Consider the following 54474-nt stretch of genomic DNA (forward strand, 5'->3'; position numbering starts at 1 on the left):
TGTGGATTTCCCATGAGACGCGATGCACGCCGATCATTGCCCTCTTGCCGTTGCGGTAGTGCCCGAAAGTGCCGTAGTTGCCGTTGCGGGAGGGAGATTTCCAGTTCCAGCAGTCCGCTGGGCCGCGGACGTCTACCATTTCCCAGAATCGCTGCTGCCAGGTCTTGAGGTGCACTGTCCCTTTGGCCTTCATGCGCTGGTAGTGCTTTCCGCATAGGCCTTTTGCGAGGTGCTGGCCGTGGCATTCATCGACTGAACAGGTTTTGGGTACCATTGTCGGTAGCCCCTTCCTTGCTAGAACAAGTGAGTGGGTCAGGCCCCGGCGAGTGTTGCAAGCACTCTTCGGGGCTGTCTCAATTCTACCAAAGTTCCTTGTCATTCCGGGGTTTTTCATGCCATTTCGCCGGTCAGTTCGCGCAATGCGTTGGGTACCAGGACGGGAATGAGGGACACCTGATCGGGTGTCAGATTCAGCCCGTCCAATACCTTGCGGATCACGCCGGCCACCGCGCTACCTTGCGACTCGGCAATGCGAACCTTGCGTTCCTCCACACCACTACGCAACGCGGACGTGATCCAGCTTGCGAGCTGATTCTCAGCCTCGCGCAACAGGCGGTACCAGACGCTTACCTCTGCTTTGTAGACCGTCACGTCCACGGGTCCCTCCTGCGCCATTCCTTCGCGGTGCTCGGTCTTGCCCCACACCAGATCGTCGTCTTGCAGGGCCTGGACCTTCCCGCGCAGCCATTGCACCTCGGCGTTCTTGGACCGGATGAGGTTCAGTAGGGTCTCTACTGGGTTCTCCCTTGGAGCATCCGGCGATATCCTCCCGAGGATGCCGCGGGCATTGGCTTCGATGACGCGCTCTTGGGCCTTCGCCTTCACGTGTTTGGCTGCTCCGCCGTGGTTGCCACACCGGGTGCCGCCTTCGATGGGCGGAGCGTGGCAGGGGTTCAAGTCTTTCTTCTTGGCCCCGCAGCGGATCTTCCCGTTGATGGCTTGGCCGGGCGCGTACTTGGGGTCACCCTTCCAGCGTGCGACAGCCGCGGCCACGGTGCCGTCGTCAGTTATGCGTGCTGGCTTCATCCGTCCACTACCTTCCCGGACTGGCCTTGGATGCCCATGCGGTCTGCATAGGCCTTGCTGACGTACAGATATCCGCCCGGCGCGGGGATTGCTACGAACTCGTCTCCGACCTGCCACCTGGGCACATCTTCAGCGGTGACGGTGCAGCTGATGTCTACGCCGGAGTTGAGGTCGGTTCCATGCCATGGCATCGCCTTGATGCGCTTCTCGAAGGCTCTGGACTGGGCTTTCTTCTCTTCAATCTCGATGTAGTGATCCATGAGCTGCTGTTCGCTCTTCCGGTGTGCTGCGCCGACGACGAGCAGGATGACGATGACGGCACCGATGAGTGCCCCGGCGACAAGTGCGGCGAGCGTGCTCATGATGCCTTCCCGGTGATGGTGACGGCGTCGGTGGGCGATAGCAGTACGGCATCCAACGGCCCTGTCTCGCTCTCGCGAATCAGTAGATCGACGGATTCGTCGTAGTGCTTGACTGACACCAGGATTCCCTCATGCCATGTGCCTCCGGTGTTCTGGTCGGCGATGTGCACTTGCTTTCCGAGGTCTACGCCGGAAAGGTACCTGGCTTCACGGGTTACTGGCATGGTTTCTCCTAGGCGTGGGATGGGGCGATTATCGATCATGGGCGTGATTCCTTCTCCTGGCGTGCTTGTTCCCGGCGCTCGGGGTCCCAGCGTTCGACCATGGCGGTGTAGGACGGATGCGGGGCGGTCACTGGGTGGCCGCCCGGGTTTGGAGCCAGTTGCTCATGGCTTGGGCAGCCGTCACGTCGCATTGGACGTCTTGGGCGATGAACTCTTCCAGCGCGTCATGCTCAGCCCACGCGTCCGCGGCTTCGTTGAGTGCGTCCCGGCGCGCAGTGGCACGCACCTCGGCAATAGCCCGGTCGAACTCGTTGCCGTCTGTCACGTGCCCGGTCTGCAAGTATGTGCCGTCGCAGTAGCGGCCACGGATACGGTCAAGGCTCGGCGTCTGGTCACTCATCGTTGCCTCCCGTAGGGGTTAGTCTCACCGTCAAGTAAGAGTCGGTAGCCTTCATTCCACGCTTCTCGTTGCGCGTCCCGGACCACCACGGCCAGTTGCTCGGCAAGATGCTGGTGGTGATCAGCGTTTCCGCCGAACGCGGGAAGGTATGTTGACCGCCAATCGCAGATGCAGCGCACTGCCTTAGAGGGGCCGTGCATCCCGTCGATCCGGTGCATGCGTACCACTTCGGCTAGGCGGGTCGTCAGGTCAGGGGTGGTCATGCCGTCACCAGGAATCCGTCGAAGCGGGGCATGTAGAACTCGCTGAACCCGTGTGTCAGCAGTGCTTCGTCCATTGGGTCGTCGGTGTTCCATCCGGGACGCCACCCCCAGTCGGTGCGGTACTCGAAGCCCAGAGACCCTTCTAGGTTCTCGCCGGTCAGGCTGGCTTCGTGCTCACGTACGGCTTCGTCGGCACTGTGCGCGTCAGACGTGCCGGTCACGATCCAAAGGCCGCCGTCTTCTCCAACGCTCTCAACCTTGATGCTCTCGGTACTCATGATGGTGTCTCCGTTTCGGGGGTGTGGGGGTCGCTTACCAAAGGCTCGGTGGATAGCCTTTGGTATGGGGTGGTTATGGGGTGCCGCTTAATGCGCGAACTGTGGCGCAGTAGTCATCCGGGGCGTTGCCGCAGAACGTGCACCACGCGCCGTGCCCCTGGGGAGACTCTTGCGAGCGACCGTACTTGTCGTAATGCTCGTGCGCGTGCAGCTCCCGCACCGCTGCCACAGCCTTCTCGGCGGCTTCCACGCGGTCGAGTAGGGCTAGTACGGTTGGCGGGTCGAACGCGGCGATGTGGCGGGCGTCGGCCCAGTGCGGGATTTTCTCGTCATCAGCGAACGATGACGCTGACTCAATGGAACGCCACGCCAGTTTGCCCGCTATGGAGATGTGCGATCCGCCAACTGCTGGATTCCACATCTCCCATGGTCCGGGGGTCGCGGCTTCGGCGGTCTTGCGTAGCGCGGTCAGGTCGGGGGTGGGGGTGGTCATGAATCCTCCGTGAGTCGATTGGCGTGGTCGCCTTGGTACTTGCTGATGAATTGTCTGCGCTCTTCGTGGGCGGTGATCCTGTCGAGGATTTCTTGCGCTGCCCACTCGACGTTCTCCTTGTCGGTCGCATCGCCGATTGGGATAATCTCGTTGACCAGAACTGAGAAGAACCACACGCGCTTTCGTAGCTTCACGACCGGCAGTCCAAGCACCGAGCCAATCCGCCAAAAGTGGTTTTCCGGTGGAGTCGGCAAGTTCAGCCCGCTCATGCCGTGCCGCCAAGGTGCAGGACGCGGGCGGGAAGGGCGAGGTCTTGGTCGCGCTCGGGATTCTCGTGGGCGAACTGAATCCACGTTCCGTTATCGTTATGGTCCTTGCCGTCGAGCTTCCGGACGATTCCCACATCGTCCACCGTGACGCTACCGACGGGCAGATTGCGCAGACCCTTAGTGGTGCTCACGGTCAGCGCGGATAGGTACGCGGTCACAGCGGCACGGGCGTTGTCGATGTAGCTCTTCCGCCACGGACCCTTGAGTAACGCCCAAGTCTCAGGTGTGCGGTCCGCTGGGTACGTTGCTATGTAGTTAGCGCACGCAGCCGCTTCGATTGCTTGTTCGTTGAGGTTCATTTGGTGCCTCCGAGGCGGGTGCTGATCTGTTCGGTGAGTTCGTACAGGCGGTCAGTGTCGCCCTGATTGAGTGCGTAGGTGCGTTCGGCTTGCAAGGCGATGGTCCGCTGCTCGTGAGCAAGGGCGTAGGTAGCTTCGGTGTTGCGGGTCAGCTCGGAAAGGATCACGGTTTCGGCGGTGACACCTTCCTCCGCGATGAAGTGATCGTTGATGGTTTCCGAAGTCGCGACCTGCGGCCCCTCATGCACGTGCGGGTTGCCGGGAAGGTTGCTCATGGGATTCTCCGTTCGTGGGTTTCGCAGGTATGGATGAAGCGGGCGAAGAGTAGTCCGGCGAGGACGGATGCGACAGGCCAGATGACCAGGACCCAAACGAGCGCGGTCACGCTGCCACCGCTGCGGCGTGCGCTGCTTCGGCTTGCTCGAGCAACGTGCCGGCCCGAACCATGCTCTCGATGGCGGCTTGCACGTCCGCGCCCTGCTGGAATGCTGCTCGGTCAACTTCCATGGCAGCGGAGCGGATGGCACGACGGGCAGCGATCACGCCACGGTAAGCACGCTCGGCGGCCAGGGCAGGTGGTGTGTGGGTGATGCTCATTTGGCGACCTCGATGATCTTGGTGAACGCGATCCGGTCGGTCCATGAGTACCCGGTTTCCACGGAGACCGTCTTCGCGTTCACTCGAACGACTTTGAACCAGCCGAGGTTGGTCTTTACGGCACGGGATCCGGGAATGGTTGCGGGGTCTACTGGTGCCGGCTGTGGTGTGGCCTTGGCGGCGGCATACGCTGCGTCGCGCTCGGCTTTGATGGTGGCTACAGCGTGGTCGACGCTGGCCTCTGTGGCTTTGGTCCGGCGACGGTATGCCGTCACGGTATCTCGCTTCATGGTTCCCTCCTAGGTTGGTGGCCCGTCCCCGGGCCTCTGCTGCTGTCTACAAATCTACCTACTGATAGGCGGCAAGTCAACCACCGTTACGCGGCGCGCTGGGCAGACTTCAACTCCGCCACAATCCGACCGGACAACAGATCAGCCGGCCGCCACACGCCAGCATCCTGGCCACACGCGGTCAGCGCGTCCAGCCACGCCTGCTGGTCCGGTGTCACCTTCCCGACCGTTCGCTTCAATTCCCGGTACAGGATCCGCTTATCTCGGCTCGAAACCATGACCAAATCAGGGAAGCCAGGGGCACTGCGCTGGCTGTTCCAGGTGTGGTAGACAAGCTCGAATCCGTGGAACTTCGCCAACTGGATCACCCGCGTCTGAAATGGTTTCTCCAGCATGGCCAGCACGCCTCGGGCCACAACATCGGTTCTTTGGGGTGCTGCTGTCATCCTGAGGCCTCCGGGGGTGTTGGGTGGGGGATTGCTCGTCCCGGGTCTTTCTCGTCCGGCAGATCGCCGCCTGTGACTGGGTGCGGTGGGTTCACCAAGGCAGGGTCGGCCCGAACACGGTTCGGTCGGGGACTACGTCCCGGGGTCACCGTAGGTGTGGTGCGTTTCCCGATCATCGATTCGGTTCTGTCGCCGGCCAGCACATCGGCCCGGCAGGATCGGCAGTTGTGGGCGGGTTCGGTGTCGTGGTCTCCGCAGGGTCGGGCCTTGGGTGCTTCGTGGCCGTCGGGTGCGGTGGTGGTCCAGTGGCGGCCGTGCTCGGGGTAAACGTTCGGGGTCCGCTTCGCCGGGGTGCCGTCGGCATTCGTTTCGGTGGCGTATGCGGCGAGGGCTCGGATGCAGTGACCAAAGTCTGCTGCGGGGAACCCTTCGGATTCGTTGGCTCGGATCAGGACGGTGCCTGGCTTGTTGGGGATCCAGTCGGGGCGCATGGCCAGCATCATTTGTGTGAGGCGTTGGCCTTGCTGGTCGGTGAGTTTCATGATCATCCTCGAATCAAATTTGTTTGCGGCGGGCGTTGCTCGGGTCTTGGGCTTTGGTCGCCGCCGCTGCGCTTTTTCGGTTGCCGCTGGTGAGTTAAGTTCTTAGAAGACCGCCGCGGTGAATGGTGAATGGTGTCTAGGTGAGAGGTGTTAAGGTGTGCGGCATCCCTTGGCCGATGGGTTTGCCCTCCCGAATTGATGGCTAGAACGGTGGGTCATCGGTTGGCGTGGTCGATGGGTTGTTGGATGGGTTCTCCGATGGGTTTGCCGATGCCTTTCCGGATGGGTCAATGGCGCGTTTCTGCATGACATCGGCGAGGAATTCCCATGACCCCCACGATGGGTTCTCCGCGTGCAGCCGGTGCAGCTCGTGGACGATGATTCCCTTGAGTTCCCGGGAGCCGGTGGAGGTGTACGCCTTGGCCACGGCGGCGCCCATGTTCTTCTGCTTGAGCAGCCCGTCGCTGCGCATGAAGCTGCGCACCAGGATTTCTTCGGTGCCGTCGTCGATGATGATGTAGCGCTTGGCCTGGAGGACGTTGGCGGCCAGTTCGATGTCCTCGAGGGTGATGTCTGCTGCCTTCTGCGTGATCTTTTTCGGCCGCCAGTCCATGACTCCCGCGTAGGACAGGTCCGCCTGGGTGATGAGGTGCTGGTAGAGCCACTGCTCATTCACGGCCAGGTCGAGGAAGTCGTCGTCGTCCCAGATGGCCACGAGAATCTGGGCGAATTTGCGGGCCACTAGTTCCCGTCCTTGGGGAACCATGCGTCGGTGATGATTTCGCGGATCTTCTCAGATTCGGGATGCTCGTTATCGGCGTAGTCGATCAGCAAGTTGAATGCTAGGCGTATCTTGTAGTCGTTGTCTGGCGTGTGTTCGCCTGCAGTCTCGAGGTTGATGACTGCCCAGTTGTATCCAGCGATGAAGTCATCGTTCCAGTCCATGGCTAGTTGCCTCCTGTGTAGCGGGCGACGACTTCGAGGCCGTTGGAGTATGCGTCGTATTCGCCGGCGGGCCGGAATGCTGCCCTGACGCCTTGGCGGATCTGGTAGGCCGCGGATGCTGCGGCGGTGGTGTTTGGGGCGCTGCGGACGACTGCCCACACGCCCGGGTTTTCTTTGAGGTGCTTGGCTACCTCGAGGTAGGAGCGACGGTCGCGGTTGACGGTCGGCCCGGGGCGGTACTGGAATGGCTGTGTATTCACAACGATGTCCCTTCTTTGAACGTATGTCTCAATAATACCATTGATAAACGGCAAAACGCCGTGTGTTGCTAGGTAAAGTGGGCGCAGCCTTGTAGCCGCGCCCACCAGTTCACAGCCCTGTCGGTTTCGTTTTGCCTTCGACGTCACGGGTCCAGTGAACTCCGCCGGCGTGCTCGTAGTAGCGCACCCTGGAACGGTCGCCGTTCTCTTGCATGACTTCTCAGTGGATGCGTTTGGCGTCTTCCCGGGTCGGGCTCCACACCTTGGCGCAATACTTGTCAGGGCACACGGGCCTGGGGGAGCGGTGCGGAGCACGGCGGGCTGGTTGTGCGCTCATGCTGCAATCCTTTCGCTCATGGGTACGTATCGGTTGCTTGCTTCTTTGGCTTCTGCGAGTTTGCAGGGGTAGCAGAGAGTTTCGCCGCGGTTGCGGTGCCGCATTGCTCCGGGCTTGGTGCCACATTCCGCGATGGCCCGGCGCCGGCGGCCGGTGAACTGGTGCCCGTTGCGGTCGGCTTCGTACTTGGCCACTGCATCCAGGCAGGGGTCGCAGGCGTACTCTCCGGCGCGTAGGTGCCGGTCATAAGCGCCGATGGTCCCGCATGGGTGCAGTTCCCGGGGTGGGCCGCCACGCTTCCGGTCTCGGTACGCTTTGGCGTCTGCGGCGCGGCGTGCCTTGCATTTGGCGCAGGCTTCCTCGCCTGCGTTGCGGTGCCTGTCGTACCCGCCAGGGGAGCCGCATAAGGCGACCTTCCGGCCGTTGCGTGGTTGCCGGGTGATGGTCGTCGGCTCTTCCCGCTTCGTGCCCTTGTACATGTACGTCATGTTGGTGCCCCTGTTAGAAAAGTAACTCTCGGACTTGTGGCCTGATCTGTGTTTCGAACGCGGTCACGAACGTTTTGTTGATTTCGAACCCGAAAGACTTCCGGCCCAAATTCTCCGCAGCGAGTAGCGTTACGCCCGACCCGGCACAAGGGTCAATAACCACGTCGCCAGGATCGGTGAACGTTTCGATCAGCCGACCGATGACGCCTATCGGCTTCTGGGTGGGGTGTACTTTCGGCGTGATGCTGTCGCGCTGCCAGTCCATGCAGTTCATGACCATGCGGCCCTTGTTACGGAACTTCGGCAATTTGTCCCGGTAGAGGATGATCGCGTACTCGGTGTTTCCCACTACGCGCATATTCGCTTTCATCACCTGGGGTGAGAAGTTCTTGCGGAACACGAGGTTGATGTAGTTCTTGTATCCGTATTTCTTGCCTTCATCGATGACCTGCATCTGCTGTTCGAAGGCGCAGAATACGATCATGCATCCAGCGTCGTTCTTTTCCTTGGGCTCTTTCTTGAGCATGCGGCTGGTGAAGTGCATGAATTCCGGGATGTTGAAGTTTTCGTCTGTGTCGAAGAATCTCTTGCCGGCAAGCTTCGATTCGCCGTTTGAGTTGTCGCCGCCTTCATACCATTGCGGGTTTGACCCGTAGGCGTCAGTGCCGATGTTGTAGGGAATGTCAGCGATTATGAGTTGCGCGGGTGGCAAGTTGTACCGCTTATGGTTTTGGAAGTTGTCATGGTGAAGTTTCATGAGTGGTCCTTTGCTATGCTGCGAGGCGTTCGGCGGGTCGGTAGGTTTCAGCGACCAGCAGTGCCAGGCGGGCTTCTTTCACGGCCGCGGCTTCCGGCCAGCGGCGGGCCGCCCAAGCCCGCTCCCGCTCGTACTCTTCCCGGAACGCCGCGGTGTTGAACGCTGGCCACTGGTCGGTGTTCTTCGGCAGCATCCGGCGGAACCTTTCGAGGCGGGCGAGCTCGTACTCGAGGAAGTTGACGCGAGCATTGGCGTGGATCAGTTTCGCTGTTGGTGTTTGCCCGTGCACGTAGGGCTTCATGACTCGGCCCTCGCGTTCTGCAGCTCGACGGCCAGCAGGGTTTCCATGGTTGGTTTCCAGCCGCGCTGCCCTCGGTCGCGGATAACCTCGACATGGCACGCGCAATTCTGCTTCTTCGCGCAGCTGTACGGCGTCCAGCAACAAGACCGCTTGCACGCGCTCATGCCGCGGCGGCTTCCGGTGCGCAGAACTCTTCGAGAAGATCAGGCCGGAATCCGTACCAATGCATTTCGTTGGACGTGTCCCCGTCAACATTCACGACGACCACCGGCGCCCCCATGTAGCCGAGAGCCTTGACCGCGGCCAGGTCGCCTCCGTTCTCCGGGAGGCTGATATCGATTGCCGTGTAGGGTGTGCCAGCGCGGTCTAGGAACTTCTTCGTCATGTCGCACTGGCGGCATTCGGGCTTCGTGTAAAGGGTCGTTGTTGCCATGATGTTCTCCTGTTTTTGGGTATGAAAATGGGGCCCGCCCGTTGACGGGCCCCCGATTACTGGGTGATGCGGTGGAGCTTAGAAGGGTGGTTCCTGGCCGCCGGCGGGTGCTCCGGTTCCCCAGCCGCCCGCGGTGCTGGTCGCGGGAGCGTTCCATGCCCCTGCGCTGGATCCGCCGTCAGGTGTCCATGACCCATTGGTTGCCGTGCCGCCGAACCCACCACCGTTCCCGCCGCCGCGGTTCGCTGCGCCTTCGCCATTGCCACGGGCCGTGCGCGTGACCTTGGCCGATGCCCAGCGGAGATCCGGTCCGATTGCTTCGACCTTCGCCTCCGTGACCGTCCGCTTCTCCCCGTCCTTGTCGTAGGACCTGGATTCGAGTTCCACGAATGCGAGCACGGCCATGCCCTTGGTCAGCGTCTCCGCGATATTTTCGGCCAGCTCGCGCCATGCCGAGCACCGCCAGAAGATGGCGTCCTTGTCCTTCCATTCGTTCGTGTTCTTGTCGAACGTCCTGGCGTTTGCGGCGATGGTGAAGTTGACGACGGCGGAGCCGGACGGGGTAAATCTCAACTCGGGGTCACCGACCATTCGCCCACGGATCGTCATCATCTGTTCGTTTGCCATGGTTATGCGGCCTTCCTGTACTGGTTTCGTTTTGCTTCAATGGGGCCGCCAACTTCTGGCCACCTGAGTCCGCGGACGATCATGCTGATCTGCCCATCGGAGACGCCGAACTGCTCGGCGAGGTCGATCTGTCGAGCGCCGCGGGCCCGGCGCTCTCGAATGAGGACGACTTCCGCGTCGGACAGCTTCCCGCTCCGTGCCGCCCGGCCCCGTTGGACCATGTCGTCGACGTTGGACTTTCGCGTGTCGAACCGGAGGTGTCCCGGGTTTACGCAGGGCGGGTTATCGCATGAGTGGCAGGTCTCGAGAGATTCGTGGCGCTTCTCCCCGGTGGTGAAGGATAGGGCCAGCTCGTGCGCCCGGCGGTTTCGGCCTCGGTAGAAGAACTCCCCGTAGCCGTTTCCGTCCAGGCTTCCGGCCCAGATCCAGCAACCTTCATCGGAGCGCTTCACATTCGCCCAGAACCGGGATACCGCTACGGCTTCTTCCAGCTCCGGGTGCGGGTCGGCCGTGACTTTCCGGCGCCGCGGAGCATCGATACCCGCCATGATTAGGCCACCTTTCCGTCTTCGATGGTCCAACCAAATTCGCCGGACTCGTCGACGAATTCTGCCCAGATCTGCCAGTTGTGCTCGTCGCCCAACGCTTCGAGTTCGGCGAGCCCTTCGCTGTCCAAGTCATTGCCGTTCGGGACGGTCATGACGCGCAGTTCCGGGTCGGATGCGATGATGAGGCGGGCCGCGGCCAGGGTTCGTTCACGGGTGGAGCCCTTGCGGAATGGGCGACCGTTCAGCAGGACGCCTTCCTCGTCGAATGTCATGCCCTCCACCGGGAAGTCGGCGGCAGCGAGCCCGTCGGCCTTCCGCTTGTCCAGGCCTTCGATCTGCGCGGTCATCTGCAGGGCCTGGTCCTGGGTGACGTCCAACTGGAACTGCAGCTGCGCCTTTTCCTTGGCGACCCGCACCATGGCGTTGGTGTCCTCCGCGTTGGCCATGCGCAATCGCAGGTCGTCCACATCGAGCAACGGTTGGTGTGAGTCGATGACGGCGCGGAGACTCGTGGCGTCCTCCAAGACGGTCTGACGCTGGCGTTGCAGTTCTGCGATCTGCCGATCAAGTTCGTCCAGTCGTCGCCCGTGCTGCTCGAGTCCCTGGATGTCCGCCTGCTGTGCGCGTTCCAGGGCTTCGGCGGCCCGGATTTCCTCGGCCAGCGCGGCCACAGAGGTTTCCTCCGCCGGCAGATCCTCGGGGAGCTCCAAGAACCGGCTGATCTGTGCGGTGAGTTCCTTCACCTTGTGGTTTATGAACGTCCGCTTCTCAAAAATCCCGGCACGTTCCGCGGACAGTTCGGACGGGTTGAAGTCCAGCTTCACGATGTCGAGGACCGCGGCCAGCTGCTTCTTGTCGTCCATGAGGTCGAAGACGCCGGTGCTCATCCCGAACGCGCCCAGCATCCCGGACAGGGTGGCCTGGGAAACCTTGGACCCGTCCTTGGCCTTGGCCGTGAGCGAGGATGAACCGTCCGCCTTGTACTTGCGGATCAACGTTAGGCCGTTGTCCAGGACGTTGACGACCTCCGCGGTCTTTTGGCCGTCGCGGACCGGGCGGGGCACGTCGCGTTTGCTATGTCCCATGAACGTTGCTTCGAGGCCCTCCAAGACGGAAGTCTTGCCTTGGGCGTTGCGGCCGCTGATGGCCACGAGTGCGCCGTGAGGTGCGATCTGCACCCATTCGAGGCGCTGGAAGTCGGTGAAGGTTGCTTCGGTGGTTTTCGTCATGAGGGTCAGACTCCTATGATTGTGGGTTGGTTAGGCTGCGGTGCCGGCGGATGCGATGGCATCGAGCACGTCTTGTGGTTCGCCAGCGGCGGCTGCCTGGCCGTAGAGAGTGCGCAGCCCCGCCTTGTCGCCGGCCAGACGCGTGATTTCGTCGAAGTAGTTGACCTCGAGGGCCGCCGGGGTGCCCTCGTCCGGGAGTTCCCCGGTCTCGGTGTCCACGTTCTCTTCGGGCTCGTCCGCTGGCTCGGGGGCGCTGTTGACGACGCTGGGGACCGTCGGTGCGGGGGCGGCGGCCCGGGCCCGGGTGACCTTGCGGGTGGCCGGCTTCGCCGCTGGGGCGGCCGGGGTGGGCTGGTTGATTTCGCCCATGTCGTCCAGTTCGATTTCCTCGGCGCTGTACGCGGCCACACCGGTGAGTACGTCCGGGGCGATGACGCGGCAGGCTTCGGCCAAAGCCTTGGCGGTGAGCATGCCGATGGGGTCCGACTGGTACTTCTTATTGCTGGTGTACCCCGCGAGCTTGGCCCGCTCGATGGTCCAGGTGAATTCCTGCCAGCGTTCCTGGCCGCGGCGGCGGGCCTGCACGGTGACGCTGCCGGATTCGGCATTGGTGCGGATGACTTCGTGGCCTTCACGCATGACCAGGGCGGCCATGGTCCGGGCGTACAGGGCCGGGCGGCCCTGGACAACGAAGATGTTCGCCAGTGCGTTCATCGGGTCGAGGCCGAGGGACTTGCCGGTGAGGATCGCGGCGGCCGCGGCGTCCGGCTTGCCCCGAAAGTCCTTGGGTACGAAGTCGGTGCCGCACAGTGCGGTGCCGAGTGCATGAGCGGCGGACAGCTCGGCGGCCCATTCCTGCAGCTGCACAGTGCCAGCGGTAGAGGTGAAGGACGACATGGGAGCAAGTGCTCCGGGAGCGGGGGTGGTGGCCAGTTCAGTCATGAGGTGGGTTCCTTTTCGGTGAGTGCTTTGTACGGTGCGCCGTAGCGGCTGATGATGTCGGCGCGCATGATGGTCAGGTGTTTGATGAGGTCGTCCACTGCATCGATGGGGAGCAGCACCTCGTGGCCGAGAAATTGGCCTGCGTCGCGTTCTCTGTCGGTGTCGAGTGCGATCATGTGGTCTTCGTAGAAGAGATGCAGGGACTCGCGGCGGATCGGGTCGAAGTAGCTGTAGACACTCATGCAGCCACGTCCAACACTTGGCCCGGCGCCACGAGGGGCTCGGTGATGAACGCTTCGCGCTGCTTGGTGGTCTTGTGGATGTAGGCGGCGGTGAGGAACATCTGGAACTGCTGGTCGATTTGCTCGGGGGAGTCGGCCAGCTGGTAAAGGCTGGTGCCCAGCGGCTTGTCCCCGTACCGGGCGTTCACGCCTTCCCTGTCCATGGGCGTCACATGCGCCACATAGGTGGCCGCGACCTTGGGCAGTGGGTGTTCGTCGCCTTCGAGGCCGTAGAACTCGGCCCGTGAGTAGGCCGCGTTCTGCAATGCGGTTTCCCCGTAGACGTACTTCGAGGTTTTGAGGTCGATCATCACCGGCTTCCCATTGGCCAGGAACGGGCTGGTGCAGATCATGTCCAGCGTTCCTGAGTACCAGTGGGTGCGGTTCCCGACGCTCATCTCGGTGTGGATGACGGTGATCTGCCATGCCTCGAGGAAGGCCACGTAGCCTTCGATGAATCCGGCCAGATCCTCCGGGACGTCGACCTCGCCGTGGTTGGCGACGATTTCGGCGTAGTGGTGGACTTCGGTGCCGCGTTCTCCGGCGCTGTCGCGTTCCTTGGTGGGGATCGACTTCAATTCCCGGATGGCGTGGTCTCGGTTCCCGGCCAGCAGGGCGTCTAGCTCTGGACGGTTCGCCGGGTCGGTGACCCACTCGGCTACGATGCGCGGGGCCCAGGCGATCAGGGCCGGCTTTGGGATGCCGCCGCCGATCAGGGTGGTGACGCCGGTGACGGGCTTCCCGTCGAGCTGGTAGCGGTGGCCGTTGTGGGTGAACTTGAGTCCGCGAGCTGGGGGCTTCGTTTTGGTGGTCATGCTGCTTTCGATTCCTCTCCGTGGATGGGGCACTGGTCGTTGATGGGATCAAGCTGGGCTTTGCGTTCCCACCCGGGGCAGTCCCCGGACGGGCACCGGCACTCACTCACAGCGCACCGGCTAGGACGATGAAGCCGACCATGCCGAGGTACACGCCCAAGGTTCCGCCGAGCACCTGCAAGACGAACAACACGTCCCGGCCACGCTGGGTAAGCACCAGGCCCTTCATGCCGCCACCGCCAAAGCTGGCATGGGAGCGGGCACGAACCGGGACCAAAGGATCTGCCGGCACTTCTCACTGATCAAGTCGTCGCAGCCGGCCAGGTAGTCGGACTTCGCCGGGGCGTACTCCGGGTCGCCTACACGCCAGCCGAGGTTCGCCCGGTCATCCTCACAAACGGCCTTCCGCTCGATTTCCTCGAGCAGTTCCTCAAGGTCCGATTCGCGGGCCTCCACCTGCAGCGCGTTGGACAGCTCACGGACCAGCCGCGCCCAGCAGTCACCCTCCGAGAGGAAGCCGTGCTCTGCGTAGTAAGCGCGGACCTCACTGGTCAAGGTCACCGCCGCCGCCATGTAGACCGGATTCTGTAGAACGTTCATTGGTATACTCACTTTCAGAAATTGATTTCGGTTGGGCCTGCACGCTTCTCAAGGGAGTGCGGGCCCAATTTTTTATGCGGCAACCGGCAGTGCCGTGGTCTCCGTCGGGACGAACTCCCACCCCTTCGGCAGGAGGATCCTCGAGCTGACTGCACATTGGGCTGCGGTCATGGGCGGAGCTTTCCGGGCAATGTGGTCCACGTAGGCCCAGTACTCGTCCTCGGTCATGCCACTAGCCTCAGCTGCTGTTCTGGGATGCCCACCCAGGTGTACTGGTGGCCGCCGTTGCGGGACTTGGCCCTTGACGTGTTGTCGGCGACCTTCGTGATCAGGCCACGCTTTGCCGCTCCGATGAAGACTCCGCCTTCCATTCCGGGACGTGGTGCCGGCCGCATGGCTTCCCGCAAGTCGTCCGCGTTGAACCTGCGCCCGTCCGCGGCCCATCGTTCGATGAGGTCCGTGGCGTCCTGCTTCCACGTGGTGTCCAGTTCAAGAGCCATTGGTGTTGCCATGTCGGCGTGTCCTTTCGGTTAGGCGGCGCGTGCCATCTGAGACAAGGGAATTTGCCGCTTCTTAGACGGTGCAGTGGGCAGGAAGATCAGCTTGAGCGGGACGTTGAGGACCTCCGCAATGCGTTCGGCTGTTGCCGGTTCGCAGGTGGTGCGGCGTCCGCTGGTCAGGTGGTTGATGAAGCTGGGGTGAACCCCGATCCTGTCGGCCAGGCCGCGCTGCGTCATTTTGTGCGGCATGGGTTGCCCCTTTTTGTGGGCTTCGATGTCGTCTTGGGTGATCAAGAATTCTCGGAAGTTTTCCTTCGAAATGAGCCGCATGTAGGTGCCTTTCGTCCAGCGGGGCTTTTTGTTCCAGGGGGCCATGGTGATTTCCTCTCTCGGGGTGGTAGGCGGGTATCCGCCGTCTGCTGCCCTTTCAGTATTGCCTACTGATAGGCGGCGTGTCAACTGCTGTCGCACGTCAACTTGCCAAGTGGCATAAGGCGTCCCCGGTGGAAGGCGTGTTATTTGGTAGGCACCTGCATAGAATCAAGGGTGCCGCCTACCGGTAGGCAACGTGACGCCCTGCTCCATTGACCACCCTTGAAGCCCACGGAAAGCTCGGAGACATGACCAGCAACAAGCAAGCACCCGACTTCCAAACGCTCGTCCTGCAGCACAAGGGCGACCGCTCCTACGAAACAATCGCCAAACTCGCCGGCGGCCTACCCAAAGCGAAAGCCCTCCAAGCTATCGTCCAAAAAGGTTTCACCCGGATGCCCAACCCCGAAACCTTCGAAGGCCTATCCCGGGCACTCAACGTCCGGAAACGTGACCTCGTGCTCGCCGCGGCCCGAACCCTCGGCATAGATGTCGGCGACGACGACCAGGGCGACCTCATCCTGGTGGGCGCCAAGCGCCTCCCACTCGCCTCGCAAGACCTGCTCGTAGCCATGTCCCGGGAAATGCAAGCGTGGATGGATGGCAGGCACGCCGAGGCCGCCCCGGAAGACTCCGCAGACGCCCCGGCCACCATCGACCCGGACGACGCCGCAAATTACGACCTCGCAGCACACCCGCCGTTCGAAACCGACCGTGACCGATTCAACAAAGAACACGGGTCAACCGGCGAAGAAAACCAGGACCCCGAAGACACAAAGTAACTCCGATGTCGTAAACGTCCGGGGCCTCCGATAGCTTGCAGCCATGCTAGAGATACCTCCCGGAGTTCGCGTCATCTGGCGCCGGCCACGCCCTGACATACCCGCCGCCACCAATGGCACCGACAAGGTCTGGGTAGACCCCGCGCTCTCCCAAACCGAAATCCGGTGCTCACTTGCGCACGAGCTCGTCCACCTGGAACGCGGGCACGTCGGTCACCAGCCGCCAGCCATCGAAAAAGAGGTCCGATACGAGGCCTCCCGCCGCCTCATTAGCATCACCCAACTTCGAGCGGCAGCCGCCTGGGCACAGTCAAGAGCGGACCTACGTGACGAACTGCACGTTACCGACATGGTCCTGCTGGATCGGCTCTCCTGCATCACCGATGACGAGCTGCTAATCCTGCAGCACGCCACCAGCCACCACGCGACCTAAGTCAACCAGTGCACATCCACGAACCGGGGATCGAACGCCGGTGGCAAACCTTTCGGCACCGGCAGGATCGTGACGCTCATATAGAGGCGCACCATTGAGCGCTTCTGGGCCCACTCCAGCGAGTCCCACTCTTTGCGTAGGTCAGGGGCACCAAGGAGCCGTTCAAGAACGGGGGAGGCCCCCGGGTGGTAAAGTTCCCGCTCCGCCGCCTGCAACCGATCCTTCGTGACAGAGTTCGCCTCACGGAATTGCAGAGGCGTCATGACATCATCCGCGAGAAGGAGAGCATACTCATCCAGCTTGGCGCGCAGAGAATCCACTTTCGATCGAAGCGCCTCGACATCCTTCCCCGAACCTTTGTGGACCACCTGGGCGGCATCCGGGAGGGACATTCGGTGCAGCAGGAGGTCGGTGACGAACTTGTCCACGTATTCGACTCGGCGGCCCATATGCTTTCCGGTCGCGCACCGGTACGTGTTGATTTTCTTGGCCGGGGTGCCGACTGCTGCGGTGATCATCTTTGACCCGTCGTTGCATCGCCCGCACAGGGCGAGCCCGGCCAGCAGCCACCGGCCTTTGGTGGACGAGTTCAGCCGGCGGCCGGGAGCTGTCAGGATCGCCTTCACGGTGGAGAACTTATCTTCACTGATGATGGCCGGGAACGCATCGGTTTTCACGACTTCGCCACGGTAGATGCTGGCCCCGTAGTTCTTCTCTCGCAAGAGGATGGCACGCAACTGCAGGGTGGTGAATGTGTTTCCGCGGGTGGTCTTGAGGCTGCGGGCTTCCCAGTCGCGGACGATGCTGGCCAGCGTGTGGCCCTCGAGGACCATGTCGTAGGCGCGGCGCACCGCATCGGCCTCGACGGGCTCGAGCTCCTGGGCTCCGGCTTGGTACCCGAAGGGGCGGGGCCCGCCGCGCCATTTCCCTTGCTCGGCGGCCTGCTGCTCTTGCCTTACGAGTCGGTCGGATTTGTGCGCGGACTCATACCGGGCGATCTGGCCAAGCATTCCGGCGCGCAGCATCCCTTCGGGCGTGGCGAGGTCGACCTCTCCACCCTTCACGGTGTGCGTGCGGACTCCTTGCGCCTGGCACACGTGGATGTACTCTTCCAGCTCCATGGGGCGCCGATGGAGGCGGTCGGAGTGCCATGCGAGGACTCCGTCGAAGGTTCCGTCGCGGAGGCCTTGGAGTAGCTGCGTGTAGCCGGGGCGCTTGCGTCCGGAGTATGCGCTGCGGTCATTGTCGATGATGACGGTCGCAACGCCCCAGCCGAGCTTGGTTGCGAGGGCTTCGCAGTCCTCCTGTTGGCGGGTGACGCCGAGGCCTTCGCCGCCGGGATCGGAACTGATTCGGCAGTAAATGACGGCGTTCTTCGCGTGCTTCATCCCTATAGTGTACGAGCAACGTTCACCCCGGTCATCTTCTGCACCATCGTCTTGGGCATCGGCTCGATCGCCAAGGCCGCCACGGTCGGCAAGGTCGGCGGCCTGGCTCTGCTCTACTTCATCACCATGTCCACCTTCGCCCTGGCCATCGGCCTGTTCGTCGGCAACCTGATCCACCCCGGGGCAGGCCTGAAGCTGGAGAGGTACGAGAGTGCCGGCGCCGGCGGCGGCAACGCCACCGTGGACTTCCTGCTCGAAATGATCCCGGGCGACATCCCGGTGCTGCCCACCCTGGTCCTGGCCCTGTTCGTCGGCTTCGCCCTGCAGTCCATGGGCAAGAGCGGCGAGCCGGTGCTTGGCGCCATCAAGCACATCCAGGCCGTGGTCTTCCGCCTGATGATGATGATCATGTGGATTGCCCCGATCGGCGCCTTCGGTGCCATCGCCGCGGTCGTCGGTGCCACCGGCTGGGCCGCCATCGGCTCCATGGCGATCCTCATGGGCGCCTTCTACGCCACCTGCGCCCTGTTCATCGTGGTCATCCTCGGCTCGCTGCTGCGCGCAGTGACCGGGCTGAACATCTTCTCGCTGCTGAAGTACCTGGCCCGCGAGTACCTGCTGATCTTCTCCACCTCGTCTTCCGAGTCGGCGCTGCCGCGGCTGATCGCCAAGATGGAACACGTGGGGGTCTCCAAGCCGGTCGTGGGCATCACCGTGCCCACCGGTTACTCCTTCAACCTTGACGGCACCGCCATCTACCTGACCATGAGCGCACTGTTCGTCTCCACCGCCATGGGCATGCCGATGAACCTGGGCGAGCAGATCTCCCTGCTGGTCTTCATGATCATTGCCTCCAAGGGCGCCGCCGGGGTCACCGGCGCCGGCCTGGCCACGCTGGCCGCCGGCCTGCAGTCGCACCGCCCGGAACTGCTCGACGGCATGGGCGTGATCGTGGGCATCGACAAGTTCATGTCCGAGGCCCGCGCGCTGACCAACTTCACCGGCAACGCCGTGGCCACGCTGCTGATCGGCAAGTGGACCAAGGAAATCGACATGGAGCAGGCCCGCGCCGTGCTCGCCGGGGATCGTCCCTTCGACGAGCTCTCGTTGACCGCCAACGAGCACTAGGCGGCGCGAGACCTCCGCACGATTCTCCGCACGAACGCCAGGGACCCGCAGGCCGGGAACCCTGGCGTTCACCCGTTTGGCGCAGGAAGCCCGCGACCCCGAAGATTTGCCGGGACACGGATTCTGCAAGCAGGTCCTCCGGTGCGAGGGCGCGGCAACACGCGCTCCGAGCACCTGGGCCTTCGGGCCCCCACCCTGGCCTGGGCGAGGGACGGGAGCCGATGCCTATGCCGACCCCGGGAAACGCCCCGCACCCAACATTGGACTTCAACTTCAAGGTAAAGGCTCGCCGTGACCCCGATGGGGCAAAGCCCGGCGCGAAACCTATACCCTTGAAACAAACAGTCAACCAAATCGCACAACGAACGGAAGCGTGGTTCATACCGTGAGCGAGGAACAGGGCAACAAGTCGCGAGGCGCGGGTTTGCTCAAGGAGCCGACCCCCTTGGGACCCACGGGTCGCCCGATGACGATTTTCCCCGACCCTTTGCCCCTGGAATCCCACGGCCCGGCCCGCGTGATCGCCATGGTCAACCAGAAGGGCGGGGTCGGCAAGACGACCTCCACCATCAACCTGGCCGCGGCGCTGGCCGAATACGGCCGCAAGGTGCTGCTGGTCGACTTCGACCCGCAGGGCGCACTGTCAGCCGGCTTCGGGACAAACCCGCACGAGCTGGACGTCACCGTCTACAACGTGCTGATGGACCGCAAGACCACGATCCGTGACGCCATCATCACCACCGACGTGGAAAACGTCGATTTGCTGCCGGCCAACATCGACCTCTCGGCCGCCGAGGTCCAGCTGGTCAACGAGGTCGCCCGAGAACAGGTCCTCGAACGCGCGCTGCGCTCGGTCACCGACGACTACGACATCGTGCTCATCGACTGCCAGCCGTCCCTGGGACTGCTCACCGTCAACGCGTTGACCGCCGCCCACGGCGTGATCATCCCGTTGACCGCGGAGTTCTTCGCGCTGCGCGCCGTGGCCCTGCTGGTGGAAACCATCGAGAAGGTCCAGGACCGGTTGAACCCGGCACTGTCCATCGACGGGGTGCTGGCCACGATGTACGATCCGCGCACGCTGCACGGCCGCGAGGTCGTGGGCCGGCTGGTGGAGGCGTTCGGGGACACCGTCTTCGAGACCGTGATCCGCCGGACCATCAAGTTCGCCGACGCCAACGTGGCGGCCGAACCGATCACGTCGTACGCGACCAACCACCCCGGTGCCGAGGCCTACCGCCAGCTGGCCAAGGAACTGATCGCCCGTGGCGGCGCCCCGTAATGACGGCACCCGCCGCCGACCCCCTGGCCACCGCGCCGGTCCCCGAGAAGGAACCGGCCGGTGGCTTTCGGGTTTCGCTGGAAAATTTCACCGGGCCCTTCGACCTGTTGCTCTCGCTGATCGCCAAGCGCGAGCTGGACATCACCCAGATCGCCATGGCCGAGGTCACCGACGAGTTCATTGCCTACCTCAAGGCCCTTCAAGCCCGCGGAGGTGCCAAGGCGCTGGATGAGACCACCGAGTTCCTGGTCATCGCCTCCACGCTGCTGGACCTGAAGGCCGCCCGCCTGCTGCCGAACACCGACGCCGAGTCCGACGAGGACATGGCGCTGCTCGAAGCCCGCGACCTGCTCTTCGCCCGGCTGCTGCAGTACAAGGCGTTCAAGCACGCCGCCGGCTGGATCTCCGAAAAACTGCTCGACGAGGCCTCCAGCTTCCCGCGCCAGGCAGGGCTCGAGGCGCACTTCGCCGCACTGCTGCCGGAGCTGCTCTTCAAGACGACCCCGGGGGAGCTGGCACAACTGGCCGTCGCGGCCCTGTCGCCCAAGGCCCCCGAGCCCACCGAGGTCGGCATCGCGCACCTGCACGGCGGCAACGTGTCGGTGCGCGAGCAGGCCGCCATCCTGGCGGCGATGCTCAAGGAACGCGGGACACTGGTCTTCGGCGAGCTGGTCGCGGACGCCGCCAGCCACCTGGTGGTCGTCGCCCGATTCCTAGCCCTGCTGGAAATGTACCGCGAGCGGGTCATCGCCTTTTCGCAGGACGCCCCGCTCCAGGAACTGGCCGTGCGCTGGCTGGAGGCCGACACCGACTGGGATCCGGCCGCGCTGCACGAGGAATACGGACCCGGGCCCGGCCCCGAATCCGAGACATCCGCCACGTTGGCACCACCCGCACAGGGGGAAAACCCATGAACGAACCCGTCACCGCCGCGGCCGCGGCACACCCCGCGGCCGCGGCCCCGGTACCGCCGCGGGAGGCCTCCGAGGGCCAAGGCGCCGTTGATTCGCTGCCCGGGGGACTGGAGGCGGGCATCGAGGCGGTGCTGATGGTCATCGACGAACCGATCTCCGCCGGCCACCTCGCCGGCGTGCTCGAGGTCGGTGAGGAACGCGTCACAGCGGCCCTGGAAAAGCTGCGGGCACAGTATGATGGTGGGGATACACCACGCGGTTTTGAGCTGCGTGAATTGGCCGGCGGTTGGCGCATCTTCTCCCGACGTGAATTTGCTCCCTTCGTTTCACGCTTCGTCATCGACGGCCAAACGGCAAGACTTACCCAGGCAGCGCTGGAAACTTTGGCAGTGATCGCCTACCGGCAACCGGTCTCCCGCGGCAGGATCGCGGCGATTCGCGGGGTCAACGTCGATTCGGTGGTGCGCACCTTACTCACGCGCGGGCTGATCCACGAAGCACCCGACGACGGTGAAAGTGGTGCCACGTTGTATCAGACCACCTCGTACTTTCTGGAAAGATTGGGACTGGGCAGTATCTCCGAGCTGCCCAGGATCTCCCCGCATCTTCCCGGAGTGGGTGACATCGACGACTACGACGTTGATTCGCCCTGGCAATCGGCGAACCACGAAACAACATAAGGACAGATCATGACCCAGGGATCCCGCCCAGGCCGCGGCAACCAGCGCCCACAAGGCTCCGGCAACGGCCGCGGCCGTGGAGCAACCGGTGCTGGCCGTTCCGACCAGAATCCACGCTCTTCCACCCCGCGATCCGGCTCGGAGCGCGGCACCGAGTCCTCGGCCGGTTCCTGGTCCAAGGCCCACGGCGGACCCAAGCAGTCCAAGAAGACCGGGGCCCCGGGCAAGAAATACTCCGGCCCCAAGGCCTTCGGCAAGGAACGCTTCGGGAAGAACCTGGGCCCGGTCGACGCCGTGCGCACCAGGCCGACCCAGCGGGCACAGGCCGTCGCCGCAAACTCGGACCTCGAGGGCGTGCGCCTGCAGAAGGTCATGGCCAACGCGGGTGTGGCCTCGCGCCGCGTCTGCGAGGAAATGATCGCCAACGGCCGCGTCGAGGTCAACGGCGTACTCATCACCGAACCCGGCATCCGCATCGACCCCGAGCGCGATGCCGTGCACGTGGACGGCATGCGCCTGCAGCTGAACGCCGACATGAAGTACTTTGTCTTCAACAAGCCGCGCAACGTGGTCTCCACCATGGAGGACCCCGAGGGCCGCAAGTGCATCGCCGACTTCCTGCGCAAGCAGGGCCAGTCGCGCCTCTTCCACGTGGGCCGGCTGGACTACCAGACCGAGGGCCTGCTGTTGCTGACCAACGACGGCGAGGCCGCCAACCGCCTGGCCCACCCGTCCTACGAGGTCCCCAAGACCTACCTGGTGCAGGTCCGCGGAACGCTGCCCTCGGGCATCGGCGCGCAGATGAAGAAGGGCATCAAGCTCGAGGACGGGTGGGCCTCGGTCGACTCCTTCCGGCTGATCGACTCCACCCCCGGGCACGTGCTCGTGGAGGTCATCCTGCACTCCGGGCGCAACCGCATCGTCCGCCGGCTCTTCGACGAGGTCGGCCACCCCGTCACCCGCCTGGTCCGCGTGCAGGTCGGCCCGATCCGCCTGGGCGACCAGAAGCAGGGCACCATCCGCCCGCTGGGCAACCAGGAAGTCGGGCACCTGCTGGCAATGGTGGGGATGTAGCCACATGCCCCCCACGCACCTTGCCGGACCGATCCTGGTCATCGGCACCGGGCTGCTGGGCACCAGCGTCGGGCTGGGGCTGAGCCAGCGCGGACTGAACGTCTGGCTCATCGACCCCTCGCCCAGCGCGCAAACCGTCGCACAGGACATCGGCGCCGGCACCATCCACGTCCCGGGGCGCCCACTGGCCCCCGAGCTCGTGGTGGTTGCCGCGCCGCCGGATGTCACCGCCGCCGTGGTCACCCAGGCGTTGCTGGACTTCCCGATGTCCACCGTGGTGGACATCGCCTCCGTCAAGGGATCGATCCTCGAGGCGGTGCGTGCCGATGCACGCATCACCGACGAGCACCTGGCCCGCTACGTGGGCACCCACCCGATGGCCGGACGCGAACGTTCCGGACCGGCCTCGGCCCGCGGTGAGCTGTTCACCTCGATGCCGTGGGTCATCTGCGCGCACGCGGGATCGCGCGGCGACTCGGTGAAGACCGCCGAGGCGCTGGCCATCGACCTGGGCGCCACGGTCGCGCGCATGAACGCGCAGGACCACGACGCCTCGGTCGCGCTGATCTCGCATTTCCCGCAGGTCGCATCCTCGCTGATCGCCTCGCGGCTGCTGAACGCGCCGGGACACTCGCTGGCCCTGGCCGGCAACGGGTTGCGCGACACCACCCGGATCGCCGCCTCGGACCCGAAGCTGTGGATCCAGATCCTCAGCCACAATGCCGGGGCGCTGGTCCCGATCCTGCGCGGCATGCGCGAGGACCTGGACCGGCTTGTCGCTACGCTCTCGGACCCCACGGCCTCCGGCGCGCTGCTGGACCTCGCCCAGCTGATGGGGGAGGGCAACGCCGGGCAGGCGCGGATCCCGGGCAAGCACGGCGCACCGCCGCAGGCCTTCGCGCTGGTCACCGTCGTGGTGAAGGACAAGCCCGGGCAGGTCGCCAAGCTGCTGGCCGACATCGGGGACGCCGGCATCAACGTCGAGGACCTCCGGGTCGAACACTCCGCCGGCCACCAGGTCGGCCTGGTCGATGTCTCGGTCATCCCGGGACGTCGCGAAGAATTGATCACAGTGCTCAGTGCACTTGGCTGGAAGGTTGCGCAGTAATGCAGAAAATCACGGTGGCCATCGACGGCCCCTCCGGAAGCGGCAAGTCCTCGGTGTCCAAGGAGGCCGCCCGCCGCCTGGGCGCCGCCTACCTGGACACCGGTGCGATGTACCGCGCCGTGACCTGGCATGCGCTGGATGCCGGCACGGACCTGACCGATGCCGCCGCGGTCGCCGCGGCGGTGAAGGCCGCCGACCTGTTCATCTCCACCGATCCCGACGTGGAGAAGGTGACGATCCACGGCACCGACGTGACCGAGGCGATCCGCGAGCCATTCGTCTCCGAGGCCGTCTCGGCCGTCGCGACGAACCTTGAGGCCCGCGCGGAGCTGGTGGCGCGCCAGCGCGCCATCATTGCGGCGCACGGGCGCATCGTGGCCGAGGGACGGGACATCACCACCGTGGTGGCCCCCGACGCGGATGCCCGCATCCTGCTCACCGCCTCCGAGGAGGCGCGCCTGCGCCGCCGCGGACTGCAGCTGGGCGGCACCCAGTCCGCCGCCGAGCTCGAGGCCCAGGTGCTCGCCCGCGACGCCAAGGACTCGACCGTGGTCAACTTCCAGGTCGCCGCCGACGGCGTGGCGACCGTGGATTCCTCGGACCTGGACTTCGAGCAAACGGTTGCGACCGTCCTCGAAGCCATCAAGGCCCAGGCCGCCTAGCTCCACCATTTCGATCCAGCACCAACGGATCGCACCATCCCCGCCCGCGGCAGCGGTGCCCAGGCACCGAAATGCGCTGGCGGGGGACATGCTTGAATTGATACCGGCTTCCGCGTTTGGTGGAGGCACGCAACGCAAAGGAACCACACCATGAGTGAGAGCCTGCTTCCGGACGAGGGCGCCGAGTACGTCCCGTTCAACGAGGACCACATCGCCGACCGCCTGGCCGAGATCAGCGACGAGGACGCCGAGGCACGCGCCACCGCGCTGCTGGCCGGCCTCGACGACTACGAACTGGACCCGGAGGACGCCGAACTGCTGGCGCACCTGGGCGATGACTTCGACGACGACGCCGACGAGGTCATCCCGCCGGTCGTGGCGATCATCGGGCGCCCCAACGTGGGCAAGTCCACGCTGGTCAACCGCATCCTGGGCCGCCGCGAGGCCGTCGTGGAGGACGTCCCGGGCGTGACCCGCGACCGCGTGTCCTACCAGGCCGAGTGGCTGGGCAAGAAGTTCACCATTGTTGACACCGGCGGCTGGGAGCACGACGCCAAGGGCATCCACGCCCGCGTCGCCGAGCAGGCCGAGGTCGCAGCCGACCTGGCCGACGTCATCCTCTTCGTCGTGGACTCGCGCGTTGGCGCGACCGCCACCGACGAGGCAGTGGTGAAGATGCTGCGCCGGAAGAAGAAGCCGGTGCTGCTGGTGGCCAACAAGATCGACGACTTCAACCAGGAATCCGAGGCCGCATTCCTCTGGGGCCTGGGATTCGGCCAGCCCTGGCCGGTTTCGGCCCTGCACGGCCGCGGCGCCGCGGACCTGCTGGACGCCGTGGTGGCCAAGCTTCCCGAGTTCTCCGCCTTCGGCGGCATCATCCCGCGCGGCGGCCCGCGCCGCATCGCGCTGATCGGACGCCCGAACGTGGGAAAGTCCTCGCTGCTGAACAAGATGGCCGGTTCCGAGCGCGTGGTCGTTGACACCCTCGCCGGCACCACCCGCGACCCGGTCGATGAGCTCGTTGAACTCGGTGGCGAGGTCTTCCGCTTCGTGGACACCGCAGGCATCCGCCGCCGCCAGCACATGGCCCAGGGCTCGGACTACTACGCCTCGCTGCGCACCCAGGCCGCCCTGGAAAAGGCCGAGGTCGCCGTCGTGCTCGTTGCCGTGGACGAGGTCCTCTCCGAGCAGGATGTGCGCATCCTGCAGATGACCATCGACTCGGGCCGTGCCCTGGTGCTTGCTTTCAACAAGTGGGACCTGATGGACGACGACCGCCGCCGCTACCTGGAGCGCGAGATCGAAACCGACCTGGCGCACGTGGAGTGGGCACCCCGGGTGAACATCTCGGCGAAGACCGGATGGCACAAGGACAAGCTCGTTCCCGCCCTGCACACGGCACTGGAGTCCTGGGACAAGCGCATCTCCACCGGCAAGCTCAACACCTTCCTGGGCGAGCTTGTGGCAGCGCACCCGCACCCCCTGCGCGGAGGCAAGCAGCCACGTATTCTCTTCGGCACCCAGGTGTCCTCGCGACCACCCCGTTTTGTGCTGTTCACCACAGGTTTCTTGGATCCCGGGTACCGCAGGTTCATTACCCGCAGGCTTCGCGAGACCTTCGGCTTCGAGGGCACGCCCATTGAAGTGGCGATGCGGGTGCGCGAAAAGCGTCAGCGTTCGAAGTAGTCGAAAAAATAGGGTAGGGTAATCACGGAGCTTTTCGCAGACGGCACCTTCACGAGAGTGAGGGAGAACGGCTGCGAAAGCAACCGGGCTATGGCGCAGCTTGGTAGCGCGCCTGACTGGGGGTCAGGAGGCCGTGGGTTCGAATCCCGCTAGCCCGACCGGTTAGAACCCCGGCAGATCAACGAAGTAGCGTTGAACTGCCGGGGTTTTTCCATGTCCCGGGGCACTTTCCGGATTCCATTCGTTGCCGCGGGTCTCTGATTCGCATGCCCGGACTGCCCGCACCCACACAACACCCCAGCCGAGTTCACCCGGGGGGTGAAGGGTTCCGCTCTTGGTGAAGGGCGGCAGCGCACGGAACGGTTTGCCTCGGCCCGCCAAGACCGCCGCAGGGCAGGACCTCGGATTGTGCGGCAATCGTTCGCAGGCTGGCTAGGAGCCCGATGCAGCACCCATCCGTGGCGGCACCGCAGATCGCTCGCACGGCTCGCACTGCCGGACGGCACGGGCAATGGCACCAAGTCCTTGGAAGTCTTGAACCTGTTGAACGAAACAGCGATGGTTGCGGCCAGCCCGCTGGCCGCCTGGGCCTGGGGCGTGGTCCTGGCCCTTCCACCGTGATTGGAACCCTCCGCAGGTGCCTCGGGGCCACACTCCAACCATGACTTTGGAACAAGTTCCCACAGCGGCCGGGAGCTCCGGCGGGGTGCTGGAATTCGCTCCACGGGCGGGCAGCGAACATCCCCCGATTCCCTGGGGCGACCGCTTCGTCTGCTACGCCCCGGATGCGGAAGTCCCGGGCAACAGGCAGCCGTCCGCCACGATCGTCACCAAGAACCACCCGGATGACACCGGCTTGCGCCTCGACGCGCCCGGTCGATGGCACCTGAGCATCCACGTGCGACCGGCGCTGTTCGCGGATCTGATCGGACACGCGCCCGGGTCCTGGCCGGTTGTGCCGGTCGATTTTAGCGAAGCCGACGTGTTCCTCCCGCACCCGCTCCATGGGCACCATGGCTGGGTTGCTGTCGTTGATCCGGGCCCGCGAACCATCCCGCGTGCATTGCCCGCTCTCCGCGAGGCGCACCTCGCCGATCAGCGCCGCGTGGAGCGCCGTCAGGAACCGCCGCGCGGTTGAGCCGGGCTACCCCACCGCGGCCCCAGCGATGTCACGGTGGGCGCGAGCATTGGCGGGGCGGTACTGCGTGCCGGGCCGGTGCGCTGCATCCGCGACCTGCCGTGCATACGGGCCGGCTGCGTCTTTTGGCAGGCAGTGGCGAGCACATCAAAAGGCCGGCGGCTTCTGCGGCAAGGTCGTGCGGGATTTCGCCGCCACCTGGTCAGGTCAGCCTGTGGATGAGACGCCACGAGGGCAGGAAAAGGCGCCCCGCCACATGCGACTCCCTGTCGTCGGCGGGGGAGTGGCCCGGCGGGACGCCCTGGGGTGTTGCTTGGGGCCGTGGTGGCTAACTGGACGCGTTGGAGCCGCCGGGGCTCTCGCCAGGTGCCATTGGGGGAAGCTGGGCGTCGCCCTGGCCCGCTTCGGAGATCGGAGCCGGGCGATCCGGCGTCTTCGGCAACTCGGGGTTCGACGCTGTCGCCTGAGCGGTGCCCCGCGCCTTGATGTCGGATTTCATGGCCTTCATCTTCTTGCCGCGAGAGTGCCACAGTTGCCAGAACGCGGCAATTCCCACGAACAGCACCAAACCGGCAATCGCCCCGCCAATGCTCCACGACGGGAACCAAGTGGCGCTGGTGTCGATCATGGTCCTGGCCTTGGCAGCCGAGCTGGAGGAATTTGCGTAGATGCTCAGGGTCAGCAGGTTCGGTATCGCCACCAGGACGGCCACAAGCACGATCAAGGCTTTCCAGGGCCACGACACTTTCTTGTACCGGGCCTGCCACACAATGAGCAACGGAACGAAGGTGAATACAAAGCCGTAGATAAGACCGAGGAGGATCCCGCTGGTGATCGAGCCCTGCATTTGATTTCCAATTCGGGTGGCCCACCAAACGGGCAGGAATAGGCGCACAACCAAGTAGACAATTGCCAGCAACACCAGCGCTGCGGCACCGAGTCCAATACGGAGGCCCCACCGGGGCTTCGGGTCGGATTTTCGCGTGTCCGTCATCGGGGACGGAGCTTGGTTCTCGGAATCAGCCATAAGTGCATCCTCCCATGCCGAACGCGCAACCGTAGAGAATTACTGCGACGTTATTCTCGAAAACCCATTGGCGGCTAGTAGGCTAATCTGGTGATGGGACGATTGCCCCAATTTGGGGTGGGACAGCGTCTAAAGGGAATTACGAGAAAGAATTTTGGGAGGACCGGAAATGGCTGAAGCTCAGGTGCCTAACCAGCAGCAAGAGACGTCAACCGAAACCACGGGAATTGCCTTGCCGCCGGTGACGCATGAACCTGTCGTTTTCTATGGCCTGAGCCCCGAAGAGCGCGCAGCCGTTTCCGCACTGCCGCACGGTTCCGCGTTGCTGATCGCACACTCCGGACCAAACCAGGGCGCACGCTTCCTCCTGGACCAGGACGTGACACAGGCGGGACGCCACCCGGACGCCGCCGTGTTCCTCGACGACGTCACGGTCTCGCGCAAGCATGCCCAGTTCATTCGCGACGCCGACGGGTTCAGCGTCGTTGACAGCGGTTCGCTGAACGGGACCTACGTCAACAACGACCGGGTCGACTCGGTGCGCTTGGCCAACGGCTCGGAAGTGCAGATCGGCAAGTTCCGTCTGACCTTCTACAACTCGCTGCCCAACAACCCGGCCAACGCCCGCGACTAAGCAGGACAACGTAGTGAATCAGGCAGCCCGAAACCCGCGACTGGCAGTAGTGGCCGGCGACGGCCAACGCGCCGTCGCACTCAATATCGGTGAGGTGCTGTCGGAGCTTCATGATGAATTCCCGCAGGTGACTGCGTCGAAAATCCGCTTTCTCGAGGAAAAGGGTCTGCTGACCCCGCAACGGACCTCGGCGGGGTACCGCAAATACCTGCCCGACGACGTGGGTCGACTGCGCTTCATCCTGGGCCTGCAGCGGGACCAGTACCTGCCGCTGAAGGTCATCAAGGACTACCTGGACGCCGTTGACCGGGGTGAACGCCCCGACCAGCTGCCCGGTGGCCACACGCTGGCTCCGCGCAGCATCAGCGAACAGATGACCCAGGACCTGGTGGCCCGCACCCGGCCGGTGACCAAGGCCGAATTGCAGGGCCTGTGCGGCGCCAGCACCGAATTGGTCGATGACCTGCTGGCCTTTGGCATGATCGTGCCTGAGAACGACCGCTTCGATGAGCACGCTCAAAGGATCGCCGCGGCCTCTGCGGCACTGGCGGCGCACGGCATCGAACCACGCCACTTGCGTGCCTTCCGTGCGGCCGCCGACCGCGAGGTCGGCCTGGTCGAACGGGTCGTGGCGCCGCACATGAGCCGGGGCGATGTGGCATCCCGTGCGCGTGCCGCCGAGACCGCCCGCGAAATCAGCGATGCCTGCATGGCGTTGCACGGTGCGCTCGTCAACGGGGCGATTGCCAAACTGGATCATTAGGTCGGTCACGGCAGCTGCAGCTTGCAGCCGCCCGAGTAAGGAGCGAACCATGCATGAACTTGAAGTTGTGGGAGTTCGCATTGAACTTCCCTCCAACCAGCCGCTTGTCCTGCTCAAGGAAGCCAATACCCAGCGCCATCTGCCGATCTGGATCGGTGCCCCGGAGGCCTCGGCCATTGCGATGTTCCAGCAAGGGATCATCCCGCCCCGGCCGCTGACCCACGACCTGATGATTTCCACCTTGCAGGCGCTCCACGCGCCCCTGGTGCGCGTGGAAATCGTCTCCGTCCTCAACGCGGTGTTCACCGCTGAGTTGGTCTTTGCCGACGACGTCCGCGTCGACGCGCGGTCCTCGGACGCCATCGCGCTGGCGCTGCGCGCGCAATGCCCGATCCTGTGCGACGAGCGGGTACTTGACGAGGCCTCCGTGATGGTTTCCGACGATTCCGAGGTCGCCGAGGGAGAAGAAGACCAGGTGCGGGAATTCCGTGAATTCCTCAACGAGGTCGAGCCCGAAGATTTCGATAAATAGACGACCGTCCGCGACACGCCTCAAGTAAAGCTTGAAGGTCTTTGACGCAGCCCCAATGTAGTCGTACCGTCGAAGCATAAGTTTCCCAAGGTATGCCACGGTCGGTTTTCGGTTTCACTCGCAACGAAGTCGCTCGACGCCCCGGCAGCCCTCCTTCCCTCACGGGGATGCTTGAGCAAGGAGATTCCAATGAATCCCACGGACGACCAACACGCGACGCCCCTGAGGCATGCCGCGTCTCACCACAATACCCAGGGGCTCCTGTTCACCGAGGACCTGCCGGTCCTCGACGAAGACGCCGGGTACAGGGGCCCCATCGTCTGCAAGGCCGCAGGCATCACCTACCGCCAGCTCGACTACTGGGCACGCACCGGTCTGGTGGAACCTGCCGTGCGCGGGGCCAGCGGCTCGGGCACCCAACGCCTTTACGGCTTCCGGGACATCCTGGTCCTCAAGGTGGTCAAGCGTCTCCTGGACACCGGCGTCTCGCTGCAGCAGATCCGGACCGCTGTCGGACACCTGCGCGAGCACGGTGTCGAGGATCTGGCCCAGATCACGTTGATGAGCGACGGTGCCTCCGTGTACGAGTGCACCTCGGCAGATGAAGTCATTGATCTGGTACAGGGCGGCCAGGGAGTGTTCGGGATCGCCGTGGGGCGCGTGTGGCGTGAGGTTGAGGGATCTCTGTCGCAGCTGCCCAGCGAGCGCGCCTCGGACTTCCCGGACGATGAGCTGGCCCAGCGTCGGGCCGCAAAGCGTTCGGCCAGCTAGGACCGAGCACCCGCGAATCCACGAACGCAGGCCGGAAGCCACCGAAGCGTCCCCTTGGGCGCCAACCGGAGGCCGCTGGCCTGCAATCTTTTCACGGTCGATCGGACCGGCCGGAACATGACGACCCGCCAACAAGAAACCGCCCCATGTCCGCCCCGGCACTGCCGGTGGCTCATGGAGCGGTTTTCGTGTTTCGGCGGCTGAACCGGAGGAAAAACCTGCCTGGGCTATGCGCGCCCGGGCTTTGCTGCGGTGTCGGTGATGTTGCGCAGCAACTCGTCAAAGAGTCCCGCGGTCCTCTGGGCCGGCTGTCCCGGCCATTGGTGCACGGAGTACGCAGCTCCCTGGATCTGCTGCCAGTCCGCAAACTCCGGAAGTTCGGGGCTCAACACGGAGGCGCCGAACATGGAACGCATCTCGGTCAACCGGAAGCGGTGCTCGTCCGAATCCTTGCGCACGCGGTTGGCCACCACGTCGATGCGCCCGAGGTCCGGGGCATACTCCTTGCGGAACATTTCCAGGGCACGCTGCGTGCGTTCGGTTCCCGCGACAGAGAACAGCGAAGGCTCCGCAACGAGTAGGATGCGGTCGCTCGCGCTCCACGCCATCCGGGTCAAGCCGTTGAGCGAGGGCGGGCAATCGATGAGGACCAAGGAGTAGCCGGAGGTCTTGCCCAGCAGTTGCGTCAATCGGCGCAGGTCGCGGGCGCGCAGGTCGGGACGGTCGTAGATGCCGGTGTAGGCATCGCCCACGGCCACATCGAGCACAGGAACCCGGGTCAGCGAACGCTTGGAGACGGCCTTGGCCTGCCAGGAGCTGGAGACGATGTTGTCGGACAAACTTGCCTTGCGCGAGGCCTTGAGCATCCGCCCGATGGTCATCTTGCCATCGGCACGCACGCCCAGGCCGGTGCTGGCATCGGCATGGGGGTCCAGATCGATGACGAGTGTGGGGATACCAGCTGCGAGGGCGGCCGAAGCGAGCCCCAATGTAACGGAGGTCTTGCCTACGCCACCTTTAAGGCTGCTAATGCTCACTACCTGCACGGAACGGACCACGCCCTTTTCTACTGTTAGTTGCTCGCGATGTAACGATTGGTTCCCATAACATCATAATCGGGTTCTGCTTCCTTTGCCGCCACGGGTCAAAACGACCGATTGACACCACTGTTTCGTGCCCGGCGCAATCTTTTGCCGCACGTGTGGCCGATCACGGTAGGGTGTGATTTTGGGACGCCAGCACTTAGGCAGACACCCGCTACGAGGCACCGGTTCAGATCCAGAACCGTGTGCGTTTTCACCCCCATTATCATTTCGCAGGAGCGCCATGTTTAAGAAGATCTTGGTAGCCAACCGCGGCGAGATCGCAATTCGCGCCTTCCGTGCCGGCTATGAGCTGGGCGCGAAGACCGTCGCCGTTTACCCGTACGAGGACCGCAACTCGATCCATCGCCAGAAGTCAGACGAGGCGTACCAGATCGGCCAGGAGGGACATCCGGTCCGTGCATACCTGGATGTTGCCGAAGTCATCCGTGTCGCCAAGGAAGCCGGCGCGGACGCTATTTACCCCGGTTACGGGTTCCTGGCCGAAAACCCCGACCTCTCGCGCGCAGCGGCGGAAGCGGGCATCAAGTTCATTGGCCCGGCGGCCGAGATCCTTGAATTGGCGGGAAACAAGGTGGAGGCCTTGCGGGCCGCCCGTGCAGCGGGCATCCCCGTACTGAAATCCTCGGAGCCCAGCTCCGACGTCGAGTACCTCACCGCAGAAGCGGACAAGATCGGTTTCCCGGTCTTCGTCAAGGCAGTGGCAGGCGGAGGCGGCCGCGGCATGCGCCGCGTAGACACCCGCGACCAACTCGCCGAATCGCTCTCCGCAGCGATGCGCGAAGCCGCAAGCGCCTTTGGCGATGACACGATGTTCGTCGAGCAGGCCGTGCTGCGTCCGCGCCACATCGAGGTGCAGATCCTCGCCGATGAGCACGGAAACGTCGTGCATCTCTTTGAGCGGGACTGCTCGTTGCAGCGCCGCCACCAGAAGGTCATCGAGATCGCCCCGGCGCCGAATCTGGACGAGGGCATCCGCCAGGCGCTCTACAAGGACGCGGTCAAGTTCGCCAAGGCACTGAACTACCAGAACGCCGGCACCGTGGAGTTCCTTGTGGACACGGAAGGCGAGCGCGCCGGACAGCACGTGTTCATCGAGATGAACCCGCGCATCCAGGTCGAGCACACGGTCACCGAGGAAATCACCGATGTCGACCTGGTGCAGGCGCAGATGCGCATTGCCGCCGGTGCGACCCTTGAAGACCTGGGCATCCGCCAGGACGAGTTGAAGATCCGCGGCGTCGCCATGCAGTCGCGCATCACCACCGAGGACCCGGCCAACGGGTTCCGCCCGGACGTCGGCACCATCACGGTGTACCGCTCGGCCGGCGGCTCCGGGGTGCGCCTGGACGGCGGCACCATCTACACCGGTGCCGAGGTCTCCCCGCACTTCGACTCGATGCTGGTCAAGCTCACCTGCCGCGGTCGCGATTTCGCCACGGCCGCGGCCCGCCTGCGGCGCGCGTTGGCCGAGTTCCGTGTCCGCGGGGTCACCACCAACATCCCGTTCCTGCAGAACGTGCTCGACGACCCGGCATTCCTGGCCGGGGAGGTCGCCACGGACTTCATCGACAAGCACCCCGAGCTGCTGGCCGGGCGGAAGTCCCAAGACCGCGGCACCAAGGCGCTGTCGTTCCTGGCCGAGGTCACCGTCAACCAGCCCAACGGGGAACGCGTCGAAGGCATCGACCCGCGCAAGAAGCTGCCCTCCTTCCCGGGGGACAAGGCCTCGGAGCCGGAGCGCAGCCCGTTTGACGGTCCCTCGGACCAGGCCCCGGCCGACGGCTGGCGCCAGCGCCTGCTGGAACTCGGTCCGGAAGGCTTCGCCAAGGCACTGCGCGCGGAGACCGCGGTGGCGGTCACCGACACCACCTTCCGCGACGCCCACCAGTCGCTGCTCGCCACCCGGGTACGCACCCGCGACCTGCTGGCCGCGGCCCCGGCCTACGCACACGTGCTCCCGCAGCTGTTCTCCATGGAGGTCTGGGGCGGGGCGACGTACGACGTGTCGCTGCGCTTCCTGGGCGAGGACCCGTGGAAGCGCCTGGCGTTGCTGCGCGCCGAGCTGCCGAACATCCCGCTGCAGATGCTGCTGCGCGGACGCAACACCGTGGGCTACACCCCGTACCCGACCGAGGTCACCGACGCATTCGTGAAGGAAGCAGCCGCCACCGGCATCGACATCTTCCGCATCTTCGATGCGCTGAACGACGTCTCGCAGATGGCCCCGGCAATCAAGGCGGTCCGCGCCACCGGCACCGCGGTCGCCGAGGTGGCCCTGTGCTACACCGGCAACCTGCTGGACCCGAACGAGGACCTGTACACCCTCGACTACTACCTGAACCTGGCCCAGGAAATCGTTGATGCAGGCGCCCACATCCTTGCCATCAAGGACATGGCCGGGCTGCTGCGCCCCGCCGCCGCCGCCAAGCTGGTCACCGCGCTGCGCGAGCGCTTTGACCTGCCGGTGCACCTGCACACCCACGACACCGCCGGTGGCCAGATGGCCACGCTCATGGCGGCCATCAACGCAGGTGTCGACGCGGTGGACGTTGCCGCGGCATCGATGGCCGGGACCACCTCCCAGCCCTCCAGCTCTGCGTTGATCGCCGCGCTGGAGAACACCGAGCGCGACACCGGCATCTCCCTGGAGGCCGCGGCCTCCCTGGAACCGTACTGGGAATCGGTGCGTTCGATGTATGCGCCGTTCGAGTCCGGGCTTGCCGCTCCGACGGGACGGGTCTACCGCCACGAGATCCCCGGGGGCCAGCTGTCGAACCTGCGCCAGCAGGCCATCGCGCTGGGCCTGGGCGAGCGCTTCGAGGCCATCGAGGACATGTACACCGCGGCCAACCGCATCCTGGGCCGCCTGGTGAAGGTCACCCCGTCCTCGAAGGTGGTCGGCGACCTCGCCCTCCAGTTGGTGGGCATGGGCGTGGACCCCGACGAGTTCGCAAAGGACCCGAAGTCCTTCGACATCCCGGACTCCGTCATCCAGTTCCTCTCCGGCGAGCTCGGCAACCCCCCGGGCGGCTGGCCCGAGCCGTTCCGTTCCAAGGCCCTCGAGGGCCGCGTCGTGCGCCCGCACGTCGAGGAGCTCTCGGCCGAGGACTCGGCCGCGCTGAACAAGGATTCGGACACCCGCCGCGCCACGCTCAACCGCCTGCTCTTCGCCGGCCCGACCCGCGACTACGAGGCGACCGTCGAAAACTACGGCGACGTCTCCACGCTGCACACCCGCGACTACCTCTACGGGCTGGTCAAGGGCCGCGAACACGTGGTTTCGCTGGGCAAGGGCGTGCGCCTGCTGGTGATCCTGCAGTCGATCTCCGAGTCCGACGAGAAGGGCATGCGCACCGTCACGGTGCTGCTCAACGGCCAGCCGCGCCAGCTGCTGGTGCGCGACAACTCGGTGGAGTCCACCGTGGTCGTCGCCGAGAAGGCCGATGCGGCGAACCCGAACCACGTTGCCGCGCCGTTCGCCGGTGCGGTGACCCCGCAGGTCGCCGTGGGCGACCGGATCGAGGTCGGCGGCACGGTCGCCACCATCGAGGCCATGAAGATGGAAGCCGGAATCACCTCCACGGTGGCCGGCACCGTGGCCCGCCTGGCGATCTCGGGCACCTCCCAGGTCCAGGGCGGGGACCTGCTGTTGGTCATCGAGACGGCCTAGCTGCCGCTCGCCGGCCCGCACCAGCGGGCCGGCAGGGCATCTGATGCGCACGGGGATGGACCCGCCGCACCCCGACACCGGGGGTGCGGCGAGGTCCATCCCCGTTCGCGTGTTATGGTGCGAACTGCCAGTGGATGCACCAGGGGCAGGAAACATGTGGCGGCAAACCGAGCCAGGGGAGCCGCTGGTAAGGAGTGGGCCCGATGGCCGGCAAGCGGACAGGTCTCATTGCACGATGGCTCGCGCGGCGGGCCGGGCGGGTTGCCCCGGAGGCCGGACCCGTGGCCGCCGATGCGGATGTGCCCGCGCACGACGCTGCTGCCACCACGCATGCGCGCCCCATGGCGCCATCTCCGGTCGTGGAGCCGGGCCCCCGGGCCCCGGTCGGCGTCGCAACGGACCCCGACGCGGCGTCATCCGCCGAAGGCACCACCGATATCCCGGCTCCGGCCCCCACCAGCCAGGCCCCGGTCGACGAACCTGCGGGCGAAGAACCAACGGCCGCCGCGCCCGCGCCCGACGGGCCCTTCGACGTTGCGCCAACAAACGCGGGATCCACGCCGCCCGCCGTCGCCCCCGAACCGGAGGCGGAATCCGAAGAACGACCGGAGGATGAAACCGCTGCCGGCGACGGCACCGCCCCGGAGGCAGGCAAGCCCCGGGACCAGGCTTCGGCGCCGCGGGTCGATCCGGGGCCCGCCTCCCGCGACCACAAGGTCATCACGCTGGTCTCCCTGGTCGCGCACTCCGGTGCCAAGACCGTGGGCGCAGCACTGGAAGGCAGGGCCCGGGCCAAGGGCTGGCAGATCCGGGCCACGGGCCCCGGGCTCACCCGTGCCGCGTTCTGCGGGATGCTCACCGACACCGATGCGCTGGTGCTCGTGGCCCCGGCAGACCCGGAAGCCACCGCTGCCCTGGGCGGGAAACTGCGCTGGCTCGAAGCCAACAACCGGCCCCAGCTGCCCGGACGCACCGTCTTCGTCGTGAACCTCGGTTCGGCCGACGGTTCGGCACTCCAACTTCCCGCCGACCTGTCCAGGCCCCTGGTGCTGCTGCCCTTCGACGCGGCGTTGAGCCTGCCAGGCACCTCGGGCCGCGCACCACGGCGGGCCGCACGGCACGCCGTGGACCAGCTGGTCGACGAACTATCCACCATCCTTCAGGAGCACTAGACACCCCATGGCACATTACGACCTTGCAATCATCGGATCGGGATCCGGAAACTCGCTGATCACCGAATACTGGGACGACAAGAAAGTGGCGATCATCGACGCCGGCATCTTCGGCGGAACCTGCCTGAACGTCGGCTGCATCCCCACCAAGATGTTCGTCTACCCTGCCCAGCTCGCAGCGTCCGTCGCCGAGGCGGAGGCCCTGGGCATCTCGATGACGTTCGAGAAGGCCAACTGGGAGGCCATGCGGGAGCGGATCTTCGGGCGCATTGATGCGATCTCCGAGGCCGGGAAGAACTACCGCGCCCACGAGCTGGAGAACGTCACGCTGTACACCGAGCACGTCAGCTTCGTCTCTCCGAATGAGCTGCGCACCGAAGGCGGCCAAGCCATCACCGCCGAGAAGATCGTGATCGCCACCGGCTCACGCGCAGTGCTGCCGCAGGTCGAGGGCATCGACCTGCCCGGGGTGCACACCTCGGACACCATCATGCGCATCGAGGCGCTGCCCAAGCGCCTGGTGATCCTGGGCGGCGGCTACATCGCCAGCGAATTCGCGGCAGTCTTCTCCGCGCTGGGCAGCGATGTCGTCCAGGTCAACCGGTCCAGCGCACTGATGCGACAGCAGGATGCCGACATCTCGGCGGCCTTCACCACTGCCGCGGCAAAACGTTGGGGAGTCGAGCTGGATGCGGTGCTGCGCGGCATCGAAAAGCAGGGGACCACCCTGCACCTGCAATTCGAACGAGACGGCGAACCGCTCCACCTGGAGGCCGACACCGTGCTGGTGGCCACCGGGCGCACGCCCAACACCGACGCCCTGGGCGCGGGGGCCCTCGGGTTCGACAGGCGCGCGGACGGCTCCCTGCTGGTCGATGGGTACCAGCGCATCCTGGCTTCCGGGAAACCGGTGCCAGGGCTCTTCGGGATCGGGGACGCGGCAAACCCCGAGCAGCTCAAGCACGTGGCCAACCGCGAGGCGCGCGTGGTGATCCACAACCTGGAAAACCCCGATGCGATGCGGAGAATGGACCGCCGCTTCGTGCCGGCAGCGGTGTTCAGCAACCCGCAGATCGCCTACGTCGGCGCCACCGAGGCCCAGGCGCGGGCCGAATACGGCGCCGATGCGGTGCTCTCGGTCATCCAGCCCTACGGGTCAACCGCCTACGGCTGGGCCATGGAGGATTCCGAGGGCATCGTGAAGCTGCTGGCCCACAAGGAGACCGGCCTGCTGCTCGGCGCGCACATCATGGGGCACGAGGCCTCGCTGCTGATCCAGCCGCTGATTCAGGCCATGGCGACCGGGCTGGACGTGGCCACCATGGCTCGCGGGCAGTTCTGGATCCACCCGGCTCTGAGCGAGGTCGTGGAAAACGCGCTACTGGGCCTGGGCGTCCCGGCGCGGGCATCGGACCCGCTCTAGAAAGCGGGGGCCCGGGCCGGTGAACGCGAAGGCGCCGTGGGGTGGACACCGGCAGGTGTCCGCCCCACGGCGCCTTGTTGTTGCTGCCGGCGAAGGTGCTAGGCGCGCGGCCTGGCGGCCGAGTAGATCTCCTCGAGCACCGAGTCGTAGTCCTTGAGCACCTGGGCGCGCTTGATCTTCATCGACGGGGTCAGGTGCCCCGATTCCTCGGTGAAGTCAGTGGGCACGATGCGGAACTCCTTGATCGCCTCGGCCCGCGAGACCGCGGTGTTGGCCTTCTCCACCAGCGCGGCGATGGCATCGCGGACCTGCGGCAGTTCCGCGGCCTGCGCGACGGTGGTGCCGGCGGGCAGCTGGTGGCGTTCCAGCCAGCCCGGAAGCGCCTCCGCGTCCAGGGTGATGAGCGCGGCGATGAACGGGCGGGCATCGCCGACCACCACGCACTGGGAGACCAGTGCGTCGGCGCGGATCTGGTCCTCGAGCTGTGCGGGGATCACGTTCTTGCCGCTGGCGGTGACGATGATTTCCTTCTTGCGCCCGGTGATCTTCAGGAATCCGTCGGCATCCAGCTCGCCGATGTCCCCGGTGCGGAACCAGCCGTCGACGAAGGTCTCGTCGGTCAAATCCGGGCGGTTGTGGTAGCCGCGCATCACGCAGAAGCCCTTGGCCAGGATCTCCCCGTCCGCGGCGATCCTCACGCCGTTGCCCGGCAGTGGGCGCCCCACGGTGCCGATCTTCAGCTGGCTGGGGGTGTTCACGGTGATCGGTGCGGTGGTCTCGGTCAGGCCGTATCCCTCCAGCACCGTCAGGCCGATCCCGTGGAAGAAGTGCCCCAGGCGCTCGCCCAGCGGGGCTCCGCCGGAGACGGCGTGCACGACCTTCCCGCCCATCGCGGCGCGGATCTTGGAGTAGAGCAGCACGTCGAAGAGCTTGTGCTTGAGCTTGAGTCCCAGCGGGACCTTGCCGTCCTGCTCGGCACGGGAGAAGGCGATGGCGGTGTCGGCGCCGGCATGGAAGATCTTGCCCTTGCCCCCGTCCTCGGCCTTGAGCATCGAGGAGTTGTAGACCTTCTCGAACACGCGCGGCACGGCCAGAATGAAGTTCGGCTGGAACGACTGCAGGTCGCCCATGAGGTTCTTCACATCCGGGGTGTGGGCGACGCGCACGCCGGCGGCCACGGAAAGCACCGAGATGTAGCGGGCGAAGACGTGGGCCAGCGGCAGGAACATGATGGTGGCGGCGCCCGGGTAGACGCATTCGGGCAGCGCGGCGGCGGCATTGTCGCTCAGTTCCACGAAGTTCGAGTGGGTCAGCTCGCAGCCCTTGGGCCGCCCGGTGGTCCCGGAGGTGTAGATGATGGTGGCCAGCGAATCCAGGCCGGCTGAACTCCGGCGTTGCTCGAGCACCGCATCGTCCACGTCCTTGCCCGCCGCGCGCAGCGCGTCCAGCCCGTTGCCGTCGATCTGCCAGACGTGCTTCAGCTCGTCGAGCCCTTCCTGGTGGGCCGCCTGGCGCACGACGTTCTCGTGGTGCGGGGCCTCGACGACGGCGGCAACCGTGTGCGAGTCGCCCAGGATCCAGGCGACCTGGCCGGGGGAGGAGGTCTCGTAGACCGGGACCGTGACGCAGCCGGCGAACCAGATGGCAAAGTCGACCAGCGTCCATTCGTAGCGGGTGCGGGCCATCAGCCCGATGCTGGCCCCCTGCTCGATGCCGGAGGCGATGAAGCCCTTGGCCAGGGCCGCGGCGTCGGCGGCGAATTCGGAGGCGGGGATGTCGATCCAGGTGCCGTTCGGGCCGGGCTTGGCCAGCAGCGCCGGGTCGGCCGCGGAGCGGGCGTGGCGCAGGAGCAGGTCGGTGATGTTGGTCTGCGGAGTGTTCTCCACCAGCGGAGGGACTACTAGTTCCTGCATTTTGCGCTCCTTCGGTTCCGGGGCGGGGCAGTGCGAGCCAGCCAACCCCCCATCGATCCCCTCACCACCCATCTTAGTGGTTCGGGTCACATTGTTTACTCACTAGTAACTTACGGGTTTTTGCCCGGCTTCGCAACAAACCCGCCGCGAGGCCCATGGATGCCCGCGCCGGTGCGGGAACCGTCGCGGGGTCCGGGGAAGCCTGCGCTAGACGCGCGCCCCGTCGTCGTCGTCCTGGCGGTGCCGCGGCAACCTGGCGAAGAGGAACACCGCGGCGGCAACGGCGACGACCACCAGCCCGATCCACAGCGGCATCGGCGCCCGGCGCCAGAAAATGGCCAGCAGCAACAACGCCATCGGGGCCCCCGCGGCGCAGATCCAGGCCAGGTTCACCAGCGGGTTGCCCGATCCCAGCGCCGGGGGAACCTCGGGGACGAATGCGCCCTCGTCATCGTCATCGGACGTCTCGTAGTCCCGCGGCCCGGTGAGGGCCGGGTGCATCCGGAACAGTTGCGGGTCCACACCCCGCGGGGTGTCGGCTCCGGGCAGCGCGGGCCCGGCGGCCCCGGGCCCGGGCGAGCCGCCCGGGGGCGCATCGGTGGCATCCGGGGCCGTGGCGCGGTCCGCCTCCAAGCGGCGGACCAGGTCCTCCCAGACTGCGTCATCGGAATCGCCGGATTCGGCCGGCTCGTGAAACGGGTTGGTCATGGCCTGCTGGTGTCCACTTCCTGAAAGAACTCGATGGAGCGGGCGAAAATCTCTTCCGCCTCATAGTCAAGCGTGGCCACGTGGTAGCTGCGCGTCAACCGTTTCACCTCAAGGTGGACACCGTCCTTGAGTCCGGCGCGCAGCACCGCGAGGCTGGAATCGGGCACCACGTGGTCGGTGTCCGAGCGGAACACGACCACCGGCGCGGTGATGGACCCCAGCCGCGCGGCGGTGTCCTTGAAAAGCTTGCGCAGCTCGTGCACCCCGGCCACCGGGGTGCGGTCGTAGGCGTGCTCATTGCCGCCGGGCTTGGCGATGTCGTTGGCGATGGCCGCGACGCTTGGCACCACGAAGCGCAACGCCCCGGTGAACGGGGCCAGCGGGGAGGCGATGGTCAGCCCCGGGTTCACCAGGGCAAGACCGGCCACCGCGTGGGTCGAGGCCAGGTTCAGCGCCAGCGCACCTCCCATCGACAGGCCCGCAACGAAGACCCGCGAATGCGTGGCGGCCAGCGCCGCGTACCCCTGGTGCACCGCGTCGAGGATCTGCGTGTACTTCGTGCCGGCCAGATCCTGCCAGCTGGTCCCGTGCCCGGGCAGCAGCGGCACCTCCACGGTGTAGCCGGCCCCGGCCAGGGCCCGGGCCCACGGCAGCAGCCCGGCGGGCCCGGCCGTGAACCCGTGCAGCACCAACACCGCCTCACCGTTCGACCCGTCGTGGTGGAACGGTGCATTGGGGCCGGCAGACCCTGGTGTCTCTGGCATCTGGTGCGTGCTCCTGGGTGGGAATCGGAGGTTCGCCGCGGAGCTGCACCCGGTGCGTGCGTCGTGCCGAGTGTGACCGATGGCGTTGTTTTGCCTACAGTTAGAGCCTAACTGAGAACCCGGCATTCCCCGCCAGGTCCGCTGGCCCTGGGCGCGCGGGCTCCGGAGGGAACACCGCGCACCCACCCGCACCCCCGCACCTCGGCCCGGAAGGCACCCACGGAAATGTTCTACCAATTCATGAAGAGGTTCATCGTCGGGCCGCTGGTGAACGTGATTTTCCGCCCCTGGGTCAAGGGGCTGGAGAACATCCCGGCCGAGGGAGGCGCGATCCTGGCCAGCAACCACCTCTCGGTATCGGACTCGATCTTCCTGCCCGTGGCCGTGGACCGCACGGTGATCTTCCTGGCGAAGATGGACTATTTCACCGGCAAGGGACCCAAGGGCCGGATCACCGCCTGGTTCTTCCGCATGATCAACCAGATCCCGATGGACCGCTCTGGCGGGGCCGCCAGCGCGAACTCGCTGGGTGCCGGAGCCCAGGCGCTTCTCGACGGATCCCTGCTGGGCATCTACCCCGAGGGCACCCGCAGCCCCGACGGCCGGCTCTACCGCGGCAAGCTGGGGGTCGCGAAGCTGGCACTGGAGGCCGGGGTCCCGGTGATCCCGATCGCGATGATCGGCACCGACAAGGTCCAGCCCATCGGCAAGCGGGTGCCGACCATCCGCCGCGTGGGCATGATCATCGGCGAGCCGCTGGACTTCTCGCGCTACGCCGGGATGAGCGAGGACCGCTTCGTGCAGCGCTCGGTGGTGGACGAGATCATGTACGCGATCATGCGCCTGTCCGGGCAGGAATACGTGGACACCTACGCGGCCACGGTGAAGGCCAAGCTGGATGCAGAGCGCCGCGGGAATGGCAAGAAGAAGTAGCGGCTGTTGCCGGTGCGCGGCACTGTGAACGCTCCGAGTCGGACGGTTACGCGCAAAATGCCCGCCGGGCCCCGGGGCGGTTTACCCTAGAGGGGTGACTCAGCTATCTTCGACTTCCTCATTGCCCGGACAATCCCCGGCCGGCCCCGCAGCCGACCCCGCACTGGACATCTGGCGCACCCTGCCCATCGCCCAGCAGCCGACGTGGAGCGAGAGCCCGCACTATGCCGAGTCCGTCCGCGAACTCGGTTCCCGCCCGCCGCTGGTCTTTGCCGGCGAGGTGGACATCCTGCGCGATCGCCTGGCTGCCGCGGCCCAGGGCAAGGCCTTCCTGCTCCAGGGCGGCGATTGCGCCGAGACCTTCGACGGCGCCACCGCCGACAAGATCTCCGCCCGCGTGAAGACCATCTTGCAGATGGCCGTCGTGCTGACCTACGGCGCCTCGATGCCGGTCATCAAGATGGGACGCATGGCGGGCCAGTTCGCCAAGCCTCGATCCTCCAACGACGAGACCCGCGACGGGGTCACGCTGCCGGCCTTCCGCGGCGACATCGTCAACGGCTATGAATTCACCCCCGAATCCCGCGCGCACGACCCGCGCCGCATGGTCGAGGCCTACAACACCTCCTCCGCCACGCTGAACTTGATTCGCGCCTTCACGCAGGGCGGCTTCGCGGACCTGCGCTCGGTGCACTCCTGGAACGCCGGCTTCATGGCGAACCCGGCGCACACCGCCTATGAGCAGCTCGCCGGGGAGATCGACCGCGCGGTGAAGTTCATGGACGCCTGCGGCGCCGATTTCGAGGCCCTGAAGCGCACCGAGTTCTTCGCCTCCCACGAGGCCCTGCTGCTGGACTACGAGCGCGCGCTGACCCGCACCGACTCCCGCACCTCCCAGCCCTACGACACCAGTGGCCACTTCCTGTGGATCGGTGAGCGCACCCGCCAGCTGGACGGCGCGCACGTCGACTTCCTCTCCCGGGTGCGCAACCCGATCGGCGTCAAGCTCGGCCCGACCACCACCCCCGAGGACGCGCTGGCGCTCATCGAGAAGCTGGACCCGAACCGCGAGCCGGGCCGCCTGACCTTCATCACCCGCATGGGTGCGGCCAACATCCGTGAGAAGCTGCCGAACCTGGTCGAGAAGGTCACCGCCTCCGGCGCCCAGGTCCTGTGGGTCACCGACCCGATGCACGGGAACACCGTCACGTCGGAAAACGGCTACAAGACCCGCCGCTTCGACGACGTCATGGACGAGGTCCGCGGCTTCTTCGAGGTCCACGATTCGCTGGGCACCTTCCCGGGCGGCCTGCACGTGGAGATGACCGGCGACGACGTGGCCGAGTGCCTCGGCGGCGCCGACCCGATCCGCCAGGAGCAGTTCGACGACCTCTACGAGTCGGTCTGCGACCCGCGCCTGAACCACAAGCAGTCCCTGGAAATGGCCTTCCTGGTCTCCGGTGCGCTGGCCAAGCGCGGTCGGCGCGGCTAACGCCACCTACGGCCCATGCACGATGGCCGGGTTCCTTCCCCCCTTGGGGGGAGCGGAACCCGGCCATCGGTGTATTGGTGGATCGCCGAAACCTCCGGCAGCCCGGGACCCAGCGCGATGGGGACCGCACCCCGGGCCAGCTGCCCTAGACCACCACGAGCTTGATGGTCGAACCCTCCGGAGCGCTGCCGCCGGCAGGGGACTGGGAACGCACTGTCCCGAAGAACCCGCCGAGGAACTCCTCGACCTCGACCTTGAAGCCCAGCGCCTCAAGTTCCTGACGTGCCTGGGCCAGCTGGCGCCCCTGCATGTCGGGCACCTGGATCATCCGCGGACCGCGGGAGACGACGTATTCGACGGTCGAGCCGCGCTCGAGCTGCCCGCCGGAGGGCTTCTGCGACAGGATCTGCCCGGCGCCCACCGTGGTGCTGTATTCCTTGCCGGCGTTCTTGCCCTTCAGCCCGGCCTTCTCCAGCACGGCATCGGCCGCCTTCGGCGTCATCCCGGCCAGGGTGGGGACGTCCACCGGTGCCGGCCCGCGCGAAACAACCAGCGCGACCTTGCTGCCGCGGCGCAGCTTCTCCCCGGAGGCCGGATCCTGCTTGAGCACCACGCCCTTGGCAACCTCCTCGGAGTACTTCTGCGTGACCTTGCCCGCGGCCAGGAAAGCGGACTTCAAATCCGCCTCGGCATCGGCCTGCTTGCGGCCGGTCAGGTTCGGGGCGGCGAAGAGTTCGGGGCCCTTGGACACCATCAACGTCAGGCCTTGAAATCGACGGATCGTTTCCCCGGCGGCGGGTTCACTTCCAACCACGAGGCCACGCTCAAGCTTGTCGTCGAATACCTCGCGGGTGGCTGCCTTGACCCCGGTGGCCGCCAGCTGGTCGACCGTCTGGCTGGCGGAGGCGCCCTGCAACGTGGGGATCTGGAAGGGTGCGCCTGGGCCCATGCCGAAAAACAGGGACACCGCGGCAACGATCGAGGCCAGCAGCACCAAAAGGATCCCGATGAGCCACTTGCGGCGCGCCGGGGTACGGGGTGCCAGCTGGTGCGTTGGGATCTGCGCATCTTTCTTCCACGCGATCGCCGCGGCCTTGGCGTTCTTCCTGGCCTGCCGGGCGGACACCGGGCGCTGCTCCCTGGGCTCCGGCTCCCGGGTGTGTGGCGGCCCGGCCTGGGCGTGGTCCCAGGTCTCGTCGAAGGCCCGGGTGTGCCCGGCGCCGCCCAAGATGGTGGTCTGGTCCCCGGCAACGCCCAGCGCACGGGTGGCGTCCTCGGACGTGGGGCCCTCGGCACCCCCGGCGGCGGCCGGAAGTGCCATCGTCGGCTCGGCGCCGTTGGCGGCCCGCCCGGCCGCGGCGGAATCGCGGTACTCCTGGGCCTGGGCAAGGGCCTCGTGCACCGAGGTGTGCGCAGAGGTCGCCGGGGGGATCAGGTCCTTGAGCCCGCCGAGGGTCTCGGAACCCAGGTCCAGCTGCGCGGAGGACAGCGAGTCGTGGATCTGCCGCAGGTCGCTGAGCAGGAACGAGGCGTTCTGCGGCCGGTCCTCGGGGTCCTTGTTGGTGCAGTATGCGACGAGCTCGTCGAGTTCGCCCGAAAGCCCGGGCACGAATGCCGAGGGCGGCGGGACGTCGTCGTTGATGTGCATGAACGCCAGCCCGTACGCGCTGTCCGAGGTGAAGGGCTGGCGGCCGGTGAGCAGCTCGTAGGCGATGATGCCCACGGCGTAGATGTCGCTGCGTTCGTCGGCCGGTTCGCCCTTGGCCAGCTCGGGGGAGATGTAGGCGGCGGTGCCGAGGAAGTTGGTGGCATTGGTGTGCGCGGTGGCGGCCCGGGCCAGCCCGAAGTCGGCGACCTTGATGCGCCCCTCGTCGGAAATCAGCACGTTGGCTGGCTTCATGTCGCGGTGCACGATGCCTTCCTCGTGCGCCACCGACAGCCCGGTGCAGATCGCCTGCAACACCACCAGCGCCTGGCGCGGGGTATAGCGGCCGCGGGATTTCAGCGACTGGCTCAGGTTCAGCCCGCGCACGAATTCCATGACCAGGTAGGCGGTGGACCCCGAGACGTGGTGGTCGCGGATGCCCACGATGTTGTCGTGGGTCAGTCCGGCGGCGATGATCGCCTCGGCCTCGAAGCGTTCAAGGATGACGGGATCAGAGGCCAGGTGGGCGTGCAAGACCTTCACGGCAACCGTGCGGTGCAGCCGCAGGTCCGTGGCTCGGTAAACGGTGGACATGCCGCCGTCGGCAATGCGGGCATCGAGCCGATAACGTTCATCGAGGATCGTGCCTAGGCGGGGGTCGGTGTGTGGCGGTGTCACTTATCGATCGTAACCAGTGGTTGGGGACTTGGGGGAGTGTGCCACACGGGCGGCACGTGGTTCTTGCTTGGCCGGTGCGGCCTGCATTGGGGCCTGAATGCAGGTGAGGGGTCGGTTCCAGTGGAACCGACCCCTCACCTTGGTGTGCTGTGGAGCACCAATCGACCTAGGAGGCTCGACGGGCCCGTGCTGCCCGGCGCTTCAGCGCCCGGCGCTCGTCTTCGCTCATTCCGCCCCAGACCCCGGCATCCTGGCCGGACTCGATGGCCCATGCCAGACACGTGTCCACCACGGGGCACCGTCGGCAGACACTCTTGGCTTCTTCAATCTGGAGAAGGGCCGGTCCGGTGTTCCCGACGGGGAAAAATAGTTCCGGGTCCTTGTCCAGACAGGCCGCGCGGCTACGCCAATCCATGCTTGTTGATGCTCCTTGGGGGTAGGAAAAGTGAGGGGGATCGCCCTGGGCCGTGAGGCCGGGCAAAAGTAGTGCGACGGGAAAATTGCCATACCCGATCGACTGCCTAACAAGGTTTTCATGTTACGTTCACGTAAACAAGGGTCCCGTGTTGCAAATACCTTGGCTTCCTTGAGTGCTTGGTCACAAGCACCCGTTTTAGGGCTCCCGCTAACAGGTTTGTCCCGTCGTGACAAGGGTGTTTTTTGGCCGGTTGCAGGGTCTTTGTCACACGCTGGCCCTGCCTCGGCTTTGGCTTCGCAGGTGGTGGCCGTACTAGATTTGAGGCGTGATGAACCAGCCAGTGCCCCAGTCCAACCGCCCCGCGATCCAACGCCGCCCGATCTCGGTGCTGCTGATTTCGGCGCTTCTGGTCCTCGAGGGGCTGGCGGTGCTCGCCTACGCACTGACCTATGCCCTATCCCTGGGACAGCCGGGCGTGTTGGGCATGGGAGCACGGATCTTCATGCTGGTGCTGATCATTGCGGCCGGCGCCTGGCAGCTGCTGGTGGCCCACCACTTCTTCCGGGCCCAGGCCTGGACGCGTGCCGCGGCGTTGATGTGGCAGGTTTTCCAGATCATCTTGGCCATCCCCTACTTCCAGAGCGGCGACGCACTGGTGGCGTGGCTGTGGCTGGTGCCCGCGGCGTTGATCGTTGTGCTGCTCTTTGACCCGCGCACCACCGCGTTCCTGGGTGACCGGCCGACGGCGGAACCCGGGGCCGGCAACCGGCCCTGATTCCCGGCCGCCCCCATCGCGGGGGCGGGTGGTTCACGGAACCCGATTCACGCATTGGATCTGGCGGATCGTTCCCCGGTCCACGACCATGGCACGGCCGCGCACGCTCGCGGTGGCCGGTGGCAACCTGAAACCGCTGGGATCGGCGTCCGCACCGAACTGCGGATCAAGCACGAGGAACGAACGCGCATCGCGCACCACCGCCGAGAGCCCCAACTCGAAGAGCAGCCGTGAACCGGGTTCGGCACTGAGCACCAGCTGGAGCCCGGCGCCCAGCAGCACCTCTACGGCCCGGGCAGCCCGGGCCGCGCGCAGGTCCGCGCGATCCACCAACACCCGCGCCGCCTGCGGGTGGCGCTGCATGAATTCCTCGGCCTGCAACGGCAGCTCGTCCCCAAGGCCCAGGTGCACGGTGTGGCCGATATCCGCATCGCCCAGCAGGGCCAGGTGCCTCAACAACGTGGACTTGCCCGATCCCTCGTGCCCGATGACCAGCCCGCAGGGGCCCGGAGCCCACACAAAGGTGCGGTTGTCCGGACCGCAGAGCCCGATGGCCAGTTCCGGAGCCGCCGCCGACCCCGGATCCAGCACCGGCAACTGGGCAGCGGCCAGGGTTTCGGGCAACGGAACCGAACGCAACCAGGTGCCGGGGACCTCTCCGCCGGGCAGCGGCAGGCTCGCCGCGTCGTCGAGCAATTGGAACGCCGTACCGTGCTCGGGTTCATCGGGCCCCAGCAGCACACCCCGGCCCACCTGCGGGGCAACCTTGCGCAGCTGGGGCCACCCCATGAGGACTTCGGGTCCTGCGCCGCGCGGGAAATACCAGCGGGTCTCACACAGCGATGCTGCCCGCGAACCGGCCAAATCCCTGTCCCCGCACACCACCAGGGCGCGGCCCAGATCGGGTGCGGTGCGGGCGAACGCCGCCAGCTGCGCCTCGAGGCCCATGAACACGTTTCCCTCCAAGGTCCGGGCCCAGCCGCCGAGCCCGCACACCAGCAGCAGCATCGGCTCCACGCACGCGGGATCACCCAGCTGCAGGAGCAACTCGTTGATGCGCCACGAGTCGCCGGGACCGAAATAGCCGCACACCGCCGGGTGTCCGCGCAGCGCGCCGTGGGTCCCGTTGCCGTCGAGCAGCAGCGTCGGAATACGCCAGGAATGGCGGTTCACCGCATGCAGCAGGAGGCCGGGGACCTTCGCGATGCCAGAGGCCGGCAGCCCGCAAACCATCAGCCGGGCGGTGGTGCGCGGGTCAAAGACCAATGGTCCTGGTTGGGGCAGCCTCGGGCGATCAACCAGCCCGATGGCTCCGGCACCACCGGGCACCTGCCGCAGCACCGCACGGCCGATTGCGGGCAGGGCCGGGGGAAGGGCGGCGGAAAACGGGTTTGGCGCGGGCTCGGTATCCCGGTGCCGGAACACGATGCCCTGAACCACCGCCGCCAGCTCCGAGTCGGAACCTTGGCAGGCGTCGGAATCCGGCACTCCGGTGCCGGCGGATCCCGGCCCGGATCCGGCATGCGGCAATTGTTCGGCGAACAGCGTTTCGCCCAGGTCGGCCCCGAAGGCCCGCAGCCGGGCCGGAATGCTGGGGCGGGCGTTCACCCGAGCCCGGAACCCCAGCGGTGCGCCGCCCCCGCGCCGGAAATACGCCAGGCCCGGGGCGGAAGGATCCAGCCGGGCCGCCACCGAGGAACCGATCAGGTCGTTGGACTCGGCTTCGCCGATGGTGCGCAACGCGATGACGGAGCCGATGTTGGCCCGCAGCGGCGCGCTGAGGGTCCCGGCGGGCCGCTGCGTGCTGAGCACCAGGTGGATTCCCAACGACCGGCCAACGGTGGCGATGTGGATGACCCGCTCCAGGGCCTCGGGCAGCTCGGTGGCAAAGACGCGGAATTCGTCGACGATCACCACCAGCCGGGGCAGCGGGGGATCGCCCGGAACGCGCGAGCGCAGGTAGTCCCGGTGATCGGTGGCCGCATGCGCCGCCAGGAAGGCCTCGCGGCGGTGCAGCTCGTTGCCGAGCAGTTCAAGGATCCGTTCGCCCTCGGCGGCGTCCAGGTCGGAGACGAACAGCTGCACGTGCGGCAACCCGCGCAGCGGCGCCAACGTCGCCCCGCCCTTGAAGTCCACGAGCATGAACGCCAGTGCGTCGGGCCCCGATTCCGCGGCAAGGCCCAGCACCAGGGTGCGCAGCAGCTCGGACTTGCCCGACCCGGTGGTTCCGGCGACCAGGAGGTGCGGCCCGTCGGCATCCAGCTCCACGCGCAGCGGACCGGCATCCGTGTCCCCGATGATGGCACCGAGCGGGGTGCCCGTGCCGCTTTCCCCACCGGCCTCCGGGCCTGCCTCGACCCAGGGCAGCATGTGTGAGACCGCGCGGGCCAGGACGGGCAACCCGATGCCTTCGGTGAGCACATGCAGGGACGGCTCCCGGGTGCCGTGCGGCGATGCCCCGGTCTCCGGGGACTGCCGGTCCCGCCCGGGACGGGTGCGGGTGCCGGGAAAGCGCCGGATCTTCCGGGGTCCGGCCGGAGGGGCGGGCCGCAGCCAGGGATTCAGTTCGCGGCCTGCGGCCTGCAGCAGGATCCGGCCAGCGGAGCAGTCGATGTGGATCTCTGCCCCGGGCAAGGGGGCCGGACCTCCGCAGTGGATGCGGGCGGGTACACCGGGGAATGCCGCACCGGGTGACTCCCCGGCCGCGGCCCGGAGCGTGCCGGGTCCGGCGAGCAGCACGATCGTTGGCCTCGGATCGGGGGCAACCGGCGCGTTGGCCCCGCTGACCTGGACACCGGGCAGCATCGCGAATTCGGAGGGAAGGAAACCGGCGGGTCCCTGCACAACCACGCGCAGGGAACCGGATGCGAGCAACGGAAGCCAGCGCACCAGCACCGCGCGCAGCACCGGGCCCCACACCGATTCGGGGCCCTTGAACCACACGGCGGAACCCGTTTTCAGGGCCAGCGGCACCGGGGAATCGGACAGGACGCCGGGATCCACCGCCGGTTCGCCGTCCGCATCGCCTGCTGCGCCATTGCTGTTCCCGGGCCCGTGCCGCGGGGCCCTGCGCGCACGCCCCCGCAATCCGCGTCCGCCCTCCCGATGCCCGCGGCCGGGTCGCGGATCCGGAGGTTCGGCCCCCGAGGCGGTGCACAACCACGCGGCCAGCGGCCCGTGACCGATCACCATTGCCGGGAAACCGTCGTCATCCACCGAAGCGGCGGCGGCCAGTCCGGCCGCCACCGCGCCCAGCGGCGGGGCCAGGTCCTCGCGGCGCTTCGCATCGGCTGCGGTGGCCAAGGCCCAGGCACGCCGGAAGCCGGCCTTCCCACGAAGCGCCAGCAACGCCGGCAACCCGCCGGTCACCAGGGAAATGGCGGAGAAGGCGAGGAAGAACACGCTGTGCGTCATCAGGAACAGCCCCACGCCCAGTCCCAGCGGTGCCAACGCTCCAACCAGCATCATCGCCATCCGGCTGCCCGGTTCCTCCGCGGCGATCGGCACCGGTGGCAGCGGCCACCGGGCGGGCACGGGCGATAGCCCGCCGGGCGGCAGCACCCCGAAGCTGCTGTCTCCCGCGCTGAAGGTGTCCCCGATCAACAGGCGCCGCTCCCGGATCGGGGTCTGGGCGAACCACACCCCGTTTGCCGATCCCTCGTCGCTGAGCACGATGGAGGTCTCGGTCACCCGAACCAGCGCATGGCGGCGCGAGAGCCGCAGGTCCCCGATGGGCAAATCGACCCCACCTCGGCCCAGGGCCCACAGGCCGCGGCGCAGTGGAAGCGTCCCGCCGGGATCCGGCCCCCGCAACACCACCAACACCGCAGGCTCGATCCCGCCGTCCGCGCCCTGCCCTCTCAGGGGAGCGAGGTCCGCAGGTGCCGCGGGCACATCGCACAGCAGCATCCGCCCCTGGCGGGGCAGCCGCGCGATCTGCTCCAGCGGCCTCCCGCCGGCATACCAGCGCAGCTGTGGCCAGCGCCTGGCCAGGGCAGAGGCCAGCACCGGTCCGCCGAGAGGCTCCGCGGCCTCCAGTTCCACCAGCACCGGCTGGCCCAGGGCCGCCGAGACGAGCCTGATGAACAGTTTCCTTCCCATGAGACTTATGCCCACCCGCCTTTCGCCGCGCGTTGCCGAACCGCGGTCCCGATTCCCCTCCCCAACGGTAGGACCGCCCGGCGCCCGCCCCGCGGCCACGCGGCACCCCTGTGGACGAAACCCGCTGCACCTCGGGAGTTTCTCCACAGATCCGGCCGGAGCCTTGTAGCGGCCGCGGCACCCGGGTATGGTCGCGGTATTGCGTCATGAAACTAACTGGATATTGTCGCTCACCATCACTCCGGGGTGCCTCGCGAGGCCATCCCCAAGCACCGGCCCCCGCACGCCTTGGCGAACGGCATGGCTCCCGGCCACCGGCCGGGAGCCGGTCACGGCAGGGATGCACCATGGTGGACGGACTGGCGATAGTTGAGGATGAGGTACGCGAACTCATCCGCAGGAACGGGCTTGACCCCTCCACCCAGGTGGGGGAGGTCCGCCGGTTGGTGGACGACGTGGTTCGCGACTACGACGAACGCTCCCTGCTGGGGGTGCTCCCGGCACTGGGGGAACTGGGCCTGGCCCGGCGCCGCATCATGGATGCGGTGGCTGGGCTCGGCGCCCTCCAACCCCTGCTGGATGATCCCGACGTCGAGGAAATCTGGCTCAACGGACCCCACGAGGTCTTCTGCGCCCGCGGAGGAACCTCCGAGCTGACCTCCATCAGGCTTCCCGAAGCCGAGGTTCCGGCACTCGTGGAGCGCATGCTCAAGTCCTCGGGTCGCCGCCTTGACCTGTCCCAGCCGTTCGTCGACTGCCAGTTGGCCGACGGCTCTCGCCTGCACGTGGTCATCCCGGACATCACCCGCAAGCACTGGGCGGTGAACATCCGCAAGTTCATCGCCCGGGCCAGCAGGCTCGAGCACCTGGTGGAACTCGGTTCGCTGTCCCGGCAGGCCGCCCACTACCTGGATGTCGCCGTCGGGGCGGGCCTGAACGTGCTGGTCTCCGGGGCCACGCAGGCGGGGAAGACCACGATGCTCAACTGCCTGGCCTCCTCGATTGGCAGCCGCGAGAGGGTGGTCACCATCGAGGAGATCTTCGAGCTGAAGATCAATCTCCGCGACGTGGTGGCCCTGCAGACGCGGCAGCAAAACCTGGAGGGGAACGGGGAAATCAACATGCGCCGCCTGGTCAAGGAGGCGCTGCGGATGCGCCCGGACCGGTTGGTCATCGGCGAGGTCCGCGAGGCCGAATCGCTGGACATGCTCATTGCCCTGAATTCAGGACTGCCCGGGCTCTCAACGATCCACGCGAATTCCGCCCACGACGCGCTGACGAAGATCTGCACACTGCCGCTGCTGGCCGGGGAGAACATTTCCTCGGCCTTTGTCGTTCCCACGGTCGCCGCATGCATCGACCTGGTGGTGCACTGCCGCCGGGATGCGGCGGGCAGGCGCTTCATCGGGGAAATCATGGCGGTGGGCCGCCGCGTGGAAAACGGGGCCATCGAGACCACCATGCTGTTCGAACACCTCGACGGACAGCTGGCCCTGGCGTCGACGGCTGACCTGGCCCACCAGAAGCTCATCGACGCGGGGATCGATGTGGCCGAACTGGGACGGATCGTGGCATGAGCGTGTTCCTGGGACTGACCCTCGGGTTCGGGCTGCTGCTGGTCTTCCGCGCCTTCACCGCCGCGGCGCACTCCGGCACGAGGGCCGGGGACGGGCGCATCGACACCCTGTTGCTGCATGCAGGGCTGGACAAGGTCACCCGCGGCGGCTTCATCTCCGCCTCGATCACCGCCGCCGTCATCGTCGGGCTCATCGTGCTGATCCTCACCGGGGCCCCGCTGATCGCACTGACCTTTGCCGGGTTCGGGGCGGGCGCGCCGTGGGCGCTGGTGCGCCGTCAGGGGGCCAAGCGTGCGGCAAACCTGCGCGAGCAATGGCCCGACGTGGTGGACCACCTGCGCTCGGCGATCCGGGCCGGTCTGTCGCTGCCCGAGGCACTGACGCAGCTGGGGTCCCAGGGGCCCGAGGCGCTGCGCCCGGCCTTCACCGACTTCGGCCTGGACTACCGGGCCACGGCCCGCTTCAACGACTCCCTCGAACGCCTCGCCGCGCGCCTGGCGGATCCGGTGGCCGACAAGATCGTCGAAGCCCTGCGCATCACCCGCGAGGTCGGCGGCACCGACCTGGGCGAGATGCTCGGCACCCTGAGCTCCTTCCTGCGCGACTCGGCCCGCACCCGCGGGGAACTCGAGGCCAGGCAGTCCTGGACGGTGTCCGCGGCCCGCCTGGCCATCGCCGCACCATGGGTCATCTTGCTGCTGCTGGCAGGACAGCCGGCGGCCGTCATCGCCTACTCCTCGGTCACCGGAATGCTGGTGCTCATCGGCGGGCTTGTCATTTCGTTCATTTGCTACCGGACGATGATGCGCATCGGCCGGTTGCCCGAGGAAGAACGGGTGTTCCGATGAGCACCACCATGATCCTGTCGCTGGTCCTTGGACTGTCACTGGGCAGCGGGCTGTGGCTGGTGCTGGTGCGGATCCCGGCGATGCGCCCGGTCACCTTCGCCCAACGCGTGGCTCCGCACCTGCGTGCCGGGCGCAGCGGATCGCGGATGCTCAACGAGTCCTTCGCGGCACAGACGCCCTTTGGCCCGCTGGGCCGCATCCTTGG

General features: G+C 66.2%; 62 protein-coding genes and 1 tRNA gene (2 of these 63 only partly in view). 25 read left to right on the forward strand and 38 right to left on the reverse strand.

The genetic code is table 11. The annotated features are described in order from the left end of the window. The 29 genes from DQ353_RS00285 to DQ353_RS21925 form a co-directional block, all read right to left on the reverse strand. A protein-coding gene (locus tag DQ353_RS00285) for an HNH endonuclease signature motif containing protein (protein ID WP_181578171.1) crosses the window boundary here: on the reverse strand, positions 1–274 show its 5' end (the start). The gene continues 314 nt to the left of window position 1, outside the view; the window shows 274 of its 588 coding nt (coding positions 1–274); its start codon is at positions 272–274; the stop codon falls past the left edge of the window. Positions 275–390: 116 nt separating this feature from the next. Next, positions 391–1086 (reverse strand): hypothetical protein, encoded by a 696-nt coding sequence (locus tag DQ353_RS00290; RefSeq protein WP_113760815.1) that lies wholly within the window; start codon positions 1084–1086, stop codon positions 391–393. Continuing rightward, the gene (locus DQ353_RS00295; protein ID WP_113760816.1) at positions 1083–1448 is read right to left on the reverse strand and encodes a hypothetical protein; all 366 of its coding nucleotides are present in this window, start codon (positions 1446–1448) and stop codon (positions 1083–1085) included. The genes DQ353_RS00290 and DQ353_RS00295 overlap by 4 nt, the downstream gene beginning before the upstream one ends. Continuing rightward, entirely contained in the window at positions 1445–1672 is a 228-nt protein-coding gene (locus tag DQ353_RS00300) for a hypothetical protein (protein ID WP_146755163.1), read from the reverse strand. Before DQ353_RS00300 ends, DQ353_RS00295 begins: the two co-directional genes overlap by 4 nt. Positions 1673–1799: 127 nt before the next feature. Beyond that, on the reverse strand, positions 1800–2072 hold the full coding sequence (locus tag DQ353_RS00305) for a hypothetical protein (protein WP_113760818.1): 273 nt from the start codon (positions 2070–2072) through the stop codon (positions 1800–1802). A 259-nt stretch (positions 2073–2331) separates the two neighbouring features. Beyond that, positions 2332–2613 (reverse strand): hypothetical protein, encoded by a 282-nt coding sequence (locus DQ353_RS00310; protein WP_113760819.1) that lies wholly within the window; start codon positions 2611–2613, stop codon positions 2332–2334. 73 nt (positions 2614–2686) lie between these two features. Next, on the reverse strand, positions 2687–3106 hold the full coding sequence (locus DQ353_RS21480; RefSeq protein ID WP_181578172.1) for an ead/Ea22-like family protein: 420 nt from the start codon (positions 3104–3106) through the stop codon (positions 2687–2689). After that, a complete protein-coding gene (locus tag DQ353_RS21485; protein WP_181578173.1) occupies positions 3103–3375 on the reverse strand; it encodes a hypothetical protein in 273 nt (90 codons plus the stop codon). The genes DQ353_RS21480 and DQ353_RS21485 overlap by 4 nt, the downstream gene beginning before the upstream one ends. Further along, positions 3372–3734 (reverse strand): hypothetical protein, encoded by a 363-nt coding sequence (locus tag DQ353_RS21490; protein ID WP_181578174.1) that lies wholly within the window; start codon positions 3732–3734, stop codon positions 3372–3374. The genes DQ353_RS21485 and DQ353_RS21490 overlap by 4 nt, the downstream gene beginning before the upstream one ends. Then, positions 3731–4009, reverse strand: coding sequence for a hypothetical protein (locus DQ353_RS00320; RefSeq protein ID WP_113760821.1), 279 nt, complete (start codon positions 4007–4009; stop codon positions 3731–3733). The genes DQ353_RS21490 and DQ353_RS00320 overlap by 4 nt, the downstream gene beginning before the upstream one ends. Before the next feature lie 106 nt (positions 4010–4115). Then, a complete protein-coding gene (locus tag DQ353_RS00325) occupies positions 4116–4331 on the reverse strand; it encodes a hypothetical protein (RefSeq protein WP_113760822.1) in 216 nt (71 codons plus the stop codon). Next, a complete protein-coding gene (locus DQ353_RS00330) occupies positions 4328–4621 on the reverse strand; it encodes a hypothetical protein (protein ID WP_113760823.1) in 294 nt (97 codons plus the stop codon). The genes DQ353_RS00325 and DQ353_RS00330 overlap by 4 nt, the downstream gene beginning before the upstream one ends. Positions 4622–4707: 86 nt before the next feature. Continuing rightward, positions 4708–5067 (reverse strand): VRR-NUC domain-containing protein, encoded by a 360-nt coding sequence (locus DQ353_RS00335; RefSeq protein WP_286166527.1) that lies wholly within the window; start codon positions 5065–5067, stop codon positions 4708–4710. A gap of 744 nt (positions 5068–5811) precedes the next feature. Beyond that, the gene (locus DQ353_RS00345) at positions 5812–6351 is read right to left on the reverse strand and encodes a hypothetical protein (RefSeq protein ID WP_113760825.1); all 540 of its coding nucleotides are present in this window, start codon (positions 6349–6351) and stop codon (positions 5812–5814) included. Next, positions 6351–6554, reverse strand: a complete 204-nt coding sequence (locus DQ353_RS00350; RefSeq protein WP_113760826.1) for a hypothetical protein — start codon at positions 6552–6554, stop codon at positions 6351–6353. The genes DQ353_RS00345 and DQ353_RS00350 overlap by 1 nt, the downstream gene beginning before the upstream one ends. Positions 6555–6556: 2 nt before the next feature. Next, on the reverse strand, positions 6557–6814 hold the full coding sequence (locus DQ353_RS00355) for a hypothetical protein (RefSeq protein ID WP_113760827.1): 258 nt from the start codon (positions 6812–6814) through the stop codon (positions 6557–6559). A gap of 838 nt (positions 6815–7652) precedes the next feature. After that, positions 7653–8396 carry a DNA-methyltransferase gene (locus tag DQ353_RS00365; protein WP_113760829.1) on the reverse strand — a complete coding sequence of 248 codons (744 nt, stop codon included), beginning with the start codon at positions 8394–8396 and terminating at the stop codon, positions 7653–7655. A gap of 13 nt (positions 8397–8409) precedes the next feature. After that, positions 8410–8697 carry a hypothetical protein gene (locus tag DQ353_RS00370; protein ID WP_113760830.1) on the reverse strand — a complete coding sequence of 96 codons (288 nt, stop codon included), beginning with the start codon at positions 8695–8697 and terminating at the stop codon, positions 8410–8412. A 160-nt stretch (positions 8698–8857) separates the two neighbouring features. Further along, a complete protein-coding gene (locus tag DQ353_RS00375) occupies positions 8858–9130 on the reverse strand; it encodes a glutaredoxin domain-containing protein (protein ID WP_113760831.1) in 273 nt (90 codons plus the stop codon). Between the two features lie 78 nt (positions 9131–9208). Beyond that, a complete protein-coding gene (gene ssb, locus DQ353_RS00380; RefSeq protein WP_113760832.1) occupies positions 9209–9757 on the reverse strand; it encodes a single-stranded DNA-binding protein in 549 nt (182 codons plus the stop codon). Between the two features lie 2 nt (positions 9758–9759). Next, entirely contained in the window at positions 9760–10305 is a 546-nt protein-coding gene (locus tag DQ353_RS00385) for a helix-turn-helix domain-containing protein (protein WP_113760833.1), read from the reverse strand. 2 nt (positions 10306–10307) lie between these two features. Beyond that, on the reverse strand, positions 10308–11534 hold the full coding sequence (locus DQ353_RS00390) for an AAA family ATPase (RefSeq protein ID WP_113760834.1): 1227 nt from the start codon (positions 11532–11534) through the stop codon (positions 10308–10310). Positions 11535–11564: 30 nt separating this feature from the next. Further along, positions 11565–12476, reverse strand: coding sequence for a hypothetical protein (locus DQ353_RS00395; protein ID WP_113760835.1), 912 nt, complete (start codon positions 12474–12476; stop codon positions 11565–11567). Beyond that, on the reverse strand, positions 12473–12718 hold the full coding sequence (locus DQ353_RS00400) for a hypothetical protein (RefSeq protein WP_113760836.1): 246 nt from the start codon (positions 12716–12718) through the stop codon (positions 12473–12475). Before DQ353_RS00400 ends, DQ353_RS00395 begins: the two co-directional genes overlap by 4 nt. After that, positions 12715–13572, reverse strand: coding sequence for a hypothetical protein (locus DQ353_RS00405; RefSeq protein WP_113760837.1), 858 nt, complete (start codon positions 13570–13572; stop codon positions 12715–12717). The genes DQ353_RS00400 and DQ353_RS00405 overlap by 4 nt, the downstream gene beginning before the upstream one ends. A 225-nt stretch (positions 13573–13797) precedes the next feature. Then, entirely contained in the window at positions 13798–14172 is a 375-nt protein-coding gene (locus DQ353_RS00410) for a hypothetical protein (protein WP_113760838.1), read from the reverse strand. 72 nt (positions 14173–14244) lie between these two features. Beyond that, positions 14245–14400, reverse strand: a complete 156-nt coding sequence (locus DQ353_RS21495) for a hypothetical protein (protein WP_181578175.1) — start codon at positions 14398–14400, stop codon at positions 14245–14247. Continuing rightward, complete coding sequence (locus DQ353_RS00415; RefSeq protein WP_146755164.1) at positions 14397–14684, reverse strand: hypothetical protein; 288 nt, start codon at positions 14682–14684, stop codon at positions 14397–14399. The genes DQ353_RS21495 and DQ353_RS00415 overlap by 4 nt, the downstream gene beginning before the upstream one ends. Before the next feature lie 18 nt (positions 14685–14702). After that, positions 14703–15047 carry a helix-turn-helix transcriptional regulator gene (locus DQ353_RS21925; RefSeq protein ID WP_220093943.1) on the reverse strand — a complete coding sequence of 115 codons (345 nt, stop codon included), beginning with the start codon at positions 15045–15047 and terminating at the stop codon, positions 14703–14705. Positions 15048–15292: 245 nt separating this feature from the next. Here DQ353_RS21925 and DQ353_RS00425 point away from each other — a divergent pair, with 245 nt between their 5' ends. Both DQ353_RS00425 and DQ353_RS00430 read left to right on the forward strand, forming a co-directional pair. Continuing rightward, positions 15293–15826: a hypothetical protein gene (locus tag DQ353_RS00425; protein ID WP_113760840.1), complete on the forward strand. Its 534-nt coding sequence runs from the start codon at positions 15293–15295 to the stop codon at positions 15824–15826. A 43-nt stretch (positions 15827–15869) separates the two neighbouring features. Continuing rightward, the gene (locus DQ353_RS00430; RefSeq protein WP_113760841.1) at positions 15870–16259 is read left to right on the forward strand and encodes an ImmA/IrrE family metallo-endopeptidase; all 390 of its coding nucleotides are present in this window, start codon (positions 15870–15872) and stop codon (positions 16257–16259) included. Here the strand turns inward: DQ353_RS00430 and DQ353_RS00435 are convergent. Then, positions 16256–17647, reverse strand: a complete 1392-nt coding sequence (locus DQ353_RS00435) for a recombinase family protein (protein WP_113760842.1) — start codon at positions 17645–17647, stop codon at positions 16256–16258. The genes DQ353_RS00430 and DQ353_RS00435 overlap by 4 nt on opposite strands. Here DQ353_RS00435 and DQ353_RS00440 point away from each other — a divergent pair. The 10 genes from DQ353_RS00440 to DQ353_RS00485 all read left to right on the forward strand — a co-directional run bounded on the left by DQ353_RS00440 (position 17639) and on the right by DQ353_RS00485 (position 27319). Beyond that, a complete protein-coding gene (locus tag DQ353_RS00440) occupies positions 17639–18775 on the forward strand; it encodes a cation:dicarboxylate symporter family transporter (RefSeq protein ID WP_286166528.1) in 1137 nt (378 codons plus the stop codon). The two genes, DQ353_RS00435 and DQ353_RS00440, sit on opposite strands and share 9 nt — an antisense overlap. Positions 18776–19160: 385 nt before the next feature. Beyond that, positions 19161–20057: a ParA family protein gene (locus tag DQ353_RS00445; RefSeq protein WP_286166529.1), complete on the forward strand. Its 897-nt coding sequence runs from the start codon at positions 19161–19163 to the stop codon at positions 20055–20057. Further along, positions 20057–20971 (forward strand): segregation and condensation protein A, encoded by a 915-nt coding sequence (locus DQ353_RS00450; RefSeq protein ID WP_113760844.1) that lies wholly within the window; start codon positions 20057–20059, stop codon positions 20969–20971. Before DQ353_RS00445 ends, DQ353_RS00450 begins: the two co-directional genes overlap by 1 nt. Further along, entirely contained in the window at positions 20968–21651 is a 684-nt protein-coding gene (gene scpB / locus DQ353_RS00455) for an SMC-Scp complex subunit ScpB (RefSeq protein WP_286166530.1), read from the forward strand. Before DQ353_RS00450 ends, scpB begins: the two co-directional genes overlap by 4 nt. Before the next feature lie 9 nt (positions 21652–21660). Beyond that, on the forward strand, positions 21661–22725 hold the full coding sequence (locus DQ353_RS00460) for a pseudouridine synthase (RefSeq protein WP_113760845.1): 1065 nt from the start codon (positions 21661–21663) through the stop codon (positions 22723–22725). A gap of 4 nt (positions 22726–22729) precedes the next feature. Further along, the gene (locus DQ353_RS00465; RefSeq protein WP_113760846.1) at positions 22730–23833 is read left to right on the forward strand and encodes a prephenate dehydrogenase; all 1104 of its coding nucleotides are present in this window, start codon (positions 22730–22732) and stop codon (positions 23831–23833) included. Further along, positions 23833–24495, forward strand: a complete 663-nt coding sequence (gene cmk, locus DQ353_RS00470; protein WP_113760847.1) for a (d)CMP kinase — start codon at positions 23833–23835, stop codon at positions 24493–24495. Before DQ353_RS00465 ends, cmk begins: the two co-directional genes overlap by 1 nt. Positions 24496–24645: 150 nt before the next feature. Next, positions 24646–26181 (forward strand): ribosome biogenesis GTPase Der, encoded by a 1536-nt coding sequence (gene der / locus DQ353_RS00475; RefSeq protein ID WP_113760848.1) that lies wholly within the window; start codon positions 24646–24648, stop codon positions 26179–26181. 84 nt (positions 26182–26265) lie between these two features. Next, positions 26266–26339, forward strand: a tRNA-Pro gene (locus tag DQ353_RS00480). A gap of 503 nt (positions 26340–26842) precedes the next feature. Then, entirely contained in the window at positions 26843–27319 is a 477-nt protein-coding gene (locus DQ353_RS00485) for a DUF6194 family protein (protein WP_113760849.1), read from the forward strand. A gap of 328 nt (positions 27320–27647) precedes the next feature. Here DQ353_RS00485 and DQ353_RS00490 read toward each other — a convergent pair whose 3' ends face one another. Beyond that, complete coding sequence (locus DQ353_RS00490; RefSeq protein WP_113760850.1) at positions 27648–28346, reverse strand: hypothetical protein; 699 nt, start codon at positions 28344–28346, stop codon at positions 27648–27650. A 169-nt stretch (positions 28347–28515) separates the two neighbouring features. Here DQ353_RS00490 and DQ353_RS00495 point away from each other — a divergent pair, with 169 nt between their 5' ends. The 4 genes from DQ353_RS00495 (at position 28516) to DQ353_RS00510 (ending at position 31046) form a co-directional block, all read left to right on the forward strand. Then, complete coding sequence (locus DQ353_RS00495; protein ID WP_113760851.1) at positions 28516–28980, forward strand: FHA domain-containing protein; 465 nt, start codon at positions 28516–28518, stop codon at positions 28978–28980. Positions 28981–29020: 40 nt separating this feature from the next. Continuing rightward, positions 29021–29743, forward strand: coding sequence for a transcriptional regulator FtsR (gene ftsR / locus DQ353_RS00500; RefSeq protein ID WP_245348637.1), 723 nt, complete (start codon positions 29021–29023; stop codon positions 29741–29743). Positions 29744–29792: 49 nt separating this feature from the next. Beyond that, positions 29793–30275, forward strand: a complete 483-nt coding sequence (locus DQ353_RS00505) for a bifunctional nuclease family protein (RefSeq protein ID WP_113760853.1) — start codon at positions 29793–29795, stop codon at positions 30273–30275. A 189-nt stretch (positions 30276–30464) separates the two neighbouring features. Further along, the gene (locus DQ353_RS00510) at positions 30465–31046 is read left to right on the forward strand and encodes a MerR family transcriptional regulator (RefSeq protein WP_113760854.1); all 582 of its coding nucleotides are present in this window, start codon (positions 30465–30467) and stop codon (positions 31044–31046) included. Positions 31047–31273: 227 nt separating this feature from the next. Here the strand turns inward: DQ353_RS00510 and DQ353_RS00515 are convergent, their stop codons facing one another. Beyond that, positions 31274–32092 (reverse strand): ParA family protein, encoded by an 819-nt coding sequence (locus DQ353_RS00515; RefSeq protein WP_113761216.1) that lies wholly within the window; start codon positions 32090–32092, stop codon positions 31274–31276. Positions 32093–32372: 280 nt separating this feature from the next. Between DQ353_RS00515 and DQ353_RS00520 the strand changes: the two genes are divergently transcribed. The 3 genes from DQ353_RS00520 (at position 32373) to DQ353_RS00530 (ending at position 38417) form a co-directional block, all read left to right on the forward strand. Continuing rightward, a complete protein-coding gene (locus DQ353_RS00520; protein WP_113760855.1) occupies positions 32373–35822 on the forward strand; it encodes a pyruvate carboxylase in 3450 nt (1149 codons plus the stop codon). A gap of 203 nt (positions 35823–36025) precedes the next feature. Further along, the gene (locus tag DQ353_RS00525) at positions 36026–36994 is read left to right on the forward strand and encodes a hypothetical protein (RefSeq protein ID WP_113760856.1); all 969 of its coding nucleotides are present in this window, start codon (positions 36026–36028) and stop codon (positions 36992–36994) included. 7 nt (positions 36995–37001) lie between these two features. Then, a complete protein-coding gene (locus DQ353_RS00530; RefSeq protein ID WP_113760857.1) occupies positions 37002–38417 on the forward strand; it encodes a mycothione reductase in 1416 nt (471 codons plus the stop codon). Positions 38418–38515: 98 nt separating this feature from the next. Here the strand turns inward: DQ353_RS00530 and DQ353_RS00535 are convergent, their stop codons facing one another. From DQ353_RS00535 to DQ353_RS00545, 3 genes are all read right to left on the reverse strand, one after another. Next, positions 38516–40330: an AMP-dependent synthetase/ligase gene (locus tag DQ353_RS00535; RefSeq protein WP_113760858.1), complete on the reverse strand. Its 1815-nt coding sequence runs from the start codon at positions 40328–40330 to the stop codon at positions 38516–38518. Positions 40331–40537: 207 nt separating this feature from the next. After that, positions 40538–41038 (reverse strand): hypothetical protein, encoded by a 501-nt coding sequence (locus tag DQ353_RS00540; RefSeq protein ID WP_113760859.1) that lies wholly within the window; start codon positions 41036–41038, stop codon positions 40538–40540. Further along, on the reverse strand, positions 41035–41802 hold the full coding sequence (locus DQ353_RS00545; protein WP_113760860.1) for an alpha/beta hydrolase: 768 nt from the start codon (positions 41800–41802) through the stop codon (positions 41035–41037). The genes DQ353_RS00540 and DQ353_RS00545 overlap by 4 nt, the downstream gene beginning before the upstream one ends. 225 nt (positions 41803–42027) lie before the next feature. Between DQ353_RS00545 and DQ353_RS00550 the strand changes: the two genes are divergently transcribed. Further along, a complete protein-coding gene (locus tag DQ353_RS00550; protein ID WP_113760861.1) occupies positions 42028–42735 on the forward strand; it encodes a lysophospholipid acyltransferase family protein in 708 nt (235 codons plus the stop codon). Between the two features lie 94 nt (positions 42736–42829). Then, positions 42830–44227, forward strand: coding sequence for a class II 3-deoxy-7-phosphoheptulonate synthase (locus tag DQ353_RS00555; protein WP_113760862.1), 1398 nt, complete (start codon positions 42830–42832; stop codon positions 44225–44227). A gap of 145 nt (positions 44228–44372) precedes the next feature. Here the strand turns inward: DQ353_RS00555 and DQ353_RS00560 are convergent, their stop codons facing one another. Then, positions 44373–46550: a Stk1 family PASTA domain-containing Ser/Thr kinase gene (locus DQ353_RS00560; RefSeq protein ID WP_146755165.1), complete on the reverse strand. Its 2178-nt coding sequence runs from the start codon at positions 46548–46550 to the stop codon at positions 44373–44375. Between the two features lie 166 nt (positions 46551–46716). After that, complete coding sequence (locus DQ353_RS00565; protein ID WP_007271814.1) at positions 46717–46965, reverse strand: WhiB family transcriptional regulator; 249 nt, start codon at positions 46963–46965, stop codon at positions 46717–46719. A 328-nt stretch (positions 46966–47293) separates the two neighbouring features. On the opposite strand from DQ353_RS00565, the gene DQ353_RS00570 reads away from it, so the two are divergent. Further along, a complete protein-coding gene (locus tag DQ353_RS00570; protein ID WP_146755166.1) occupies positions 47294–47743 on the forward strand; it encodes a hypothetical protein in 450 nt (149 codons plus the stop codon). Positions 47744–47776: 33 nt separating this feature from the next. Here the strand turns inward: DQ353_RS00570 and DQ353_RS00575 are convergent, their stop codons facing one another. Continuing rightward, positions 47777–51844 carry an FtsK/SpoIIIE domain-containing protein gene (locus tag DQ353_RS00575; RefSeq protein ID WP_113760865.1) on the reverse strand — a complete coding sequence of 1356 codons (4068 nt, stop codon included), beginning with the start codon at positions 51842–51844 and terminating at the stop codon, positions 47777–47779. Positions 51845–52194: 350 nt separating this feature from the next. On the opposite strand from DQ353_RS00575, the gene DQ353_RS00580 reads away from it, so the two are divergent. The 3 genes in view from DQ353_RS00580 to DQ353_RS00590 are tightly spaced (each overlapping or abutting the next) and all read left to right on the forward strand, a layout consistent with a single transcriptional unit that may run on beyond the window. Then, the gene (locus tag DQ353_RS00580; protein WP_113761217.1) at positions 52195–53421 is read left to right on the forward strand and encodes a TadA family conjugal transfer-associated ATPase; all 1227 of its coding nucleotides are present in this window, start codon (positions 52195–52197) and stop codon (positions 53419–53421) included. Then, positions 53418–54269: a type II secretion system F family protein gene (locus DQ353_RS00585; protein ID WP_113760866.1), complete on the forward strand. Its 852-nt coding sequence runs from the start codon at positions 53418–53420 to the stop codon at positions 54267–54269. The genes DQ353_RS00580 and DQ353_RS00585 overlap by 4 nt, the downstream gene beginning before the upstream one ends. Continuing rightward, positions 54266–54474: the 5' end (the start) of a type II secretion system F family protein gene (locus tag DQ353_RS00590; protein ID WP_286166531.1), read on the forward strand. 733 nt of this gene lie beyond the right edge of the window; 209 of the gene's 942 nt are visible here — the first part of the coding sequence; it begins with the start codon at positions 54266–54268; its stop codon lies off the right edge, out of view. The genes DQ353_RS00585 and DQ353_RS00590 overlap by 4 nt, the downstream gene beginning before the upstream one ends.

The organism is Arthrobacter sp. AQ5-05 (genome assembly GCF_003287975.1).
In the GTDB taxonomy this organism is placed as follows: domain Bacteria; phylum Actinomycetota; class Actinomycetes; order Actinomycetales; family Micrococcaceae; genus Paeniglutamicibacter.

Coding starts and splice junctions, on each gene's coding strand:
- scpB (WP_286166530.1), top strand. CDS start 20,968: ATGAACGAACCCGTCACCGCCGCGGCCGCGGCACACCCCGCGGCCGCG.
- DQ353_RS00450 (WP_113760844.1), top strand. CDS start 20,057: ATGACGGCACCCGCCGCCGACCCCCTGGCCACCGCGCCGGTCCCCGAG.
- DQ353_RS00395 (WP_113760835.1), bottom strand. CDS start 12,476: ATGACTGAACTGGCCACCACCCCCGCTCCCGGAGCACTTGCTCCCATG.
- ssb (WP_113760832.1), bottom strand. CDS start 9,757: ATGGCAAACGAACAGATGATGACGATCCGTGGGCGAATGGTCGGTGAC.
- DQ353_RS00305 (WP_113760818.1), bottom strand. CDS start 2,072: ATGAGTGACCAGACGCCGAGCCTTGACCGTATCCGTGGCCGCTACTGC.
- DQ353_RS00320 (WP_113760821.1), bottom strand. CDS start 4,009: ATGAGCAACCTTCCCGGCAACCCGCACGTGCATGAGGGGCCGCAGGTC.
- DQ353_RS00295 (WP_113760816.1), bottom strand. CDS start 1,448: ATGAGCACGCTCGCCGCACTTGTCGCCGGGGCACTCATCGGTGCCGTC.
- DQ353_RS00425 (WP_113760840.1), top strand. CDS start 15,293: ATGACCAGCAACAAGCAAGCACCCGACTTCCAAACGCTCGTCCTGCAG.
- DQ353_RS00510 (WP_113760854.1), top strand. CDS start 30,465: ATGAATCCCACGGACGACCAACACGCGACGCCCCTGAGGCATGCCGCG.
- DQ353_RS00545 (WP_113760860.1), bottom strand. CDS start 41,802: ATGCCAGAGACACCAGGGTCTGCCGGCCCCAATGCACCGTTCCACCAC.
- DQ353_RS00375 (WP_113760831.1), bottom strand. CDS start 9,130: ATGGCAACAACGACCCTTTACACGAAGCCCGAATGCCGCCAGTGCGAC.
- DQ353_RS00520 (WP_113760855.1), top strand. CDS start 32,373: ATGTTTAAGAAGATCTTGGTAGCCAACCGCGGCGAGATCGCAATTCGC.
- DQ353_RS00300 (WP_146755163.1), bottom strand. CDS start 1,672: ATGCCAGTAACCCGTGAAGCCAGGTACCTTTCCGGCGTAGACCTCGGA.
- DQ353_RS00350 (WP_113760826.1), bottom strand. CDS start 6,554: ATGGACTGGAACGATGACTTCATCGCTGGATACAACTGGGCAGTCATC.
- DQ353_RS00330 (WP_113760823.1), bottom strand. CDS start 4,621: ATGAAGCGAGATACCGTGACGGCATACCGTCGCCGGACCAAAGCCACA.
- DQ353_RS00310 (WP_113760819.1), bottom strand. CDS start 2,613: ATGAGTACCGAGAGCATCAAGGTTGAGAGCGTTGGAGAAGACGGCGGC.
- DQ353_RS00400 (WP_113760836.1), bottom strand. CDS start 12,718: ATGAGTGTCTACAGCTACTTCGACCCGATCCGCCGCGAGTCCCTGCAT.
- der (WP_113760848.1), top strand. CDS start 24,646: ATGAGTGAGAGCCTGCTTCCGGACGAGGGCGCCGAGTACGTCCCGTTC.
- DQ353_RS00460 (WP_113760845.1), top strand. CDS start 21,661: ATGACCCAGGGATCCCGCCCAGGCCGCGGCAACCAGCGCCCACAAGGC.
- DQ353_RS00495 (WP_113760851.1), top strand. CDS start 28,516: ATGGCTGAAGCTCAGGTGCCTAACCAGCAGCAAGAGACGTCAACCGAA.
- DQ353_RS00465 (WP_113760846.1), top strand. CDS start 22,730: ATGCCCCCCACGCACCTTGCCGGACCGATCCTGGTCATCGGCACCGGG.
- DQ353_RS00385 (WP_113760833.1), bottom strand. CDS start 10,305: ATGGCGGGTATCGATGCTCCGCGGCGCCGGAAAGTCACGGCCGACCCG.
- DQ353_RS00390 (WP_113760834.1), bottom strand. CDS start 11,534: ATGACGAAAACCACCGAAGCAACCTTCACCGACTTCCAGCGCCTCGAA.
- DQ353_RS00530 (WP_113760857.1), top strand. CDS start 37,002: ATGGCACATTACGACCTTGCAATCATCGGATCGGGATCCGGAAACTCG.
- DQ353_RS00550 (WP_113760861.1), top strand. CDS start 42,028: ATGTTCTACCAATTCATGAAGAGGTTCATCGTCGGGCCGCTGGTGAAC.
- DQ353_RS00435 (WP_113760842.1), bottom strand. CDS start 17,647: ATGAAGCACGCGAAGAACGCCGTCATTTACTGCCGAATCAGTTCCGAT.
- DQ353_RS21490 (WP_181578174.1), bottom strand. CDS start 3,734: ATGAACCTCAACGAACAAGCAATCGAAGCGGCTGCGTGCGCTAACTAC.
- DQ353_RS00405 (WP_113760837.1), bottom strand. CDS start 13,572: ATGACCACCAAAACGAAGCCCCCAGCTCGCGGACTCAAGTTCACCCAC.
- cmk (WP_113760847.1), top strand. CDS start 23,833: ATGCAGAAAATCACGGTGGCCATCGACGGCCCCTCCGGAAGCGGCAAG.
- DQ353_RS00490 (WP_113760850.1), bottom strand. CDS start 28,346: ATGGCTGATTCCGAGAACCAAGCTCCGTCCCCGATGACGGACACGCGA.
- DQ353_RS00565 (WP_007271814.1), bottom strand. CDS start 46,965: ATGGATTGGCGTAGCCGCGCGGCCTGTCTGGACAAGGACCCGGAACTA.
- DQ353_RS00430 (WP_113760841.1), top strand. CDS start 15,870: ATGCTAGAGATACCTCCCGGAGTTCGCGTCATCTGGCGCCGGCCACGC.
- DQ353_RS00525 (WP_113760856.1), top strand. CDS start 36,026: ATGGCCGGCAAGCGGACAGGTCTCATTGCACGATGGCTCGCGCGGCGG.
- DQ353_RS21485 (WP_181578173.1), bottom strand. CDS start 3,375: ATGAGCGGGCTGAACTTGCCGACTCCACCGGAAAACCACTTTTGGCGG.
- DQ353_RS00535 (WP_113760858.1), bottom strand. CDS start 40,330: ATGCAGGAACTAGTAGTCCCTCCGCTGGTGGAGAACACTCCGCAGACC.
- DQ353_RS00410 (WP_113760838.1), bottom strand. CDS start 14,172: ATGAACGTTCTACAGAATCCGGTCTACATGGCGGCGGCGGTGACCTTG.
- DQ353_RS00370 (WP_113760830.1), bottom strand. CDS start 8,697: ATGAAGCCCTACGTGCACGGGCAAACACCAACAGCGAAACTGATCCAC.
- DQ353_RS21480 (WP_181578172.1), bottom strand. CDS start 3,106: ATGACCACCCCCACCCCCGACCTGACCGCGCTACGCAAGACCGCCGAA.
- DQ353_RS00335 (WP_286166527.1), bottom strand. CDS start 5,067: ATGACAGCAGCACCCCAAAGAACCGATGTTGTGGCCCGAGGCGTGCTG.
- DQ353_RS21925 (WP_220093943.1), bottom strand. CDS start 15,047: ATGGCCCCCTGGAACAAAAAGCCCCGCTGGACGAAAGGCACCTACATG.
- DQ353_RS00575 (WP_113760865.1), bottom strand. CDS start 51,844: ATGGGAAGGAAACTGTTCATCAGGCTCGTCTCGGCGGCCCTGGGCCAG.
- DQ353_RS00325 (WP_113760822.1), bottom strand. CDS start 4,331: ATGAGCATCACCCACACACCACCTGCCCTGGCCGCCGAGCGTGCTTAC.
- DQ353_RS00540 (WP_113760859.1), bottom strand. CDS start 41,038: ATGACCAACCCGTTTCACGAGCCGGCCGAATCCGGCGATTCCGATGAC.
- DQ353_RS00585 (WP_113760866.1), top strand. CDS start 53,418: ATGAGCGTGTTCCTGGGACTGACCCTCGGGTTCGGGCTGCTGCTGGTC.
- DQ353_RS00290 (WP_113760815.1), bottom strand. CDS start 1,086: ATGAAGCCAGCACGCATAACTGACGACGGCACCGTGGCCGCGGCTGTC.
- DQ353_RS00415 (WP_146755164.1), bottom strand. CDS start 14,684: ATGGCAACACCAATGGCTCTTGAACTGGACACCACGTGGAAGCAGGAC.
- DQ353_RS00505 (WP_113760853.1), top strand. CDS start 29,793: ATGCATGAACTTGAAGTTGTGGGAGTTCGCATTGAACTTCCCTCCAAC.
- DQ353_RS21495 (WP_181578175.1), bottom strand. CDS start 14,400: ATGACCGAGGACGAGTACTGGGCCTACGTGGACCACATTGCCCGGAAA.
- DQ353_RS00485 (WP_113760849.1), top strand. CDS start 26,843: ATGACTTTGGAACAAGTTCCCACAGCGGCCGGGAGCTCCGGCGGGGTG.
- DQ353_RS00365 (WP_113760829.1), bottom strand. CDS start 8,396: ATGAAACTTCACCATGACAACTTCCAAAACCATAAGCGGTACAACTTG.